The sequence below is a fragment of the Roseococcus sp. YIM B11640 genome, from assembly GCF_049727625.1.
GTDB lineage: Bacteria > Pseudomonadota > Alphaproteobacteria > Acetobacterales > Acetobacteraceae > Roseococcus.
In genome coordinates this window covers 1-54,427 of record NZ_JBBJOZ010000008.1, presented here as the reverse complement: position 1 = coordinate 54,427, position 54,427 = coordinate 1, and the positions used below count along the sequence as shown (strand labels likewise).

Sequence of the window (54,427 nt, the reverse complement as noted above, 5' to 3'; positions counted from 1 at the left end):
CCATGCCTTCGTTGAAGACGCGATCGATGTTGGGCGTGCGATAGCCCATCAGGCCGCGCGTCCAGTAGCTGATGTTCGACTGGCCGATATCGTCCCCCCAGATGACGACGATGTTCGGCTTGGTACCCGCCGCGGGGGCCACTGCGGCAGGAGCCGACGCAGGCCGTGCCGGCGCGGCCTGCTGTGCCTGCGCGAGCTGGATCGGCCCGGCCGCGCCGGCAATGCCGGCGGCGCCGCCGAGAAGGATGTTGCGCCGATTCATGCCGGTGGGAACACTTGGATCGCTCATCTTCATTCCTCTCTCTTGGCTACAGGTGAGGTTTCGTCCAAAGCTACTCCGACGGTCGGCGCGGCCTCCGTGGGATCATGAGGCAGGCCGCCTGATGCAGCGGAAGCCGATATGGCTCATGCCGCTGTCGATCATCTGCGCATGGCGGGCGGCGGGGCGATAGCGCCGGCAGTAGCTTGGCGCGCAGAGGAAGGAGCCGCCCTTCACCACCTTGCGCGGAATGCGGATGGCGGGCTGCGCGGGATCGTAGCTGCCTTCCATGCGGCGGCGGCCGGCGCCGCAGCATTGCGGCTGGTCCGCCTCGGCCTCATGGCGCGCCGTGTACCAGTCCGTCGTCCATTCCCACACGTTGCCGCACATCTCGTGCAGGCCGTAGCCATTGGGCGGGAAGCTGCGGACGGGGCAGGTGCCGTCGAAGCCGTCCGTGCCGAAGTTCCGCCACGGGAAGGGCCCCTGCCAGGTATTGGCCAGATGCACGCCGCCGGGCGCCAGCTCGTCGCCCCAGGCGAATTCGGCGCCATCCAATCCGCCGCGCGCCGCGAATTCCCATTCGGCCTCCGTGGGCAGCGCCTTTCCCGCCCAGGCCGCATAGGCTTCCGCATCCTCGAAGGCGACCTGCACCACCGGATGGTCCCCGCGGGCCGAGATGTCGCTGCCGGGCCCTTCGGGCCGGTGCCAACAGGCGCCGGGAACCCAGCGCCACCAGTTGCGGTAGTCGGATGTGTCCACGCGCCCGGGCGTCATGTGGAAGACGAGGCTGCCCGGCGCCAGCATGGCCGGCTGCGCGCCGGGATAGAGCGCTGGGTCGAGCGGCCGCTCGGCCACCGTGACATAGCCCGTCTGCGCGACGAAATCGGCGAACTCCGCATTGGTCACGCAGGCGTCGTCCATCGCGAAGGCACCGACCTTGCAGGGATGCGCCGGCCGCTCCTCGGGGTAGTGCATGTCGGAGCCCATGACGAACTCGCCGCCGGGGATGGGAATGGCCACGGCGTGGCGGACATCACTTTCCTGCAGCATCCGACGCAAACCCCTCAGGCGCCTTGCGGCGCCGCAGCATGATGCTTCGCGGATCAGTCCGATGACTATGCATGGTTCATCGCGTTCACGGAAGCGCGGTGACGGAAGCTGTCACGAGCCGCTCGCCGCCATCACGAAGACGATGACGGACCCCCACAGCGCCAGCAGGACGTTGCCGATCGCATAGCCGAGGCCGTAGCCGATGGTCGGGATCTTGCTCTTCGCCACCTCCTGCACGGCGGCCAGCGCGGGCGCCGAGGTTCCCGCGCCGCAGCAGGTGCCGAGCAGCACGCCTTCATTCATGCGGAAGACGCGGCTGCCGACCAGGATCGCGGTGCCATGCGCCACGACCACCACGACGATCGAGACGATGACGAGCGCGGGGCCGGACTGCACCAGCCCCGTGACGAAGCTTGGCCCCGCCGAGATGCCGACGCAGGCGATGAAGGCCGAGAGCCCCACGGAATCGAAGAACCACAGCGTGCCCGCCGGCACGAAGCCGAAGCGCCGGTTGCGGGACCGCAGCCACCCGGCCACGAGCCCGCCGAGCAGCGTGCCCACCGCGACGCCGATGCTCAGCTCCAGCGCGCCGAGATGCAGCGCCGGAATGCCGAGCAGGCCGCCCAGGAAGATGAAGAGGCCGACGAACACCATGTCCGTCGCGGAGCTCGGACGGTCGGCATAGCCGAGCGCATCGATGGCGGCCGCCACGCGCGGCCGCGTGCCGACGAGGACGAGCACGTCGCCGCGCTCCAGCGTCAGCCCGTCATAGATGGGGATCTCGTTCCCGCCGCGCACGACATGGCGCAGGAAGACCGCGCGGGCCTGCGGGCTGCGGCGCAGCTCGGCGAGGGTCTTGCCGATCACCTCGCGCTTGGTGACGACCACCTCCACCCTCTCCTCGCGGACGTCGAGGACCTGGCGGTCGTCCACCTCCTCGCCGATCAGATGCGCGTTCTCCACGATCATGGCGCGCCACCCGGCGATGGCGGCGATGTCGCCGGCCTTCAGCACCAGGTCGGGCTTGCCCTCGAGGATCCTGTCGCCGCGATGCACCTGCTCGATATAGGCCTTCCCGCCGGGCGGGGTGGCAGCCTCCGCCTCGGCCACCGTCTTGCCGACCCAGCGGGGCGCGATCCGGAAGGCGCGGGCTTCGACCTCGTGGCGCACCGCCTGCCCTTCGGCTTCGGAGGACGGCGCGCCCCCCAGCTCCTCCTCCATGGCCGCGCAGGCTTCCGGCAGCGGGCGCGGCAGCAGGCGCGGCGCGACCTGCGAGAGCATGATGATCGTCGCGATCACGCCCACGAGGTAGGAGACGGCGAAGGCGGTCGCGACATTCGCCTCGAAGGCATGCGCGGCCTCCGGCGTCGCGCCGATGCGGCGGAAGGTGTCGATGGCGACGCCGACCGTCGCCGATTCCGTGGCGGCGCCGGCCATCAGCCCCGCCGCGATCCCGACATCGAGGCGCAGTGCCAGGGCGCAGGCCAGCGTCACCGCCAGCGCGGTGACGCAGAGGATCACCGTCACGGCGATCTGCGGCAGCGCCTTCGCGTTCAGGCTGCGGAAGAACTGCGGCCCGGTGCGGTAGCCGATGGCGAAGAGGAACAGCAGGAAGAAGGCCTGCTTCACGTCGCCGGATATCCGCACGCCCGTCTGCCCGACGATGACGCCCGCGATCAGGCAGCCCGTCACCGCCCCGACGGTGAAGGAGCCGTAGCTGAGCTTGCCGATCGCATAGCCGAGGCCCAGGGACAGGAACAGCGCGAGCTCGGGGTGCTGGACGAAGATCGCCGAGATCGCGGCCATCATGTCGGTTCAGATCCAGTTCTGCGTCAGGTCAGCTTTTCCCCGCGCGAAGCCCGGAACGCCAGGATGTAGCCGCGCGCGACCGCCCTCACCGCCCGGCCGATCGCGTCATAGGCGTCGTCGTCGAGATTGGCGAAGGAGACGCGCGCCGACCAGTTCGGCGCATCGAAGCCCGAGCCGTTCAGCAGGACGATGCCGTGGTCCTGGGCCAGCTTGAAGGAGATGTCGAGCGGATGGACGTTCGCCTTGATCCACTCGACCAGCTCGTCGCCGAAATAGCGGCGGAGGATGAACTCGAAATCGATGAGCCCGTAATAGCGGTCGAAATAGGGGCCGGCCTTCGCGTCGACGCCCATGCCGTCGATCAGCTTGTGGAAGCGCCGGTCGCAGATGGCCATGCAGGCCTTCTGGTAGATCTTCTGGTCGTCCATCATCTCGACCAGGCTGAACAGGGTCATCATGACCTGCTGCGGCAGCGACAGGCCGGCCGTGTGGTTCAGCGCGACGTCGCGGCTGTCGGCCACGATGCGGTCGATGAACTTCACCTCGCCGGGACGAAGCGTCAGCGCGGCGTAGCGCTTGTTGATCAGCGCCGTCGTCTCGGGCGGATGCGCGCGGATCATGTCGTCGAGGATGTTGTCCTGCGCGACGGCGATGACGCCGAGGCGCCAGCCCGTGCAGCCGAAATACTTCGAGAAGGAATAGACGCCGATGGTGTTGCGCGGCAGGTGGCCGAGCAGGGATTCGAAATTCGGCACGAAGGTGCCGTAGACGTCGTCCGTCAGGATGATGAGGTCCGGCCGCTTCGTCTTCACGAAGGTGACCAGCCGCTTGATCGTATCCGGATGCAGCGCCGTGGCCGAGGGATTGCCCGGGTTCACCAGGAACAGCGCCTTGACCTTCTTGTTCTCCAGCGCCTCCAGATCCTTGTCGGTGAACTGGAACTTGTCCTCCTGCTCGGCGCGGATGTGGATCTGCTCGAGCTTGTAGTCCTCGAGCTCCGGCATCTCGAGATAGGGGGTGAAGATCGGCGTGCCGATGGCGATGGTGTCGCCCGCGTTGAGCAGCCGCTGATTCTTCAGCGCCTTGAAGATGTAGCACATGGCGGCCGTGCCGCCCTCGACGGGATAGAGGTCGAACTTGTCCTTGGGGCGGTGGCCCGAGCACATGGCCCACATCAGGTATTCGTGGACGATGGCCTCGTTATGGACCAGCGCGCGGTCCGGCACGGGGTAGTTGTCGCCGATGATGGAATCGGTCAGTTCGTGCATGAAGGCGTCGGGCGTGAAGCCGAACTTCTTGATGGCGAAATCGACGGCGGCGTCCAGCGTCTCGGCGCCCGGCGCGTCCTCGTCCCCCATGCGGCGCTTCGCCCATTTCTTGAAGCGGGCGTAGCTGCCATCGCGGGCCGGCATGCCCGCAAGACCCGCGACATCATCCTCCATGACACGCCGTGCCTCGGTCAGCGCGAACTGGCCCAGGAGGAAAAAGGCCTCGCGCGCCCGCGTCGCGATCCAGTTCGGATTGCCGCGGCCGGCATTGAGGAAGACGTGCGTGCTCTTGTCGGCCTCGGCGCGGGCCAGGCGGATCAGCTCGTCCTTGATCTCGAACGGGCTCAGCCCCTCGAACTTGGCATAGTCGATGCCCTGATCCATCTGAACTCTCCTATGTCTAGAGCTTGCGCGACCCTGGTTCAGGGTGCCAGCAGCAGAACGATGACGAGTCCGAAGATCGTCAGCAGCGTGTTGCCCACCGCATAGGGCATGCCGTAGCCGAGCGCGGGGATGCGGCTCTTGGCCGCCTCCTGCACCATGCCGAGCGCCGCCGTCGTCGTGCGCACGCCGGCGCAGGCGCCGAACAGGATCGCGGGGTGGAAGCGGAAGAGGTAGTGGCCGATATAGACCGAGGCCACCATCGGCACCGAAGTCGCCACCACGCCCCAGAGGAAGAGCGAGATGCCCACCTGCTGGAGCCCCGCGACGAAGCCGGGCCCCGCGCTGATGCCCACCACCGCGATGAAGATGTTGAGCCCCAGCGTGTTCATCAGCCACAGCGCCGGCCCCGGCACGCGGCCGAAGACCGGATGCGTCGTGCGCAGCCAGCCGAAGATCAGCCCCGCCAGCAGCGCGCCGCCGGAGGTCGAGAGGCCGATGGGAATGCCGCCGATCACGATGGTCAGCGCGCCGACGAAGCCGCCCAGCACGATGCCCCAGGAGACATAGGCGATGTCGGTCGTCTCGACGGGACGGTCGGGGAAGCCGAGCGCCTTGATCGCCGCTTCCACGTGCCGCCGGCTGCCGACGACGGTGATGATGTCGCCGCGCTCGATCTTCATGTCGGGCAGGATCGGGAGCTCCACCATCGAGCGCACGATCTTGCGGACATAGACGCCGCGCGACCACGGCTCGCGGTCCAGCTCGCGCAGGGTACGGCCGGCGAAGGCCTTCTGCGTCACGTAGATGTCGACCACTTCCGCCTCGCCGCTCAGCAGCTCGCGGTCCTCCACCTCGGTCAGGATGGTTTCCAGATGCTCGACCAGCAGCGGCCGCGGGCCGGAGAAGGCGGCGACATCGCCGACCTGCAGCACGGTATCGCCATCGGCCGCGATGATCTGGCCGTTCCGGCGCACCCGCTCCACGAAGACGCGCAGACCGGGAAGCAGCTCGCGCACCGGCCTGCCGGCCAGGCCGCTCGCCTCGTCGATGAGATAGGCGCGGAAGGCGAAGCGCTGATAGCCGGAAGCGATGCCGGGTTCGGACGAGGCCGCGCCGCCGCCGAGCTTCGCCTCATACTCCCGGCAGGCCGCGGGCAGGTCCACGCCGATCAGCTTGGGCCCGAGCTGCGCGAGGATGATCGCCGAGCCGATGGTCCCCCAGATGTAGGTGACGGCATAGGCGATCGGGATCTGGTCGGCGTAGGTCTTTGCCTGCTCGGGCGGCAGCCCCAGTTGGTTGATCTGGTCCGTCGCGACGCCGATGGCTGCCGAGATGGTCTGCGAGCCCGCATAGAGCCCGGCGCTGAAGCCGAGCGGCAGGCCCGAGATCACGGCGCAGGCCCAGGGCACCAGCAGGCAGAGCGCCAGCACGATCAGCGAGAAGGCGATCTGCTTGGGTCCGTCGCTGGAAAGCCCCCGCACGAATTGCGGCCCGACGCCGAAGCCCACGGCGAAGAGGAACAGGATGAAGAGAGTGTTCTTCACATCGGGTGCCACCACGATGTGGAACTGTCCGATGACGACGCCCGCCAGGAGCGTCGCGGTCACATTGCCGAGGTTGAAGCCGAAGACACGGATGGGGCCGATCACGAAGCCGATGGCCAAGGCGAGGAACACCGCGATCTGCGGATAGGTCCTCAACGTGCCGACGAGCCACTCAAGCATGACACCTCGCTTGGCAGCACGCATCGCTGACCCGCCGCGCAGCGGCCGGACCAGCTTGGCGAACCTGCCCCAAACCCATTTTTTCTCATGCTAAGCACCACTTAGGGCACGGCGCAACGAAATCGATGCGATCGCGATTAAATGAATTCGGCATGAACTGATCCGGTCCCGGGCCCGCTTGCGGGCCCCTCGCGCGCCCGGCAGGCTGGCCAGCCGAATCCCCGCATGGAGCGCCTCATGTCCCCCTCGTCCCGCGTCATCCTCGTCACCGGCGCCGCCTCGGGCATCGGTGCCGCCTGCTGCCGCGCCATGGCTGCTCCTGGAACGGCGCTGCTGATCCACACGCGCAAGAATGCGGAGGGCGCGGAGCGCGTCGCCGCCGAGGTGCGCGAGCGTGGCGCGCAGGCTGAGGTGATCCTGGGCGACATCGGCTCGCCGGACGTGCCCGCGACATTGGTGGCGCGTGCGGAGAAGGCCTTCGGCGGGCTCGACGTCGTGGTGGCCAATGCGGGCTTCGCGGACAAGACACCGCTCGGCAAGTCCGACGACGCGCTCTTCGCGCGCAGCATCGACACCATCCTCTGGGGCTTCACGCGGCTCGCCCGCGCCTCGCTGCCGAAGCTGGAGGGGCGCAAGAGCCCGCGGCTCATCGCCATCTCCTCCTTCGTCGCGCATGTCTTCCGCAACGGCGTGACGACCTTTCCGGCCAGCGCCGCCGCCAAGGCGGGCGTCGAGGCGCTGGTGCGCGCGCTCTCGGTTGATGCGGGGCCACATGGCATCACGGTGAACGCGGTGGCGCCCGGCTTCACCCAGAAGGATCCCGGCGCACACGCCGCCTATACCGAGGAGCAGTGGAAGCAGGTGGTAGCGAACATCCCGTTGGGGCGCCTCGGCACGCCGGCGGATGTGGCGGCCATGGTCGCCTTCCTCGCCTCGCCCGCCGCGGATTACGTGACGGGCCAGGTGATCCACGTGAACGGCGGCTTGGTGGGCTAGTTTTCCCGCCCTCCGACGCCGGGCGCATGCGCGGCGGATTCAGCCTTGCAGGTGGCGCGCGAGGAATTCCAGGCTGCGCCGCTGCGCCAGCTTCGCGTCGGCGGGGACGTAGCTGGCGCGCTCCTCGCAGCCGAAGCCGTGACCCGCGCCGTCATAGACGTAGATCTCCACCTCCGGCCGCGCGTCGCGGATCGCCTCCACATCGCGCATCGGGATGGAGGCATCCACCTCGCCGAAATGCAGCTGCACGGGACATTTCGGCGCCTCGTGCCGCGCGGCCGCGATGCCGCCGCCGTACCAGCCGACCGCCGCCTGGAACTCGTCGCTGCGCGTCGCGCCATGCCAGGCGACGGTGCCGCCCCAGCAATAGCCGATGATCCCGCGCGGCACGCCCGCCGGCAGCTCGCCCGCCGCCGCCAGGATGTCGAGCAGCGTCTTCTCCTCCGGGATTTCGCCGCGCAACGCCCGGCCCCGAGCCACGTCCTCGGGCCCATAGCCGAGCTGCATGCCGCGCTCCACGCGGTCGAACAGCGCGGGGCAGATCACGCGATAGCCCTCGGAGGCGAAGGTATCCGCCACATGCCGCATGTGGCGGTTCACGCCGAAGATTTCCTGCACGATGACGAGCGCGCGCTTCGCATGGACATTGCCGGCCATATAGGCCGAAAGCGTATGGCCATCGGCGGCGACGAGCGTGGTCTCCATTGGCGGGGCCCTCCCGGGATGCTTCATTGCGAGCATGGCTGATGTCGTGAACCTGCGAAACTGGCGCAAGACCCGCGAGCGCGAAGAGGCGGAGGCCCAGGCCGCCGCCAACCGCGCGGCCCACGGGCGCACCAAGGCCCAGAAGCAGCGTGACGCCGAGGAGGAAGCCAAGCGCCGTGCCCTGCTGGACCAGGCCAGGCTCGACTGATTTCAGGCCTCAGGCGCTCTCGCGCAGCAACCGCGGGCCCGTGGCGCCCCGCGCCACATCCGCCGCCGGCACGGGCCGCGAGAGCAGGAAGCCCTGCACGATGTTGCAGCCCGCCCGCCGCAGGGCGAAGGCCTGGTCCTGCGTCTCCACCCCCTCCGCGATCACCTCGATTCCCATGCCGCGCGCCAGCGCCATGGTGGCGCGCAGCACGGCGTAGGATTTCGGGTCGTCCGGCAGGCCCGCCACGATGGACTGGTCCAGCTTCAGCCGTTGCACCGGCAGGCGCACCACATGCGGCAGGCCCGAATGGCCGCCGCCGAAATCGTCCAGCGCCAGCGGCACGCCCACCTCGCGCAGCGCGGAGAGCGTGCGCGCCACGCCCGGCAGGTCCCGGATCGCGAGGTCTTCCGGGATTTCGATCTCGATGCGGTGCGGCGCCACCCCGGCGCGCTGCAGCTCGCTTGCCACCTCGGCCGCGAAAGCAGGGTCGTGCAGCGTGACGACGGAGATGTTGATGCCGAGCACCGGGGGCGCATCCGGCCGGTCCCCCCATTCCGCCACCAGCGCCACGGCGCGGCCGAGCACATAGCGGTCGAGCTTGGGCAGCAGCCCGGCCTCCCCGGCCGCCGGAAGCATTTCGGAGGGCGATATCCAGCGGCCGAGGCGGCGGCTGTTCCAGCGCACCAGCGCCTCCGCGCCCACCAGGGCGCGGCTCTCGAGGTCGTGCTGGGTTTGCAGATGCAGCTCCAGTTCACCAGCCTCCAGCGCGGCGGCCAGGGCCTCGCGCAACCCGGCGCGCTGCTCGCTCCGGGTCCGCAGCTCCTCCTCGAAGAGGACCGCGGCGTCACGGCCCTGCGCCTTGGCCGCGCGCAACGCCAGATCGGCGGCGCGATACAGGGCATCGGCCTCCTCGCCATGCGCTGGCGCCGCGGCGATGCCGATACTCGCGGACATGGGCCATGGCGTGCCCTGCACCGTCACGTCGCTGCGCAAGGCGCGCCGCACGCGCTCGGCCAGGGCCAGCCCGGCCGCCGGGGCCGCGCCCGGGCAGAGGATGGCGAACTCGTCGCCCCCCAGCCGGCTGACGGTATCCGTGGGCCGCACGGCCTCGCCCAGCCGCTGGGCGGCCTCCACCAGCAACTGGTCGCCCACGGCATGCCCGTGGCGCTCGTTGGCGGATTTGAAGTGGTCCAGATCGACCAGCAGGATGACCCCACCCCTGGGATCGGCGGTCAGGCGCCTCAGCGCTCCTCCGAAGGCCGCGCGGCCCGCGAGGCCGGTGAGCGGGTCCGGCGCCTCGGCCCAGACGGGCGCGGGCAACGCCATCGGCTCCGTGGAAGGCAGCGCGGTGACGGACCTCGCCGGCTCCGGCAAGGGCTCCGTGAAGGAGACCACCTGCCCGCCGGGCAGCCGCCGCTCCACCAGCCGGGCCTGGCCTCCGGCCTCGACGATGGGGCGGGGGGCGCCATCGGCCTTGGAATGCGCGGCCACGCGCCGGCAGATCTCGGCCTCGCGCTCGGCCGCCGGCAAATGGGCCAGGCGCGGGCGCAGCCAGTCGTCGAAGGGAATGCCTGGCGCCTCGCCCCCGTTGCTCCAGATCAGGCGCAGATCCCGCGACCAGAGGGCGGCCTCGCCCGGCATGGCCATCATGGCGCCGCGCCGCCAGCGAAGCTCGCGCCACAGGCGCCAGCATATGCCGCCGAGCACGAGGAACGGCAGCGCCACCGCCCAGGCCTGAACGCCGAGCCACGCCGCACCCAGGACAAAGGACAGCAACAACAGAAACGGCGTCAGGGCGGGGCGCGGCAAATGGAGCATGTTCTCCTCTCGCCGCAGCTTCGCGCGGCTTGCTTAACCCTTCCTTTCCGCCAAGCTGCCCGGATGGATGACTTTCTGGCCACGGCCGGCGCCGTCGGCGCGGCCTTCCTGCTCGGCGCGCTGATCGGGGCGGAGCGCGAATGGCGGCATCATCCCGGCGGCCTGCGTTCCTGCGCCATCGTGTCCAGCGCCTCCGCCGCCTATGTGCTGATCATGATGCAGGTGGGCGGCAACAATCTCGCGGCCGGGCTGGGCTCGCTGGTCACGGGCATCGGCTTCCTGGGCGCGGGGGTGATCCTGCGGCAGGGCACCGGGGTGCGGGGCCTCTCCACCGCCTCCACCTTCTGGGCGGTGGCGGCGGTGGGGGCGGCCTGCGGGGCGCATCTCTATGCGCTGGCCGTGATGCTGGCCCTGGCCATCGGCGCCTCGCACCTGCTGCTGCGCCCCATCTCCGAGCGGATCGAACGGGCCGCGCCGCCGCCGGACGATCATCCCCGCTGAGACGCCCCGCTGACAGGCGCGCGGATCCATGCTCCGGTCCCGCCCGGAAACAGGACCCAGGAATTCAGCATGACCGCGATCCAGCCGCCGGCCCGCGTGGCCTTTGTCGGACTTGGCGTGATGGGGGCGGCCATGGCGGCCAATCTCCGCCGCGCGGGCTTCGAGCTCGCCATCCACAGCCGCAGCCGCGGCAAGGCCGAGGCGCTGGAGAAGGCCGGCGCCATCTGGTGCCCGACGGGCGCCGAGGCGGCGAAGGGCGCCGCCATCATCGGCCTCTGCGTGCCCGACACGCCCGATGTGGAGGCCGCGATCTTCGGCCCCGGCGGCATCGCCGAGGGCGTGGCGAAGGGCGCGGTGGTGATCGACTTCTCCACCATCTCGGCGAGCGCGGCGGCGGGCTTCGCGGCCCGGCTGGCGGCCGAGCGCGGCGCCACCCTGCTGGACAGCCCGGTCTCCGGCGGGCCGCAGGGCGCGATCGACGGCACGCTGACCTGCATGGTGGGCGGCGAGCGCGCGGGCTTCGAGGCCGCCGCCGCCTATTTCGGCGCAGTGGGCAAGACCATCACGCTGCTGGGGCCGGCCGGTTCCGGCCAGGTCTGCAAGTCCGCCAACCAGCTCATCATCTGCGCCACGCTGACCGCGGTGAGCGAGGCGCTGGCGCTCGGCATCAAGGCCGGGCTGGACCCGGAGGCGATGCGCGGCGCGCTGATGGGCGGCTCGGCCGACAGTTTCGTGATGCGCAACCACGCCAAGCGGCTGCTGGACGGCAAGTTCACGCCCGGCTTCCGGGCGGAGCTGATGCGCAAGGACATCCGCCTCGCCGCGCAGGCCGTGCGCGATCACGGGGTCTTCGGCCCGGCCACCGCCATGGCCGCGCCGCTGCTGGAGCTGGTGTGCAACCAGGGCGCCGGAAAGGACGACCTGGTGGCACTGGGCCGGATGATCGGGGAGCTCTCCGGCGTCGGGAAGAGATGAGGATCCGGGACGCCGTCGCCCGGGATGCGGAGGCGGCCTGCCAGGTGATGCGGCGGTCGATCACGGAGCTCTGCTTCGCCGACCACCGCGACGATCCCGCGATCCTGCAACGCTGGCTGGCCAACAAGACGCCCGGGACCTTCGCCTCATGGCTGGCCCAGGGGCCGGCAACTCCCTTCTCGTCGCGGAGGAGGATGGAGAGATCCTGGCGGTGGGTTCCGTCACCGATGCCGGCGAGATCACCCTGAACTACGTGTCCCCGGATGCGAGGTTCCGGGGGGTCAGCCGGAACATGCTCGCCGCCCTGGAGGGCCGGGCGGCCGCACGGGGAAATGCGGCATGCCGCCTCACCAGCACGGAGACCGCGCGCCGCTTCTACCAGGCCCGGGGCTATAGCGAGACCGGGCCGCCGGCGGGGGGCTTCGGGCCTCGGGATATCCGATGTCGCGGCTTCTCGAGCTTTGAAATTATTGACTTTTCGAGGTGATTTCAGGCATAAGCCGACATGGCGGCGGCGGTATTTTGTCCGAAATCCGCCGCGTGATGCACGGGTAAGATAGTAAGGTAGTAAGATGGTAAGGCGGCTAGTCGGCGCGCGGATGCGCCAGCCGCCAGGTCGCCAGCAGCCCCTCCGCATCCACCGAGGTATATCGCTGCGTCGTGGAGAGGCTCGCATGGCCGAGCAGCTCCTGGATCGCGCGCAGATCGGCCCCGCCCGCCAGCAGATGCGTCGCGAAGGAGTGGCGCAGCGCATGCGGCGTCGCGTGCTCCGGCAGGCCCGCGAGGCGGCGGTAGTCGCGCAGCGCCTTCTGCGCCACCGCCGGGTCCAGCCGCTTGCCGCGCGCGCCGAGGAAGAGCGGCTCGTCCGCCTCGCCGGGGCCGCGATGGCGCAGCCAGTCGGCGATGGCGGCCCGCACCACGGGCAGCACCGGCACCACGCGCTGCTTGCCGCCCTTGCCGGTGATGCGCAGGGAGGAATCCTGGCCGGGCAGCGGCGCCTCGCCGACGGAAAGGCCCAGCGCCTCGCTGATGCGCAGCCCGCAGCCATAGAGCAGCGTGAAGAGCGCCACGTCCCGCGCCGCCTGGTAGTCCGGCCGCTCGGTGCGCTCCGTGTGGCGGATCTCGCCGATCTCCTTCCCCACGGCGCGGGCGTCGCCCCGGCTGAGCGCGCGCGGCACGGGCGCGACACGCTTGGGTCCGCGCATGGCGGCGACCGCGACGGGCGCCAGCCCGTGCCGGCGCGCCAGGAAGCGCAGGAAACTGCGGATGGCGGCGAGCTGCCGGGCGCGCGTGGAATTGCTCGCCCCCTCCTTCGCCCGGGCGGCGAGGAAGCCGCGCAGGTCGGCCGGCCGCAGCTCACCCAGGGCGGCGAGGTCGGGCTCCGCGCCCTGGTGCAGCGTGAGGAAGCCGAGCAGGTCGCCCACGTCGCGGCCATAGGCCTCGATGGTGTGCGGGCTCGCGCGGCGCTCGGCGGCGAGCCAGGTGAGGAATTCCGCGCGCGCCGCCGCGCCGTTCATCGCGCCAGCGCGGCCTGCAGCGCGCGGGCCAGGAAGGCGAGCGTGGCGGGCTCGTTCGGCAAGTCGGCGGCGTTGCGGGCGCCGAGGACCAGCGTGTGGTCGCCCGCATGCAGCAGCGCCTCGCGCGCGATCAGCGGCGCGGCCTCGCCGTGCAGGGAGGCGCTGGCCTGCTCCACGTCGCGCAGGATGAGCGGCGCGCCGGACACGCTGGCGATGAGCCGGCAGGATTCGAGGCCGAGGCGCGCGGGCCATTCGTCGCGCACGCAATCCAGCGCGTCGCGCGCCGCGATGAGCGCCAGCACGGCCTCGCCGGCGCGGGCGGCGAAGGCCGCGCGGATGCGCTGGGCTTCGAGCAGGGCGCGCCATTCGTCGCGCCCGGCCTGGATCATGGCCGCCATGTGGTCGGCCAGGACCTCGCCATGCACGCGCACCGGGGGCGCGAGCAGGGCGTAGAGCTGCGGCCGCGCGGCGAGGAAGCCGGGATGGGCGTGGAGGTAGCTCTCCACCACCTCCGCCTCGGCGTCGCGCGGCGCCGTCTTCACAGGATCGACTGGCCCGTCTTGGCCCAGTCGGCCAGGAAGGCCTCGAGGCCGCGATCCGTCAGCGGGTGCTTGATCAGCGCCTTGATGACGTTGGGCGGCATGGTGCCGACATGCGCGCCGAGCTTGGCGGCCTGCAGCACATGCACCGGGTGGCGGATGGAGGCGACCAGCACCTCGGTCGCGAAGTTGTAGTTGTCGTAGATCTGCACGACGTCGGCGATCATCTCCATGCCGTCCTGGCCGATATCGTCCAGCCGGCCCACGAAGGGGGAGATGAAGGCAGCGCCGGCCTTGGCCGCCAGCAGCGCCTGGTTGGCCGAGAAGCAGAGCGTGACGTTGACGGGCGTGCCCTCGTCGCTCAGCACCTTGCAGACGCGCAGGCCGGCCTCGGTCAGCGGCACCTTCACGCAGACGTTGGACGCGATGTCGCGGAGGTACTTGCCCTCCTTCAGCATGGTCTCGAAATCGGTCGCCGTGACCTCGGCCGAGACGGGGCCTTCGGTGATCGTGCAGATCTCGGCGATCACCTCGGCGATCTTGCGGCCGGACTTGGCGATCAGGCTCGGGTTGGTCGTGACGCCGTCCATCAGGCCCGTCCCCGCGAGGGAGCGGAGCTCGGTGACGTCGGCGGTATCCACGAAGAACTTCATGGGGGCATTATCCTTCAGAATGCGGCGATTCGGGGGGGCGGGATTGACCCGCGCATGCTGCGTCGCGAAGTGGATAGCCCATGGCGACACCTTCCCGAAAGGCCGGGCGACGCATCCGTGTCCTGCTGCCACTGCCGCTCGAGGGCGCCTACGACTACCGCCTGCCACCGGACCTGGTGGCCGGGCCGGGCAGCTTCGTGGAGGTTCCCCTCGGCGGGAGGGTAAGCCTCGGCGTCGTCTGGGACGACCTGGAAAACCCTGAACCGATTGCCGAATCCCGCCTGCGGGAGGTGATCTCGGTCAAGCCCGCGCCCGCCATGCGGGAGAACCTGCGCCGCCTGGTGGACTGGGTCGCGGCCTATACCCTCTCGCCGCCCGGCGCGGTGCTGCGGATGGCCATGTCCTCCCCCTCGGCGCTGGAAGAGCCGACGGCCATCTCCGGCTGGCGGCGGGTGGAGGGGGCGGAGGCGCGCCTCACGCCGGACCGCGCCAAGGCCCTGGAAGCGCTCGGAACCCATATCCTGCCGGGGACCGAGATCGCGCGTGCCGCCGGGGTCTCGATGGGGGTGGTGCGCGGCATGGCCTCGGTCGGGCTGATCGAGCCCGCGCTGCTGCCGCGCGCCGGAGCCTTCCCCCGCCCCATCCCCGATTTCGCGCCCCCCACCCTGCGCGAGGAGCAGGCGCTGGCCGCCGCCGCGCTGCGCGAGGGGGTGATCTCCCATGAATTCGGGGTGACGCTGCTGGAGGGCGTGACGGGCTCCGGCAAGACGGAGGTCTATCTCGACGCCGTCGCCCAATGCCTGCGCGAAGGGCGGCAGGCGCTGGTGCTGCTGCCGGAGATCGCGCTCTCCACCCAATGGCTGTCCCGGTTCGAGCGGCGCTTCGGCGCGCCGCCCGCGCTCTGGCATTCGGAGCTGACCTCCCGCACCCGCCGCGTCACCTGGCGCGCGGTGGCGGAGGGCGACGCGCCGGTGCTGGTCGGCGCGCGCTCGGCACTGTTCCTGCCCTTCCCGGACCTCGGCCTCATCATCGTGGACGAGGAGCACGAGACGGCGTTCAAGCAGGAAGAGGGCGTGATCTACCACGCGCGCGACATGGCGGTCGTCCGCGCGCGGCTGGAATCGGCGGCCTGCGTGCTGGTGAGCGCGACGCCGAGCCTGGAGAGCGTCACCAACGCGCAGGAGGGGCGCTATGCCCATGTCACCCTGCCCAACCGCCACCATGGCGCGGCGCTGCCTCGGATCGAGGCGCTGGACCTGCGCCAGCACCCGCCCGAGCGTGGCCGCTTCCTGGCGCCGCCGCTGGTGGATGCGGTGCGCGAGACCATGGCGCGCGGCGAGCAGGCCATGCTCTTCCTCAACCGCCGCGGCTATGCGCCGCTGACGCTGTGCCGCACCTGCGGCCACCGGATGCAATGCCCCAACTGCACGGCCTGGCTGGTGGAGCATCGCGCCCAGCGCCGCCTGCAATGCCACCATTGCGGCCACACCGAGCCCACGCCCCTCGCCTGCTCGGAATGCGGGACGGAGCATTCGCTGGTGCCCATCGGCCCCGGCGTGGAGCGCATCCAGGAGGAGGTCGCGGAGCTCTTCCCCGAGGCCCGGCGCCTCGTGATGGCGAGCGACACCATCCCCGGGCCCGCCGCCGCCGCCGAAGCCGCGCGGCGGATCGAGGAGCGGGAGGTGGACCTCATCATCGGCACGCAGATCGTGGCCAAGGGCTGGCACTTCGCGCATCTGACGCTGGTCGGCGTGGTGGATGCCGATCTCGGCCTCGCGGGCGGCGACCTGCGCGCGGGCGAGCGGACCTTGCAGCTGCTGCACCAGGTCGCGGGCCGCGCGGGGCGCGAGGGCAGCACGCCGGGCACGGTGCTGCTGCAGACCTTCTCGCCGGAGCACCCCGTGATGGCGGCCCTGATCGCGGACGACATGCCGGGCTTCCTGAAGGCCGAGGCTGCGCAGCGCGCCCCGGGGCACTGGCCGCCCTTCGGGCGCCTCGCCGCGCTCATCGTCAGCAGCGAGGATGCCCGCGCGGCCGAGCGCACCTCGCGCGACCTGGGCCTCTCGGCGCCGACGGGTCAGGGCATCCAGGTGCTGGGCCCTGCCCCCGCGCCGCTGGCCCTGCTGCGCGGACGCCACCGCCATCGCCTCCTGCTGAAGGCCGAGCGCGGCATCCGCGTGCAGCCGCTGGTGCACGACTGGCTGGCCCGCACGCCCATCCCGCGCGAGGTGCGCGTGCAGGTGGATGTGGATCCGGTCGGGTTTCTCTAGCCCTCGACCTCCCGCGCCTGCCCGCCTTCGATCAGCAGGAAGCGCGTGCCCACGGCCTCGACGAAGCGGCGGTCATGCGAGACCAGGACGCAGGTCGCGCCCTGGGCCAGCAGCTCCTTCTCCAGCTGCTCCTGCCCCGGGATGTCCACATGGTTCGTCGGCTCGTCCAGCAGGTAGAAGTTGGGTTCCGCGAGGCGGAGCAGCAGCAGGCCGAGACGTGCTCTCTGCCCGGGCGAGAGGCGGCCGATGGGGCATTGCTGCGCCTCGGCGTCGATGCCCGCGCCGGCCAGCAGCGCGGTCGCCCTTCCATCGGCGACATGCGACGCCACGAGCCGATGCGGCGTCCCGCTCTCGGGCAGATGCGCCATGCCCTGGGCGGCATGGCCGATGACGAGGCTCGGGTTGACCTGCACGCCCGGCACGGCGCCGGCCGTCGCCCGAAGCAGCGTGCGGACCAGCTGCGACTTGCCCACGCCGTTGCGGCCCAGCAGCACCAGCCGGTCGCCCTGGCGAATGTCGAGCCGCGCGATGCGGAACAGCGCCTTCCCGTCCGGCGCCGCGATCGCGCCATCGCGGATCGTCGCCAGCACCTTGGCATGGGTGTCGCGGCTCGCGAGGCGAATGCTGGCGGGCCGCTCGGCATGGAGCGTGCGCAGCGTCGCTTCCAGCCGGTCGGCGCGGTCGCGCAGCTGCATGGACTTCTTCTGCAGCAGGTCGCTGCCGCTGTTGACGCCGATGTTGCGCAGCTCCCCTGCGTTGCGGCGCAGGCGCGTGACCTCCCTGGCATCCTTGGCCTGCCGGCGTTCGTCCGCCGAATCGTCCTCGGCCAGGAGTTCGCGTGCGGTGCCGTAGGGATGGGCGTAGAGGCGGCTCACGCCGGGGCGGAGGAACAGCGTCCGGTTGGTGCAGCTGTCGAGGAAGCCGCGGTCGTGGCTGGCGACCAGCATCGGCGTGCGGGAAGCCGGGCCGGCGATCCAGCCCTCCAGCAGGCCGATCTTCTCCAGGTCGAGATGGTTCGTGGGCTCGTCCAGCAGCAGGACGTCCGGCTCCGCGATCCAGGCGCGCGCCAGCAGGGCGAGGCGCTGCCAGCCGCCGCTGAGCGCCGACAAGGGACGGTCGCGCAGCTCCTCCGGCGCGGCGAACTCGTCCAGTACGGCGCCGACGCGCCATTCCTCCTGCGCGCGGTCGGCGGGCGGCAGGGCGCGCCGCAGGGCTTCGCTCAGCGTCAGGCCGAGCAGGGAGGACGGCACATCCTGCTCCACGAAGCCCAGGCGCGTGCCGCGGGAGAGCACGACGCTCCCTTGGTCCGGCTCGGCCCGGCCGGCCATGCAGCGCAGCAGGGTGGACTTGCCGGTGCCATTGGCCGCGACGAGTCCGATGCGGTCCCCGGGACCGATGTTGAGGGTCAGGTTCTGGAACAGAGGGCGAGGCGTGACGACACCGAGGTCGCGCAGGGCGATGAGAGCCATGGAGAGGAATTCCGGACAGTCGCGCGGCATGGGCGCGCGGATGCGACAAGGGCAGTCCGGAACGGAAGCGTGATGGCTTCAGGCGGCCCTGCCCTGCGAAAGAGAACTATCGCAGGGCGGAAACAGGGCCTCTCGGATGGTGCTGGTTGTATGCGTGCATCCAGCCCTCCTGTGCGCTGCATGTCGGAACGGGGGCACGCTAAGGCGCGTGGACGGCACTTGGCAAGCACTGGCGCATTCGCCGCCCACGCGCCGCTCCGCTAACCTGCGCGCGTGCGAATCCGCTGCCCCCTCCCCGGCGCCGCCGCCTGACATGGCCCGCGTCACCATCCGCGACGTGGCCAGGCTCGTCGGCGTCTCCGAGGCCACGGTCTCCAACGCGCTGGCGGGCAAGCCCATCGTGGCGGCCGAGACGAAGGAGCGCGTGCGGCGCGCCGCCACGGAGCTCGGCTACCAGATCTCGCCGATCGCGCGCGCGTTGCGGACGGGGCATAGCGGGACGGTGGGGATCGTCGTCTCCAACCTCGCGAACCCGTTCTATGCGGACCTGCTGCTGGGCATCAGCAGCGTGCTCACGCCGCTCGGCTACCAGACCATCATCTGCAACACGGAATCGCGGGAGGATCTGCAGGAGTGGCATATGACGCACCTGCTGCGCCACATGGTCGACGGCATCCTGCTGCTTTCCTACTCCTCGCGCACCGAGGACACGACGCGCGCGCTCAAGGCAGGCGTGCCGCTGGTCTCCTTCTGGCGCCGCACGGGCGGAAGCGAGACGAGCTTCGTGGGCCTGGACGACGCCGCCGGCATGCGCGCCGCGCTGGAGCACCTGTGGTCGCTCGGGCACCGGCGCGTGGGGCTGCTGCGCGCGCATCTGGGTTCCAGCCCCAGCGATGCGCGGGAGGCCGAGTTCCGTCGCTTCCTGGAGGAGCACGGCGCACCGCCCGCGCCCGGCTGCGTCGCGGAGGCGGAGATCTCCATCGAGGGCGGGCGCGAGGGCACGGCGCGGATGCTGACCCTGCCCGAACCGCCGACCGCGGTGATCGCGACCTCGGACATCATGGCGCTCGGCGCCACGGTCGCGGCGGCGGACAGGGGGCTCGCCGTGCCGGGCGGCCTGTCGGTCGTCGGCTTCGAGGATACCTTCGTGGCGGCCCTGCCGCAGATCCAGCTGACGACCGTCTCGGTGCCGCGGCGCGAGCTGGGCGTGCGCGCCGCGGAAATGCTGCTGGAGCGCATCGCCGCGCCCAGCCAGCCGGTGCGGGAGCTGGTGCTCCAGCCCGGCTTCGTGATCCGCGGGACGACTAGTTCGCCCTGACGTTCCCCTCCGAGATCACACGCGCCCAGCTCAGCCGGTCCGCGGCGAGGCGCCGGGTGAAGTCGGCCGTGCCCTCGAAATGCGGCGTGAAGCCGAGGTCCACCAGGCGCTGGCGCAGCGTGGCGTCCTGCATCGCGCGGCCGATGGCGCCGGCCCAGATCTGGCGCAGCGCGTCGGGCATGTCCTTGTGCGCGCACATGCCGAACCAGCCCGTCACGTCGAAGCCGGGGATGGTGGCGGAGATGCGCGGCGCATCGGGGAAGACCGGCGAAGGCGTCGGGTCGCCGATGCCCAGCAGGCGCAGGTCGCCCGACTGCGTCTGGCGCGTCGCGTCGCCGAGATTGCCGATCATGAAGTCGATGCGGCCGGCCATCATGTCCAGGATGGCGGGCGCCGTGCCTCGATAGGGCACATGCGTCATGTCCACGCGCGCCAGGCTCTTCATCAGTTCGCCGGAGAGATGCTGGGCGGAGCCGGCGCCGGGGCTCGCGAAGGTGATCTGGCCGGGACGGGCGCGCGCGGCGCCGAGGATGTCGCCGACGCTGCGGAACTCGCTGCCCGCGCCGACGAAGAGCCCGTAGGAGGAGAGCGCGACATTGGCGACCGGCCCCGTTTCGGTGCCAGGATCGAGCGGCAGCGTGGCGCCCTGGAGCTGCGGCGTGATGGCCAGCGTGCTCATGGAGCATTGGTAGAGCAGCGTGCCGTCAGGCGGGCTTTGGGCCACATAGGCGGCGGCGACCACGCCGTTCACGCCCGTGCGATTCTCCACCACCACGCGTTGGCCCAGCATCGGGCTGATGGCATCGGCCACCAGGCGCGTGAGCGTGTCGCTGGACCCGCCTGGCGCGAAGCCGCTGATGATGCGCAAGGGGCGATCCGGAAGGGCGTTCTGCGCGAAGGCGGGGGTGCCGAGCAGCAGGGCCACGCCAACGCCAAGGGCGGCGCGCAGGCGCCGCGTCACATCTGCCATCTTGGTTGTTTCCCGTGGTTTTTCTTGAATGGGCGACAGGGGTGGACGCCGGGATCCTGTCCCGGCGCCGGAGGCAGGCTCAGGCGGCCTGCTGCAGGGTGGAGGCCGCGTCCATCAGCGTGACGCGCCGCATGTCGCGCGGGTAGCGCTTGTCGTCATAGGAACGGCCGCGATGCATGGTCGTGCGGTTGTCCCACATCAGCAGGTCGTTCACTCGCCAGGCGTGGCTGTACACGAAGCGCCGGTCGGTCGCGTGCTCCATCAGGTCGCGAACCAGGGCGAGCGCCTCGGGAACCGGCCAGCCGAGGATGCGGCCGATATGGGACGACAGGAACAGGCTGCGTCGGCCGGTCGTGGGGAAGTACCGGACCAGGCGCTGCTGCACCGGCGCGAAACTGGCACGCTCGGCCTCGGTGAACTCGGTGAAGCCCAGCAGCTGGCGCGAGTAGAGCAGGCTGTGCTCGCAGACCAGGTCGCGGACCTTGGCCTGCATCTCCGGGTCCAGCGCATCCCAGGCGGCGCGCATATCCGCGACCTCGGTCGCGCCGCCGCTCGGCGGAATCACGCGGGCATGCAGCATGGAATAGAGCGCCGGGACCGCCTTGAAGCTGCTGTCGCTGTGCCAGAGCTGGTTGCCGAGGTTGAACATCCGCCGCCGGGCATCGGCCGCCAGAATGGTCCCGTCTGGGGCCAGATTGGAGATGTCGTTGATGGTCTTGTCGGCCAGGCGGGTCTTCTCGGCATCGACCGTGGCGCGGCTCGCCTCGATGGTGCCGAGCGCCTCGCCGAAGGCGCGCTGCTGGGCGTCGTCCAGCGCCTGGTCGCGGAAGATCAGGGTGGCGTAGCGGTCCATGGCCGCGTGGATCTCGGTGGCGGTGGCCGGAGAAATTTTTTCCCGCAGGTCGATGCCGGTGACTTCCGCGACAAAGTCGGGCCTGACGGGGGTGATGGTCAGCGAAGCCATACTGTTTCTCCTGGACAGCGGGCGGTCTTTGCCGCCTCGGGGGTTTCCGGAGCTGAATTTAATCGATTAAATTAGGACTTGCAACGCGGCTGCCTTTGCAGGCCTGACGCGCTTCCCATGTCCCGGACACATGCCCGCCCAAACTTGCCCGCGCTAAGCCCTGGCTCTATAGCCGGACGCCAAAGTTGAGAGCCCGTCACCTTGGCCAGCATCGTCGATTCCTCTGCCCCCAACCCCGCCCTCGCCGTCCAGGCCGCCATGCTGGCGCAGCCCGCGACCGAGGACCGCCGAATGGCCGATGCCATCCGGGCCCTGGCCATGGATGCGGTCGAAAAGGCGAAATCGGGACACCCCGGCATGCCGATGGGCATGGCCGATGTCGCTACGGCGCTTTTCACCAAGTTCCTGAAATACGACGCGGCCGATCCCCGCTGGCCCGACCGCGACCGTTTCGTGCTCTCGGCCGGCCACGGTTCGATGCTGCTCTACTCCCTGCTGCACCTGACCGGGCATGCGGGCATGGGCATCGAGCAGCTGCAGAACTTCCGCCAGCTCCACTCCCCCGCCGCGGGCCACCCCGAATTCGGCGAGCACCCCGCCATCGAGACCACGACCGGCCCGCTCGGCCAGGGTATCTCGACCGCTGTGGGCATGGCGCTGGCCGAGCGGCACCTGGCCGCCCGCTTCGGCAAGTCGCTGGTGGACCACCGCACCTGGGTCATCTGCTCGGACGGCGACCTGCAGGAAGGCATTTCCCACGAGGCCGCCTCTCTGGCCGGCCACCTGAAGCTCGAGAAGCTGACGGTGCTGTGGGACGACAACCACATCTCCATCGACGGCGACACCGAGATCTCCTTCTCGGAGGACGTTCTCAAGCGCTTCCAGGCCTATGGCTGGGCGACCAAGCGCGTGGACGGGCATGACCCCGCGCAGCTCGCCGCCGCCATGGCCGTGGCCCAGCGCAGCAAGAAGCCGACCATCATCGCCTGCCGCACCATCATCGGCTTCTCTGCGCCGAAGAAGGCGGGCACGGCGGGCAGCCACGGCGCGCCGCTCGGCGCCGACGAGATCTCGGCCGCGAAGTCCGCGCTCGGCTGGAACGCCGAGCCCTTCACGGTGCCCGAAGGCCTGAAGGCCAAGTGGGAAGAGGCCGGCCGCCGCTCCGCCGGCACGCGCCGCTCCTGGCTGAAGCGCCTCGCCAAGCATCCGATGCGCGCGGAGTTCGAGCGCGCGATGGCCGGCAAGCTGCCGGAGAACTGGGCCGAGCCGCTGAACGCCCTGCGCGCCTCCATCGCCGCCGAGAAGCCGAAGCTCGCCACCCGCGTCGCCAGCCAGCGCGCGCTCGGCGCCCTGGTTCCGGCGGTGCCGGAGATGATCGGCGGCAGCGCCGACCTCACGGGCTCGAACAACACCGATGTGAAGGGCATTCCCGCCATCACGCCGGGCAACTACGCCGGGCGCTACATCCATTACGGCGTGCGCGAGCACGGCATGGCCGCCGCGATGAACGGCATGGCGCTGCATGGCGGCATCATCCCCTATTCCGGCACCTTCCTCGTCTTCGCCGACTACATGCGGCCTTCGATCCGCCTCGCGGCGCTGATGCATCAGCGCGTCATCCACGTGCTGACGCATGACAGCATCGGCCTGGGCGAGGACGGGCCGACGCACCAGCCGGTGGAGACCATCGCCTCGCTGCGCCTCATCCCGAACCTGCACGTCTTCCGCCCGGCCGACGCCATGGAGACGGCCGAGTGCTGGGAACTCGCGGTGCGCCGCGCTGAGGGGCCGAGCGTCCTCGCCCTGTCGCGCCAGGGCCTGCCCGCGCTGCGCGACGATGCCGGCGAGAACCGTTCCGCCCGCGGCGGCTACGTGCTGGCCGAGACCGAGGGCGGGCGCGACGTGACGCTCATCGCCACGGGCAGCGAAGTGCATCTCGCCGTCAAGGCGCGCGAGACGCTGGCCGCCCAGGGCATCCAGGCCGCCGTGGTCTCGCTCCCCTCCTGGGAACTTTTCGCCGCGCAGGACGAGGAGTACCGCGCCGCCACGCTGGGCGAGGCCCCGCGCATCGGCATCGAGGCCGCGCTCGGCTTCGGCTGGGAGCGCTGGCTCGGCGCCAACTCCGCCTTCGTCGGCATGACCGGCTTCGGCGCCTCCGCGCCCGCCGAGCATCTCTTCGAGCATTTCGGCATCACGCCGGCCGCGATCGTCGCGGCGGCCACCAAACTTCTGGCAAAGGATGGAAGCAAATGACGGTTAAGGTCGCGATCAACGGCTTCGGGCGCATCGGCCGCCTGGTTCTCCGCGCCGCCTGCGAGAGCGGCCGTGACGATGTCGAGTTCGTCGCGATCAACGACCTCGGCTCCGTCGAGGCGAATGCGCACCTGTTCCGCTACGACAGCGTGCACGGCCGCTTCCCCGGCGAGGTGATCGTCGAGGGCGACAGCATCACCATCAAGGCCCATGGCAAGACCTGGGGCCCGATCAAGGTGACGGCCGAGCGTGACCCGACCAAGCTAATGTGGGACGGCGTGGACGTCGCCGCGGAGTGCACGGGCATCTTCACCGCCCGCGACAAGGCTTCCGTCCTGCTCGGCACCGGCGCCAAGAAGGTGCTGATCTCGGCCCCCGGCGAGAACGCGGACAAGACCATCGTCTACGGCGTGAACCACACGACGCTGACGGCCGAGGACAAGATCGTCTCCAACGCCTCCTGCACCACCAACTGCCTGGCGCCGGTCGCGAAGGTCCTGCACGACAATTTCGGCATCCTGCGCGGCTACATGGTCACCATCCACGCCTATACGGGTGACCAGAACACGGTCGACACGCTGCACAAGGACCTCCACCGCGCCCGCGCGGCCGCCGTCTCCGCCATCCCGACCTCGACGGGCGCGGCCAAGGCCGTCGGTCTCGTGATGCCGGAACTGAAGGGCAAGCTGGACGGCACGGCGATCCGCATCCCGACGCCGAACGTCTCGCTCGTCTCGCTCGACTTCGTCCCGGCCAAGACCGAAGGCCTGACGAAGGAGGCGATCAACGCCGTGATGAAGGCGGCCTCCGAGAGCGGCCCGCTCAAGGGCATCCTCGGCTACAACACGGCACCGCTGGTCTCCGTGGACTTCAACCACGACCCGCACTCGTCCACCTTCGACGCGACGCAGACGCAGGTGGTCGACGGCGGCCTCGTGCGCGTGATGTCCTGGTACGACAACGAGTGGGGCTTCTCGAACCGCATGTCGGACACGGCTGCCTACTACGGCAAGCTCTGATTACTTAGTGCCCTCAGACGCCGGGCGGCCGCATCCGCGGCCTTGGCTTCGCGCCGGTCAAGGCGCGCCCGGCGGCGCTGAAGGTTTGGGCGCGCCGGCCGCATCGCGGCCGGATTCTCCGAGGGCGGCTTCCATCATCCCGATCCGTTCCCGCTGGAGATATTGATGCCCGCCTTCCGCACCCTCGATGATCTCGACCCGCGCGGAAAGCGCGTCCTGCTGCGCGCCGACCTGAACCTGCCCGTCAAGGACGGCAAGATCACGGACATGACGCGCATCGAGCGCCTCTGCCCGACCATCGCCGAGCTCGCCGGCAAGGGCGCCCGCGTCATCGTCTGCTCCCATTTCGATCGGCCCAAGGGCAAGCGCGTCCCCGAGATGTCGCTGAAGCCCATGCAGGAGGCGCTCGCCAAGACCCTCGGCAAGCCGGTGGCCTTCGTCGACGACTGCATCGGCGGCGAGGCCGAGGCCGCCGCCCATGCGCTCAAGGACGGCGAGGTCCTGCTACTCGAGAACACGCGCTACCACGCGGGCGAGGAGAAGAACGACCCGGCCCTGGCCCAAGGCTTGGCCAAGCTCGCCGATGTCTTCGTGAACGACGCCTTCTCCGCGGCGCACCGCGCCCACGCATCCACCGAGGGCGTCGCCAAGCTGCTGCCGAGCTACGCCGGCCGCCTCATGCAGCGGGAGCTGGAGGCGCTGGACGCGGCACTCGGCAATCCCCAGCGGCCCGTCGTCGCCATCGTCGGCGGCGCCAAGGTCTCCACCAAGCTCGACCTGCTGGGCAATCTCTCCTCCAAGGTCGACGTGCTGGTCATCGGCGGCGCCATGGCCAACACCTTCCTCGCCGCGCAGGGCCATCCGGTCGGCAAGTCGCTGCAGGAAGCCGATATGCACGACACGGCGCGCGAGATCCTCGCCGCCGCGAAGAAGAACGGCTGCGAGATCGTGCTGCCGGTGGACCTGGTGGTCGCCGAGGCCTTCGCCGCCAACTCGCCCAACAAGGTCGTCGGCGTGGATGGCGTGCCCGCGGACATGATGGCGCTGGATGTCGGCCCCGCCACGGTGGCCGAGGTGAACAAGCGCCTGGCGACCGCGAAGACGCTGGTCTGGAATGGCCCCTTCGGCGCCTTCGAGATCGTGCCCTTCGATGCGGCGACCGTCGCCGTGGCGAAGGAGGCCGCGAGGCTGACCGAGGCCGGCAAGCTGCGCTCGGTCGGCGGCGGCGGCGACACGGTCTCCGCGCTGCGCCATGCCGGCGTGGCCGAGCGGATGAGCTATGTCAGCTCCGCCGGCGGCGCCTTCCTGGAGTGGCTGGAAGGCAAGACGCTGCCGGGCGTGGCTGCGCTGGAAGCCTGATCACGCGAAGCCCAGGCGCTCGGCGATGCCGCCCTCGACAGCGAGCGCGCCGAGCTTCTTCCAGGTAGCCTCCTCGATCTCGATGCCCTCGGCGCCGCGCTTCCTTTCCTGGATGTGCTCCACCTCGCCGGGATAGAGCACGCCGCTGCTGCCCTTGGCCGGCGGCGTGTCCTTCAGGTAGTGCGCGAAATCCGCGACCTCCTTGCGGAAGGTCAGCAAGGGCCGGAAGGCCTCCACCTTGATGGCGATCAGGAAGCAGCCGTCATTGTGCCGGCCGGTCGGCTCCACGCCGAAGCCGAGGCCTGTCAGCAGCCCGCAGAACACCTCGCCCATCGCGGCCAGCGCGGTGCCCTTGTAGCCCTCGCCCGGCCCGCCCAGCGGCAGCAGCGCGCCACCCTGGATTTTCTTCGGATCGGTGGTGAGATCGCCCTCGCTGTCCACGATCCAGCCGCGCGGCACCTCCTGCCCACGCGCCTCCGCCAGCTTGATCTTGCCCATCGCGACGGCGGAGGTCGCGAAGTCCATGCAGAAGGGCCCATCGAGATCGGACGGCACGGCCATAGCCCAGGGATTGGTGCCGAGCCGAGCCGCGCGCCCGCCGAACGGCGCGACGCCCTTGGGCGAGCGTCCGGAATCCGCCCAGGCCATGCCGATCATCCCCGCGCGCGCCGCCATCAGCGGATAGCTGGCGAGCCTGCCGACATGCCCCTGCCGAAAGACGGTGCAGGCAGCGATGTTGTTCTTCTCCGCCTTCTCGATGGTGAGCTGCATCGCCTGCTCGTTGATGACATAGCCGAAGCCCCAGTTCCCATCGACGACCGTGGTGGTCGGGCTCTCCTGAACGATCGTGAAGGGCGCGCCAGGGACGATCTGCCCCGCGCGCACGCGCTCGATATAGTTGGGCAGCATGATGACGCCGTGGCTGTCATGCCCGGCGAGGTTGGCGTTGACGACATGGCGCGCGACGGTCGCCGCCTCGTTCTCCGGCACCTGGTTGGCGACGAGGAGCGCGGTGCCGATCTCGCGAAGGCGCTCGGCGGGAAGCGTGGGCATGGTGTCTTCTCCCTATTCGGCGGCCGCGGCTTGCTGCCAGTCGCCGCGGGTGGAGCGCAGCAGGCCGAGATGGTCCCGCAGCGTCGGGCCCGTATAGTCCTGGCGGAACAGCCCGCGCCGCTGCAGCTCGGGCACCACATGCTCCACGAAATCAGTGTAGCCGCCGGGGATCACGGCCGCCGAGACGACGAAGCCGTCGCAGGCGCCGCCGGTGAACCACTCTTCCATCTGGTCCGCGACCTCCTTCGGGCCGCCCACCATGTCCATGCGAGGGCGGCCGCGGCCGCTGCCCACGATGAAGTCGCGCACCGTCGGGTTCTTCTTACCGGTCCGCTGAACCACGCGGTCGCGGATGGCCTGCATGCCCTGGATGCCGGCCATCTCCTCGTCGCTGAATGCCTCGTCCATGCCCTTGGAGGCGAAGTCGAAGTTCAGCGCCTCCGAGAGCAGCGAGAGCGCGTCGATCTCCAGCGGCAGCTTGGCGATCAGCGCGGCCTTGTCCTCCGCCTCGGCCCTGGTGGCCGCGCAGATCGGGTTGCACAGCGTCGCGACCTTCACATGGTCGGGATTGCGCCCGGCGGCGGCGACGGCCGACTTGAAGGCCTTGTACTCGCGCTGCCCGGCAGCGATGTCGTGATAGGCCACGAAGACCAGCTCGGCCCAGCGCGCCGAGAATGCCTTGCCTCGCCCACTGCTGCCGGCCTGGATCAGCACGGGCCGCCCCTGCGGGCTGCGCGGCACCGTGAAGGTGCCGTGGCTCTGCAGGAAGTTGCCCTTGAAGTTCAGCCGATGGACCTTGTGGCCATCGCCGAAGCGGCCCGTCGCCTTGTCGACGATCAGCGCGTCATCCTCCCAGGCATCCCAGTGCGAAAGGACGACCTCCACGAACTCGTCGGCGCGGTCGTAGCGCGCGTCATGGGCCATCGCCTCGTCATGGCCCATGTTCGCGGCCTCGCCGTCATTCAGCGAGGTCACGACGTTCCAGGCCGCGCGGCCGTTGCTCATCAGGTCCAGCGTCTGGAAGACGCGGGCGATGTGGAAGGGCTCGTAATAGGTGGTCGAGGCGGTGGACCCGAGGCCGAGCCGGCTCGTCACCGCGCCCATCATGGTGAGCGTCACGACCGGGTCCATCTTCACGCAGCGGATGCCGTGCTCGACGGTATGGACGTGGTCCGAGCCGAAGCGGTCCGGCATGGAGAGCCGGTCGTCAAAGAAGCCGAGGTCGAACTTGCCGCGTTCCAGGATGCGCGCGATCTCCTGGAAGTAGTCGGCGGTCAGGAAGTCCGACCTGCTGTCCGGATGGCGCCACGAGCTTGCGAAGATCGTGCAGTTCTGGGCCTGCAGGAATCCCACCAGATGCATCTGACGTGGCGCCATTCGCGCTTCCTCCGAGCTTATCAGCTCATCTCATTCCTCTATCGCAGCGGTCGCAAGCCCCGGCGTCAGCAGTAGGGAAGCCGCAGGCCGGATTCGCGCCACTTCATGCTCACCAGCTTTCCGGTGTTGGACAGCGTGATGTAGGCCGTACGCCGGTCCGGCCCCCCGAAGCAGATGTTGGTCGGCATGCGCTCCGGCATCTTCACCACGTCGATGATCTTGCCCGCGGGCGTCACCGTGGTGATCTCGCCCTCCACGAGCGTCGCGACGACGATGTTGCCCGCATCTGTGATGGCCAGGCTGTCGAGGCGGCGATAGCCGGGGAACTGGCACAGCATCAGGCCGCCATTCGTGCTCGGCCAGGGGCATTTGCGGAGCTGGCCGGGCCCAAGAATGTCGAAGGCCCAGAGGCGCCCCGTCTCGGTTTCCGCGACATAGAGCTTCTCGCCATCCGGGCTGATGCCGATGCCGTTCGCGCCGCCGAAGATGGGATAGGCCGCCTCGATGATCTTCGAGCCGTCGAGCGCCGCCCAATAGACGCCGCCATGGTCGCGGTCGCGCCCGCGCACCTTGCCGAGGTCGCTGAACCAGAACCCGCCCTTGCCGTCGAGCTGCAGGTCGTTCGGCCCCTTCAGCATCACGTCGCCCACGCGGTCATACAGCGTGCGCACGTCGCCGGTGGCGATGTCCACGACCTCGATCCGGCCATGGGTGTAGTCAGGCGCCACGCCGTGCGGGCGCAGGATCTCCGGCTCCTCGTGCCAAGCGAAGCCGCCATTGTTGCAGAGGATGAGCGTGTTGTCCGGCCCGGCCGCGAGCCCGTTCGGACCACCGCCCGTCCTGGAGATGATGCTGTAGGTTCCATCCGGCGCGATACGCGAGATGACCTGCTTCTCGATCTCCACCAGCGCGATGGACCCGTCGGGCAAGGCTACCGGCCCTTCGGGAAAACGCAGGCCCTCAGCCAAAACTTTGAGGCTCATTCCGGAGCACCTCCCCTTTCTGTTGGCGCAAGGATGCGCCACGCTCGCGCACCCGCCAAGATGGAGCTGCCCGGCCTATGGATCCCGTGACACTCGCCGTTCTCTCCGCCCGCTTCACCGCGATCGTCGAGGAGATGGGCGAGGGCCTGCTGCGTACCGCCTACAGCCAGATCCTGAACTCCAGCCGCGACTTCTCCATCGCGGTCACGGACGGCGCCTGCCGGCTGGTGGCGCAGGCGGATCACATCCCCGTGCATGTCGGCGCCATGCCCTTCGCGGCCAAGGCGGTGGTCGAGGCCTTCGGCTCCGACATGAAGCCCGGCGACGTCTTCCTGCTGAACGACCCCTATCACGGCGGCAGTCACCTGCCCGACCTCACGATCGTGCTGCCCGTCTTCGATGGTGGTGCCGTCCGCTTCTACAGCGTCGTCCGCGCGCACCAATCCGACATCGGCGGCAATACCCATGGCGGCTACAATCCCGGCGCCTCGGAGATCTGGCAGGAGGGGCTTCGCATCCCCCCGATCCGCCTCGGCGAGAATTTCACCATGCGGCCGGATCTCGTCGCGATGCTGGCGCTCAACACGCGCATCAACCGCGACTTCCGCGGCGACCTCGCGGCCATGCTGGGGGCGGCCAAGCTTGGCGCCAACCGGTTGTCCGCGCTGCTGGAGCAGCATGGGGCATCGCAGCTCATGGCCGCGGTGGATGCGATCCTGGACCTCGCGCACGCCCATACGAAGCGCATCGTGGAAGCCTGGCCCGACGGCAGCTGGAGCGGCGAGGCCATCCTGGACGATGACGGCCACGGGAAGGAGAACATCGCCATCCGGGCCACCTGCACCAAGCAGGGCGGCACGCTGACGGTGGACCTCACGGCCAGCGACGACCAGGTCGCGGGCATCGTGAACTCCTCCTACCCCAACATGTTCTCGGCCGTGTGCATGGCCTTCGCCTATCTGCTGGACCCGGAGGTGCAGAAGAACGAGGGTGCCTTCCGCGCGCTGCGCGTGATCGCGCGGGAGGGCAGCATCGTCTGGGCGCGCGAGGGCGCGGCCGTCACGCTCTGCACCAGCCACTGCAGCAACGAGATTGTCGAGGCGATCATGCGCGCGATGGAGAATTGCTGCCCCGAGCGCGCCATGGGCGGCTGGGGCCGGCGCTTCCGCATCGCCATCACCGGCAAGGACGCGCGGCGGCCAGACCGCAAGTTCGTCTGGCACCTCTTCCACGCACGCCCCGGGGCGGGCGGCCACGCCAAGGGCGACGGCTGGTCCACCTCGGGCGAGTGGCACAGCGCGGGCGGACTGAAATTCGGCAGCGTCGAGATGGCCGAGGCTCGCTTCCCGCTGCATTTCCGCAAGCACGAATTCCTCGCCGGCACGGCAGGCGCCGGCCAGCATCGCGGCGGCCATGGCGCGGAGCTCGAGCTGGTGGTGCGCAGCGATGGGCCGGCGCGCGGCAATACCGCCGGGGACGGCGCTTTCCACGGCAGCGCCGGCATCGCGGGCGGGCGGGACAGCACGCCGCACCGCTACGCGCTGCGTCACGCCGATGGCACTGAACGCGTGCTGAAGACCAAGGAGGTCGGCATCGATATCCAGCCCGGCGAGGTGATCCATGTGCGCTCGGCCGGTGGCGGCGGATGGGGCGACCCGGCGAAACGGGACCCCGCGCTGATCGAGCGCGACATCAAGGAAGGGCTCACCTGATGACGCGCTACACGATCGGCGTCGATGTCGGCGGCACCTTCACGGACGTGGTCGGCGTGGACGCGGAGGGCCGCGAGTACCTCGCCAAGGCCGCCAGCACCCCGCATGACCAGAGCGAGGGGGTGCTCGACGGCATCGCGAACCTCGCGAAGATGCTCGGCCTGCCGTTAGGGGAGCTGCTGCGCTCGACGGTGCGCATCGTCCACGGCACCACCGTCGCGACCAACGCCCTGCTGGAGCGGCGAGGCGCCAGGACCGCGATGCTCACCACCGAGGGCCATCGCGACGTCATCGCCATGCGGGAGGGGCTCAAGCCCGAGCGCTACAACCTGCGCCTGCCGCAGCCGCCCGCGCTGGTGCCGCGCGAGCTGCGCCTGCCGGTGCGCGAGCGCCTGCGCCCCGATGGCAGCGTGGAGGTCGCGCTGGATCATGCCAGCCTCGATGCCGCCATCGCCACGCTGCGCGCCGAGGGGGTGGAATCCGTCGCCATCTGCTTCCTCCACTCCTGGGCCGCACCCCGGCATGAGCACGAGGCAGCGGAGGCGGTGCGCGCCGCCCTGCCCGGCGTCTTCGTCACCTGCTCCGCCGACGTCCTACCGCAGATCAAGGAGTTCGAGCGCTTCTCGACGACGGCAGTGAACGCCTATGTCGGTCCTGTCGTCTCGCGCTACCTAATGCGGCTGGAAGGCCGGCTGCGCGAGGCGGGATACGCCCAGCCGGTCTTCGTCATCCTCTCGCATGGCGGCATGGCGCCGATCGCGGAGGCCGCGCGCCTCGCGGTGGGCACGGCGCTCTCCGGGCCCGCCGGCGGCGTCTCCGCGGCGCTGGCCCTCTCGCGGCGCGGCATGGGCGAGCAGCTGGTGACGCTCGACATGGGCGGCACCTCGACGGACATCGCGCTCATCCAGGACGGCAAGGCCACGCTGGGCCGCGGCCGCGAGGTCGGTGGCGAGCGCATCGCGCTGGACAGCCTCGACATCATCACGCTCGGCGCGGGCGGCGGCTCCATCGCGCATCTGGGCAGCGGCGGCACGCTGGAGGTCGGGCCGCGCTCGGCCGGCGCGCGGCCCGGCCCGGCCTGCTACGGGCATGGCGGCACGGAGCCCGCGGTGACCGATGCGAACCTGGCGCTCGGCTATCTCGACCCCGCGCGCTTCCTCGGCGGCGCGCGGCTGCTGGACAAGGGCGCGAGCGAGGCGGCCATCGCGCGGCTCGCGGAGAAGCTCGGCATCGCGCCGGAGGCGACGGCGCTCGGCATCTATCGGCTGGTCAACGCACGCATGGCCGATGGCGTGCGCGTCGCGACCGTGCGGCGCGGCGTGGATCCGCGCGGCGCGACGCTGCTCGCCTTCGGTGGCGCCGCCGGGCTGCATGCGAGCGCCGTGGCACGGGACCTCGGCATGGCGCGCATCGCCGTGCCGCTTTTCGCGGCCGGACTGTCGGCCTGGGGCATGCTGCAGACCGAGCTGCGGCACGAGATCGCGCGCAGCGTCGTCGGCGCCACCGCCATGCCGGAGGACGCCGCCATCGCGCGCCTGTTCGACGGGCTGGAGGAAGAAGCGCGCGCCCAGCTCGCGCAATGGTTCCAGGGCGAGGTCGCCACGCATCGCGCGGCGGACCTGCGCTACGGCGAGCAGGTCTTCGAGATCACCGTGGCCCTGGACGACGCGGCCCCAAGCCGCGAGGGGCTGCGCGAGGCCTTCCACGCACGCCATCGCGCCCTCTTCACCTACGACCTGCCGGAAGAGGAGGTGGTGCTGGTCACCGCCCGCGCTGCCGCTGCCGGGCTGCTGCCGGCGCTCCCCGTGCGCTCGGCTGGTGCGGCGACGCCCGCACAGCCGCTCGGCACGCGCCGCGCGCTGCTGGAGACAGGCTGGACCGAGCTTCCCGTCTACGCCTTCGAGGCGCTGGCGGCGGGCCAGGAGGTGAGCGGCCCCGCCGTGGTGGAAAGCGCGACGACGACCGTGCTGCTGCTCCCCGGCGACCGCGCCCGCATGGATGCAGGCGGCTGGCTGACGATTTTCGTGCCTGGCTGACGCCAGCCTCGATCCGAAACGGTCCTACCCGCCCCGCCGCAGCGCCGCCCAGGACAGCGCGGCACCGCCGCCCAGGGCGACCAGCGCCAGCGCGACCGGCAGGCCCCAGCCGGGCACGGCCTCCAGGATCAGGCCGCCCAGGGGCGCGCCCAGCGCCCCACCCGTCAGGTAGGCGGTGTTCAGCCCCGCCATGCCCAGCGCCCGCGCGGGCCCGGCGAAGCGCTGCACCGCCCGCACCATGCCGAGGGTGTAGATCGAGCCCGCCGCGCCGCCCCAGATCGCCAGCACGGGCCAGATCCCCCAGCCCGGCGCCAGCAGCGGCCAGAGCAGCACGCCGACCGCGACCATGATGGCGCAGCCCAGCATGGCGCGGTGCGTGCCGTAGCGGTCCGCCAGCACGCCCACCGGATACTGGGCCAGCATGTTGCCGAAGCCCGTGGCCACGACGATGGAGGCCGCGGCCGTCGCTGTCATGCCGAGGGTCAGCCCCTGGACGGGAAACACGGCGCCGGCCGAGCCCTCCAGCATGCCGCAGAGCACCGCCGCGCCCGATGGCGCCAGCATCATCAAGGCCACCGGCCGCAGGCGGAACACGGAGACGCGCATGCGGCTCGGCACCGCGCCCGCGGGTTCACGCAGCAGCAGCGTCAGCGCGAGGCCAAGCAGCATGAATCCGGCCGAGCCGAAGAAGGCCTCCGCCCGCACGCCGACAAGCCAGAGCGCCGCCGGCCCGCCGCCGATCGCGGCCGAGACGAAGGTCTGGTAGATGCCCAGGAACTGCCCCTCGCGGCCCGGCGGCGCCATGGCGCCCGCGATCGCGTCGGAGGTCGTCCAGGTCAGGCAGGAGGACGCGCCCAGCAGCGGTCCGAACACGAACCACAGCGGCAGGGAGGGGTTCATCCCCAGCCCTATCAGCGCGAGGCCCGAGACGAAGCCCGAGACCTGGTGCAGCCGTAGCGCGCCGCCCGCCCATCCCGCGAGCCAGGGTGTCAGGGGGGCCATCAGCAGCGCGGCGACCCAGACGGCGGCCGCATAGAGGCCGACGATCGGAGGCGAGACGCCGCGCTCCGTCAGCAGGACGGAGGCGAGCGGCACGCTCATCCAGACACCGGCGAAGGCGCAGGTGGCGGCGAGCACGAAGATGGGAAACTGCAGGCCGCGGGGCAGCGGCATGGAATCGGTGGCGGACATGGGTATCAGGCGCCCAGCGGGCGCTTCCTCCGGCTTTGGGGCGGCGGGTGGGTGAAAAGCGGCCTCAGCCGCGTTTCGGTCCGCGCGGCCGGGCGCTCATGGGGTGAGCGATGGGTGCCATGGACTGAGGTTTCGCCCATCCGGAGGGCGAAAGTCAAACGCCGCAGCCCTGCCCCCCGCCCCGCGCAACCCCTTGCCAGGGCCCGTGGAGGCGAAGCAGGCTCCGCCCATGCTGCGCACCCTTCTTCTGGCCCTCGACGACACGCCCGGCGCCATCGCGGCGCGCGACCTTGCTTTCGCCCTGGCCCGGCGCGCGGGCGCGAAGGTGACAGCGGTCGTGGCGCTCGACCGCCCTCACACCACCGGTTCCTACGAAGCGATCCCCCTGGGCGGCGCCGCCTTCGCGGCCCGCCGCAACGAGGCCCGCGCGGCGGCGCTGGAGGCCGAGGCCGCCACGGTCATCGCCGCCGCCCGGGAAGCCGCGGGCGGCGACCTCTCCTTCACGATCGTCCGCCGGGAGGAAGAGCCGGCGGAGGCCCTGCTCGCCGAGGGCGCGGCGCAGGACCTGCTGGTCATCGGCCGCGACAGCACCCTGGGTACGGAGCGCACGGAGGACGGGCTCTCCCCTTCCATCGGGACCTTGGTGCGAGATGGCGCGCGGCCCCTGCTGGTCGTGCCGCCCGGCCCGCTGCCCGCGCCCGGCGCGCCTATCCTCGTCGGCTATGACGGATCGCTGCCCGCCATGCGGACCATTCAGCTCTTCGCCACGCTCGGGATCGGCACCGGGCATCAGGTGAAGCTGGTCGACTTCTCCGAGGCGCCGCGCCCGGAGGCACTGCAGGCCTATCTCGCCGCGCATGGCCTCGACGTGGCCTGCTTCCCGGCCGAGGGCGAACTGGACGACCTGCTGCTGGCCGAGGCGCGCGGCCTGGGGGCCGGGATGATCGTGCTCGGCGCTGATGACGCGCATGGCGTGGCGCGACTGATCTTCGGCAGTCCGGTGGCGCGGCTGCTACGCGCCGCCGCCTGCCCCGTCTTCATCCATGGCTGAACACTTCACCGGTCGAGGCCCGTGAGTTGCGTCCAGCCGGCCCGCGCGTTGAAATGCGTGAGGGCGGCGGGCGAGGCCGAGGACAGGAAGCCCGCGAAGATGCCGCGCAGCGCGCCTTCGGAAGGGTGTTCGCGGAAAAATATGCGCTGGAAGCCCAGCTCCAGCAGCAGATGCATCACGCAGGGCGGGTTCGGCGCCCAGCCCGCGACCGTGGCGCCGTAGGGCATCTCGATCAGGTTCGCCGACATTGCGGGCCGCGCGTCGCCGTGCAGGTCCATCAGGGTCTGGATCAGCACCATGCGGCGCGTGACGGCCCGCATCGCCTTGAGGGCCGCCAGCGGGTTGAACAGCTGCTCGAAGAAATTGGTGCCCAGCACCACGTCGAAACTACCGTGTTCCGGCGTGAGGGCGCGTGGGTCCAAGGCCAGCGTCTCGATGTCGAGGCCCTGAGCGCGGGCGGCAAATCTCGTTGCCTCCTCCGCCGTGGAGCCGGGCAGCGTCCAGGCCGTATGGTCCGTCGCGAGCACGCGGGCCGCACCCCGGCGCTTCGCGGCGAGGCTGAAATGCCCATTCGCGGCCCCCACCTCGAGCACATGCGCGCCGGTGAGGTTGAGCGATCCGAACAGCGCCTGCTCCTCCGCCAGCAGATGCGCCTCGCCCACGATGCCGGGGGTCACGAAGCCGGGCGAAAGCCGCAGGCTTTGCAGCCAGCCGAAATGCGCCGCGCCCTCGGCCAGGTCGCCGTCCAGCGACAGGCTCATCGCCCGATCACCAGCGAATCGAGCACGCCGGGCGCGTCGAGGTCGACCCAACTCTCATCCAGCCCGGTCAGAATCGAGGTGTCGGCCTCCGGCGTCAGGACGGCGAAGACGCCGCGCACGCCGTCCCGCGGCTCCCGGTAGAAAACCCGCCCGAAGCCGCATTCCGCAAGGATGTGGCGGACGGCCTGGGGATTGGGCCCCCACCAATTGGTACCGTCTCCCGCCAGGCTGGCGCCCGGGTAGAAGACCATCACGGGCTTGCCGAACTCCCGCCCGTCCTCATGCGTCTCCATCAGCAGCACGTGGCGCGTGACGGCGCGGAGGCGCTGCAGGACCTCGATCGGGTCAAAGAGGTGGTAGAAGACGCCGAAGAACATGACCACGTCGAACTCGCCGATCTCCGGTGTGATCTCCATCGGATCGACGAAGCGGGTTTCGATCCCGGACCCGATCTCCGCCGCCGCCAGCTTCAGCGTCTCCAGGCCCCTGAAGGAGGGATGTTCCCAGGTGTAGCTGTCGGTTGCGAGGACACTCGCAGCGCCGCGGCGCTCGGCCGCGAAGGAATAGTAGCCGTTCCAGGCCCCGACATCGAGGACGCTGCGCCCCGACAGGTCGACGGGCCCGAGGAGGGCATCTTCCTCGGCCATCAGGAGCTCCGGGCTCTTCCTTCCGGGTGTGACGATGTCGGGCCGCAGCCGGATGGAGTGGAACCAGAAATGCTGGAGAACCTGCTGCCGCAGCTCCTCATCCGAAAGGCGCGTCATCGAAGAGTCGGTTCCCATCCGCCGAGACTAACAGGGCAGTACATGCCCGCGGAAGGGTTCGGCACCGCCCTTTGACGCACCGCAGCATACGCTTGACCCCGTTGCATGCCGCTGCCAAACAACCCCCTGCCCCGGAACCGCCGGGCCAGCCTTCCGGGGTGTGCCGGACCGATCCTAGCGACAAGAGGCCGAACCAAGCCATGCGCGATACGGGCGAGTATCTGTTCACCTCGGAGAGCGTCTCCGAAGGCCATCCCGACAAGGTTGCGGATCGCATCAGCGATACCGTCCTCGATACCTTCCTGAGCCAGGACCCCTACGCCCGCGTGGCGTGCGAGACACTGGTGACGACCAACCGCATCGTCATCGCCGGCGAGACGCGCGGCCCCGGCTCCATCACGCCCGAGCTGCTGATGCACGAGGCCCGCATGGCCGTGCGCGACATCGGTTACGAGCAGGAAGGCTTCCATTGGGCCAACGCCCATGTCGAGTGCCACCTGCACGCCCAGTCCGAGCACATCGCCCAGGGCGTGGACGCGGCCGGCAACAAGGACGAAGGCGCCGGCGACCAGGGCATCATGTTCGGCTACGCCTGCACCGAGACGCCGGACCTCATGCCCGCGCCGCTCTACTACGCGCACCTGATCCTGCGCCGCATCAGCGAGATGCGCCGCAATGGCGACGTGGCCGTGAAGGGCCTGCTGCCCGACGCGAAGAGCCAGGTCACGCTGAAGTATGTGGATGGCAAGCCGGTCGGCGCCACCTCCATCGTGCTCTCGACGCAGCACGAGGACGGCATGGACCAGGCCCAGATCAAGGCGATGGTGAAGCCCATCATCGAGACGAGCCTGCCCAAGGGCTGGATGTGCCCCGATGCCGAGCTCTATGTGAACCCCACCGGCACCTTCGTGATCGGCGGTCCCGACGGCGACTGCGGCCTCACGGGCCGTAAGATCATCGTGGACACCTATGGCGGCGCGGCCCCGCATGGCGGCGGCGCGTTCTCCGGCAAGGATCCGACGAAGGTCGACCGCTCGGCCGCCTATGCCGCGCGCTACGTCGCCAAGAACGTCGTGGCCGCCGGCCTCGCCGACAAATGCACCATCCAGGTCAGCTACGCGATCGGCGTCGCCAAGCCGCTGTCGGTCTATTTCGACCTCCACGGCACGGGCAAGGACATCGACGAGGTGAAGCTCGCCAAGGTCGTGCAGGAGATGGTGAACCTCTCCCCGCGCGGCATCCGCGAGCACCTGCACCTCAACCGGCCGATCTACGTCCCGACCTCCAGCTACGGCCATTTCGGCCGGACGCCGGATGACGAGAAGGGCACCTTCACCTGGGAGCGCACGGATTTCCTCGCCCCCGAGCTGAAGCGCGCCTTCGGCCGGTAAGACTTCAAGGCTAGATACCGGGGCGGCATCCTTCGGGGTGCCGCCCTTTTTCGTTCGAGGACCACCATGACCGAGGAATGGCCGGAAGGCGTTCCCCACCGACTCTACGGGCGGCGGCGCGGGCACAAGCTGCGGCCGCGGCAGGAGCGCCTGCTTTCGGACGCCGTGCCGCGCATCCGCTTCACGGGTACCGGCTTCGCGGCCGGCGCGACGGCGCTGTGGCTGGAGGTCGGCTTCGGCGGCGGAGAGCACACGCTGGGCCTGCTGCGCTCCAACCCCGACGTCGCCATCATCGCGAGCGAGGTCTACGAGCACGGCCTCTGCTCCCTGCTGACGGAGATCGTGCCCGAGGGGCAGGAGGCGAGCTTCGAGCCGCCCGCCCGCCTGCGCCTCTGGCCCGCCGATGCGAGGGAGTTGCTGCTGGCCCTGGCGGAGGGGAGCCTCGACCGGCTCTACCTCATGTTCCCCGACCCCTGGCCGAAGGCGCGCCACGCCAAGCGCCGCTTCGTGCATCCGGAGATGCTGCCCATCGTGGCGCGCGCCCTGAAGCCCGGCGCGCAGTGGCGCATCGCCTCGGACGACCCGACCTACCAGGCATGGGTGGAGGAGGTTCTGCGCCCCAGCGCCCTCTTCGCCGGGGGGCCGCCCGCCGAGGAACGGCCCGAGGGCTGGCCGCCCACGCGCTACGAGGCGAAGGCGCTCGCAGCAGGGCGCAAGCCGCTCTACTGGGTCTGGACGCGGGCCTGAGTGCCGGGCGGCTGATTACCGCTCGGCTGCGCCTCGCGGATCAGACGCTACTCGCATTCCCAGAGCGAACGTCCTACGGCCGCGACGCGCGGCGGCTCGCGGTAGCAGCCGTCGCGCCAATTGCCGCGATACCAGCCGGCCTCCCGGCTGAAATATTCGCCATAGCCCTGCGCGCGGTCGGCCTGCCAATGGCCGTCGTAGCGGTTGCCGTTGCCGAAGGTCATGACGCCGTGGCCTTGCTGCCTGCCGTCCACGAAATCGCCCACATAGCGGTCGCCATTGGCCCAACTGTAGGTGCCGCGGCCCTGCATCACGCCGTTGCGGAACTCGCCCTCGTAGCGGTCGCCATTGGCCATGGTCAGCACGCCGCGCCCATGCGGCCGGCCATGGCGGCGCGGCCCTTCGTAGCGATCCGACGCGACCTCCGTTCCGGCACGTCCCCGCGGGCCCTGCGCGGAGACCGGCGAGGCCGCCGAGGCCAGGATGAGAAGCAGAAGCGCCAAGCCACGCATGTCTTCCCCCCTGCCCGGCGGTTCAGTGCGCCTTGGCTTCGCCCTCGATCTTGTCCTTCGGGCCCATTCCCAGCCTGGCCTTCAGCCACTCGCGGGTCGACTGGAACACCACGTAGAGCATCGGGATCATGAAGATGCCCAGGACCGAGGCAGCCAGCATGCCACCGAAGACCGGCAGGCCCACCGCCTGGCGCGACAGCGAGGCCGCGCCGGTCGCGGTGATCAGCGGCACCAGGCCCAGGATGAAGGCGAAGCTCGTCATCATCACCGCGCGGAACCGCATGCGGGAGCCGAGTACCGCGGCCTCCCTCACCGGGTGGCCTTCCTCACGCCGCTCCTTCGCGAACTCGATGATGAGGATGCCGTTCTTCGCCGCCAGCGCGATCAGCACCACGAGACCGATCTGGGCATAGACGTCGAGCGGCTTCGACGCGATCCAGAGACCCACGAAGGAGCCGAGGGCGCCCACCGCCACCGACATGAGCACCGGTACCGGGATGGTCCAGCTCTCGTACAGCGCGACGAGGAAGAGATAGGCGAAGAGCAGCGCCAGCGCGATCAGCATTCCCGTCTGGCCCGCGGCCTGCTTCTCCTGGAAGGCGGTGCCCGTCCATTCGAAGCTGTAGCCCGCCGGCAGCACGCGGGCCGATATCTCCTCCATCGCGGCGAGCGCCGCACCCGAGGAGACGCCCGGCCGTCCCTGGCCGTTCAGCGTGAGGCTTCGCGTGTTGTTGTAGCGCTGGATGGTCTGCGGCCCGAGCACGATGCGAACGTCGGCGAAGGCCCGCAGCGGCACCATCTGCCCGCGCGAGTTGCGGACCTGGAGGCGCCAGATGTCCGGGATGTCGTCGCGGTCGGTGGCCACAGCCTGAATGTTCACCTGCCAGGTGCGGCCGAACAGGTTGAAGTCGTTCACGTAGAAGCCGCCGAGAGAGGCCTGCAGCGTCGTGAAGATGTTGCTGATCTGCACGCCCAGCGCCTGCGCCTTGTCGCGGTCCACGTCGAGATAGAGCGACGGCGTGGTCGGCGAGAAGGTCGAGAAGACGGCCATGAGCCGCGGATCCTGGTTGGCCGCGCTCATCATGCCGAGCATGACGCCGCCAAGCTCCACCGGATCGCGCCCTTCGAAATCCTGCAGCTGGTATTCGAAGCCGCCACCGGTACCCAGGCCGATGATGGGCGGGATGTTGAAGGCGAAGACATTCGCGACCCGGATGGCCTGCGCGCCCGCGAAGACACGGCCGATGCCGGCGAAGACGGAATCCTGTGCGGCCTTGCGATCCTCGAAGGGCCGCATACGGGCCACAATGAAGGCGGAGTTGGACTGCGCGCCGCCATCGATCAGCGAGAAGCCGACGATCGCCAGGATGTTCTCGATCGCGCGGTTCTCCCGCAGCATGTTCTCGACCAGCACCGTCGCCTCGCGCGTGCGCGCGACCGAGGAGCCCTGCGGAAGCTGCAGCTGGACGAAGAAGGCGCCCTGGTCCTCGGACGGCAGGAAGCCTTGCGGCGTCCGCCCGCCGATCCAGCCGATGGCGAAGCCGATGCCGATCGTCAGCACGATGGAGAGCAGGGCGACGCGGACGATCTTGCCGACAATCCAGGCATAGCCGTCGCGCACCTTGTCGATGGCGCGCAGCACATACTTGATCGGTCCGCGCTTGGGCCCGCCATGGCGCAGGAACACGGCGCAAAGCGCGGGCGAGAGCGTCAGCGCGTTGATCGCGGAGATGATCATCGCGACGCTGATGGTGACCGCGAACTGCTTGAACAACTGGCCCGAGACGCCCGAGATCAGGCCGATGGGCACGAAGACCGAAAGCAGCACGAGCGTGATCGCGATGATGGGGCCCGTGATCTCGCCCATGGCCTTGATGGTGGCATCGGCAGGCGAGAGCTCCGGATGCTCCTCCAGCACGCGCTCGACATTCTCGACGACGACGATGGCGTCGTCCACCACGATGCCGATGGCGAGCACGAGGGCCAGAAGCGAGATCGTATTGGCCGTGTAGCCGATCATGTAGAGCACCGCGAAGGTGCCGATGAGGCTGACGGGCACCGCCACCACGGGAATGACCGTGGCCCGGAGGGAGCCGAGGAAGAGATAGACGACGATGACGACGAGGAGGAACGCCTCGATCAGCGTCTTGATGACCTCGTGCATCGTGTCGAGCACGAAGGTCGAGGTGTCGTACATCACCAGGTAGGACATGCCGGCCGGGAAGCGCTGGGCCATGCGGTTCATGGTCTGGCGCACGGATTCGGCCACCTGCACCGCATTCGCGCCCGGCGAGAGATAGACGCCCATGGTCACGGCCGGCGTGCTGTTCAGCCGCGCCTCCACATCCATGCTGGCGGCGCCCAGCTCCACCGTCGCGACGTCGCGCACCCGCAGCGTCGAGCCGTCGGGGTTGGCGCGAATGACGATGGCGCCGAATTCCTCGGGCGTGATGAGGCGGCCCTGGGTCTGGATGTTGAACTGGAACTGCTGGTCGTCGCCGATCGGCCGGGCGCCGATGCGGCCCACCGCCGCCTGGATGTTCTGCGCCTGGATCGCCGCGATGATCTCAGTGGTCGAGACGTTGAGGTTGTTCAGCCGGTCCACCTGGAACCAGACGCGCATGGAGTAGTCGAGCGCGCCGAACATCTGCACGTCGCCCACGCCGGGCAGTCGGCGCAGCGTGTCCAGCATGTTGATGGTGACGTAGTTCGAGAGGAACAGCGGATCCTGCTCGCCCGAATCCGACTTCACCGCCAGGAACTGCAGCACCGCCGAGGACTGCTTGCGGACGGTGACGCCGCTGCGCTGCACCTCCTGCGGCAGTCGGGCCATGATGCCCTGGACGCGGTTGTTCACGTTGACGGTGTTGATGTCGGGATTGGTGCCGAGCTGGAAGGTCACGGCCAGCGAATACGTGCCGTCATTCGCGCTGTTGGACCGCATGTAGATCATGCGGTCGGCACCGTTCACGGCGCTTTCGATGGGCTGGGCTACCGTCGACTCCACCACCGCGGCCGAGGCGCCGGGATAGCGGGCCGTCACCTGCACCACCGGCGGCACGATGTCCGGGAACTGCGCGACGGGAATGGAGAACAGAGAGAGCGCACCCGCCAGCGTCATCACGATCGAGATGACGATCGCGAAGCGCGGCCGGTGGACGAAGATGGCGGAGAGCATGGAGGATCAGCCCGGCCGGCCGGCGGGGGGCTGTCCAGGTCTCTGCCCGGCCGGCGCGGGGTTCACGACCTGGCCGGGACGGATGCGCTGGATGCCCTCCGTCACCACGCGGTCGCCCTCGTTCACGCCGCTTTCGATCGTCGCGCTGTCCGCCGTGCTGGTGCCCATGCGGATATTGCGGCGCTGCGCCTTGTTCTCGGCGTCGATGACGTAGACGAAGAAGCCCTGCTGGTCCTGAGCGACGGCCGACCGGGGAATGACGATCGACTGCACGGGCTCCGCCCCTTCCACCAGGACGGTGACGAACTGGCCATCCACCAGCTCCCGGGCGCCGGTCAGGCCCTGATAGGCGCCGGAAACGACGGGGTTGGGCATGTTCGCGCGCAACAGCAGCGTGTCGGTGTCCCGGCTGACCTGGGTGTCGATGAAGGTCACCGTGCCCTGCTGGGCATAGAGCGTGCCGTCGGCCCGGCGGATGCGGATCACGACCGCGTTGCGGCCGCCCCTCGCCTCGTAGCGCGCGCGAAGTTCGCCGGCGGCGCGACTCGGGACGGTGAAGGCGACGCGCATCGGATCCTGGCTCACGATCGTGGCCAGCGCCTCGCTGGAGGGTGAGACGACGTTGCCCGGCGTATAGGTGCTACGACCGATCGCGCCCGCGAGCGGCGCCGAGATCTCGGTATAGGCGAGGTTGATCTCGGCGACCCGCACGGCGGCCTGCGCGCCCAGCAGCGCGGCCTGGCCGGTACGCTCCTGCGCGACCGCGTTGTCCAGCGCGACCTGCGTTCCAGCGCCCGTCACACGAAGCTCGCGGGCGCGGGCCAGCGCAGTGCGGGCATTGGCCAGGGTGGCCTCGGCGGAGGCGACATTGGCGCGCGCCTGGTCGAGCTGCGCCTCATAGGGGGCTCGCTCGATGCGGTAGAGCAGCTTGCCTTCCTCGACCTCGCTGCCTTCCTCGAACAAGCGCTCCTCGAGGAAGCCGGTGATGCGGGCGCGGATGTCCACACGGCCGATCGCCTCGATGCGGCCGATGAATTCCGTGCTCTCGGTCACCGGCTGGCGGCGGGCCTCGACGAAGCTGACGGCAGGCGGACCGCCCCCGCCCATCTGGGCATGGGCAGGCGGGGCCAGGCCGGCGAGGCCAAGAAGAACTACGGCAACCCGAATTCGCATGTCGCGTTTGACCTCGATTCCACCCACGCCAATCAGGCCCGGCCACGGCGCGCGGTCAAGACCCATGTTGCAGCGCAGCACGCTTCAAACGGCGGCGCGGATCTCCCCGCCCCATTCGCGCAGGACGGCGGCAAGTGCGTCGTCGGCTGCCTCCGCCACCAGCACGTCCGGCCGCAACAGGCGCAGCAACTCCTCGTCGCCCTGGTCCGCCCCGATGGCCACGAGGTCGACCTCGGGCCGCTCGGCCAATTCCTCGGCCGCGGCTCCCTCGTCGGAGACGCCGACCAGGAGGCGGTCGCACCAGCGGCGCGCCTGCTCCGTCACTTCCTCGGGGCAGGACACCCCGTTGACCTGCAACAGGCCGATCCGCCAGCCCCGGTGCCGCCAGCGCTCGATCACCTCGGCGGCGAGCGGCAGGGAGACGAGCTTGCGAGCCGAGCCGCGGCCCGGCGTCAGGCCCTCCAGCAAGTCCTCCGCCCGCACGGGCGCGATGCCGGACTTGCGGCTGACGATGCCGAGCGCGAGCGCCGCGAGGCGCGCCACGGCGGGCAGCGAAAGCCCCGTGGCCATGCCGGCCGCGACCACGGCCACGACGGCATCCGCGCCGCCGGCCGGATCGTGCACCTCGGAGGCCTCGGCGCGGAAATGGCGCACCGTCTCGCTGCCATCGGCCTCGACCTCCAGGAAGGTCAGGCCATCCGGGGCGCGCGGCACCAGCACGGCGCCGAAGCGGTGCGCCCGGCGCAGCGCGCTGGCCGCCGCCGCCACGCTGGCCTCGTCATGCACGGGAAGGCCCGTCGCCTCGGCCAGTTCCTCCGGCTCGGGAATGATGAGATCGGCGCCGGCGAAGCGGGCGTGGTCGCCGCCCTTGGGCTCCACCACCACGCGGCGCCCGGCCGCCTTGGCCGCGGCAATGAGCCGCGCCGGGATGTCCCCGGCCAGGACGCCTTTGCGGTAGTCCGACAGGACCAGCGTCGTGGTGGCGGCAACGGCGTCGGAAGCGATCTTCACCAGGCGGTCGGCGAGCCGGGTATGGATGGGTGCGCCCTGCTCGCGGTCGGTCCGAAGCAGATGCTGGCCACCCGCAACGAAGCGCGTCTTCATGGTCGTGGTGCGGCCACCCTGGACCAGCAGCCAGGGCTCCACGCGCGGCTGCCCGCCGATCAGCCCGGTGAGGTCGCTGCCCGCCTGGTCGTCGCCGACGACCGAGACGAAGGCGACGGCCGCGCCCAGCGCGGTGAGGTTGCGGACGACATTGCCCGCGCCGCCGGGCAGCGCGACCTCTCGCTCCACCGTCAGGATGGGCACGGGGGCCTCGGGGCTGATTCGCGAGACGGTGCCGTGGACGTAGCGGTCCACCATGGCATCGCCTACGACCAGGACGGCGCCGCGCGCCATGTTGCGCACCGCTTCGCTCAACTGCGCGGGGCTGATGGCGTCTCGGACGGGCGCGGGGGCAGGGGGCGCAAGCGACATACACCATTGGGGTAGCGCACGGTCCGCATCCTCGCAACAAAATGTGTCGGCATAGGCTTCGGCGATACGAAAAAGTTTCGTTAAGGAATCGGGGCATAGATTCCCGCGGCAACTGGCGGCGGGGAGACGGCGTGACGTGGCGAGCTTGGTGCCTGGCTCCATGATGTCCCCCGGACGATCCGGGCCGGACTGGCGTCCGGCGCTTTCCCTGGCCCATGGGGCCGCCTTGTTCCATCCCGATACGGGAAACGCTGCTCTTCGCCGGATGGCACGCTTCATCCTCGAGGAGGCCGCGGCGCTGGGGGGCGGGACCGTGCTCGGGCTGCCGGGCGGGGAACTGCTGCTCGGCTCCGCCAAGGGCACGGCCGAGCGCGCCGCCGCCGCGCTCGGGGAACTGACCTCCGTGCCCCTGGAAAGCTGGGCGCTGCCGGCGGGCAGGCAGGCTCTGGAGGCACGCTGCCGCGCCGCAGAAGGTCCCCTGCCCGCCTCGCCCAGCATCGCCGAGGCCGAGGCGCGATGCGCCGAGGCCCCGCTGGCCGGCTTCGCCCAGCTCACCTTCTTCGCCAGGGGCACGAACCCGACACCGGTCGCGCAGCGGCTGCACCCGGCACCTGCCGGCCTGTCCGATCCGGTTTTGGAGGCCCTGGCGCGCGAGTTGCTGTGCCGGCGTCTGCTCGCGGCCCTGGCCGATCCCGCCGGAAGGCGGGAACTGCCGAGATTGCGGCCGGGGCTGCGGCTGATCCTGGACATCCCGCGGGCGGGCTATGGCGGCCTCGGCATCGGTGGCCGCTCGGCGGAGGACGCCATGGCGCCCATCGCGCTCCTGCCCCTCGCCGCCATGGCCGAGCCTTCGGCCTTCGCAAACACGGTCTCGCGCCTGCGCGCCGGTGGATGGGCCGTAGGTGTCAGCGCCGCGGGCGCCACCGCCACGGGGTGGCTGACCATGCCCGAGCAGCATCTCGCCATTCCGGGGAATGGTTCCGCGCCCCCGCACCCCCCGAGTCGCCTCATCATCCTTGGCCCGGCGCCGGACTGGGCACGCGAGAACGGCGCCCTCTACGAAGTCGCCGCATGAGCCAGACAGTCCTGGACATCGCGCCCGACGATGGCGATGCCGTCCGTGACGCCGCCGCGCTGGCCGCGCTGACACGGGAATGCGTCGTCTCAGGCATCGAGCGGCGGGCCATGTTGGTGCGCCTCTCTCAAATGCCCGTGCGCCTGCGCGAACCCCACCACCAGCGCCTGCTCCGCGAGGCTCTGACTCCCTTGCTGCGGCCCACGCGCGCACGGGTCTTCGAACTGCCTGGGGGCGACATGGTCGCGCTATCGCCGCCCCCGGGTGAGCATCTCGAGGATGCGCGGCGGAGGATCAGCCAGCTCCTGCCGGATCTCGGCCCTGAGACCTGGCTCCCCATCCTGCGACTGCCCTCCGAGGCCGCGCGCCTCCTCAATATCATCGAGGCCGCTCTGGGCCTGGGCGGCGCGCCGCCTTCGGCCAGCCGGCAACCCCTCGCGGCCCCGACGGGAGCCGAGCTGGATGCGGCAATTCGCGCGCTGGCGACCGCAAACCTCGCCTCATACCTGCGGCGGCGGCCGGTCTGGCGTCTGGCCACGCAGGATGCACAGCCAGAGCCCATCTGGACGGAACTTCGCCCCCATCTCGCCGATCTGGCGGCCGCCTTGCTGCCCGGGCGCTCGCTCCATGACGCGCCCGCCCTGGCGCAGCGTTTCCGCCAGGCGGCAGAGCGGCGGATGCTGGCCGAACTGGCCTATCCGCGCGAGGCACGCTCGCTTGGCGACGCATCGCTGCCCTTGAGCCTCGGCGCCGCCACTTCAGAGGAATTCCTGCGGCTCGATACGGTACTGGGCCCTCAGGCCCGGGCCCGGCTGGTGGTCTGTATCCCGGCGGAGGACATGCTCGCCGATCCTGACGGCTTCACCCTCGTGGGCCGACTGGCGCGGCAGCGTGGCTGGCGGCTGGCCCTGGACGAGGTCGAATCGTCGCTGCTGCCCTACCTGGACACCACGCGCCTCGGCGTGGCGCTCCTCCGCCTGCGCGCGCGGCCTGACTTGCTCTCGGGGGATGCGGCCCTACGCGCCCGGCTCGATGCGGCGATGCCAGCGAAGCCCGAGCAGGTCGTGCTGCTCGGCGCGGACACGCCGGCCTTCATCGCCTGGGCCTGGCAGCGCGGGATCACGCGCTTCATGGGTAAGATCGTCTAGGGCTGCTAAGGTTTGATCGTGCGGCGCTCACGCAGGCGGTGAGGAAGCTGCAAGGTGATGGTCCACCAGGCGAGCTGCGCCGCTTGCCGCAGGAAGCGCGCGGCCCCGGGAGCGCGCGAGGCGAGGCGGCGCAGGGGGCGGGTGATTCTCCAGGCCGTGCTGGCTCGCATGGTTTCCAGCGCGGAGGCCGCGCGCTGCGCCTCGGTCCTGGCCGCCATCAGCGCCGCCTCCGTCTCGGACCTCGCCTGCTCGCTGGCGGCGAGCGTGGCCTGGGTGGAGGACAGTTCGCCCTGAATGGCCGCGAGCTGGCTGCGGATATCGGTCAGCGCGCCATGTTCCTCGGCATAGGCGGTGGCGATCCGGTCACGGTCCTCGCGCATCGCGGCCAGTTGAACCGGATACTCTTTCGCGGCGGCGATCAGCGCATCGGGATGGACGGCATGCGCGTAAATGCTGGAGCCGAGGGGCGGCAGCGGCCCGTCGCTCGCCGCCGCGATCAGGTAGAAGGCCCGCGAGAGGCCTGGTTGCGCTTCGATGATCTCCTGGCCGCGCCGCTCATAGCTGCGCCAGCCGTCCCGCGCCGGCGCTTCGACCGGCGCCATCACGGTGCCGACGAGGGCACGCTGGCCGAGGATGGTGTGATGCGCGAAGTGCCGGTCCAGGAAGGCCGAGAACTCGGGCCCGGTCAGCTCCAGGACATGATAAGGATTCGCCGCCAGCCCCGGCGCCGAGTAGACGAGGCGATCGGGCGTGGAGACCAGGAAGAGGCCGCCGGGACGCAGCACCCGGCGGACCTCCCGGACGAAAGCCTCCTGATCCTGCAGATGCTCCAGCGTCTCGAAGCTGACGACGACGTCGACTGAGGCGTCCGGCAGCGGCAGCGCCGTCGCGTCGCCCTGAAGATAGCGAAGGTTGCCGGAGGCATAGGACCGCTGGGCGTGGGCGACGGCGTCGGCATTGATCTCCACGCCCACCACGCTTCGCGCGACGCCGGCCAGCAGCGCCGTGCCGTAGCCCTCACCGGAAGCGACATCGAGCACGTCCAGACCGGAACAGAAATCGCGGGCCAGGCAGTAGCGATGGTAGTGCTCGAAAGCGACCTGGCCTTCCAGCTCCGTCGTCATGCGCTCGCCGTCGAAGGTCATCGGCATGGAGGCCCGGGGAACGGTGAACTGACCATTCAGGGGTCTGTAGGTAAAATTCGCTTCAAGTTGACCCATTGGTCCTCTTACTCCGCCACACCAGTCCGCAAGCCGTCGCTCGCAGCGCTTCAACCACAGGCCGGGCTATGTGTCAGCCCACAAACTCCGGAGCACCGAACTCGCATCCCGTTGCTTTTAAACGCATGAATCGTGAAGAATTGCGCAACGGCGCTCTCCTTGACGAACACCTCCATGATCAGACCAGGATGGGGCCGCATGCTCGCAAGGGACGCTACGGAACCAGCGTCAGCGCGCGCAGGCCCATACCATATGGAACCCAGGCAGCCCATGACCGCCACCGCGTCTTCCCCCGCCATCATCCGGGGCGCCACACTGCAGCCGCGCCCCTGGGCGAACGGGCTGGGGATCAGCCACAACATCGCCCAGCACGGCGATGGCGCCTGCGGCTTCGGATGGATGATCGCGACCGCCGAGCTCTCGGGCGACGCCGCCTTTTCCCATTACCCCGGCATCGACCGTGTGTTCACCATCATCGAGGGGCAGGGCGCGACCCTGACCTTGGAGGGCAGCGGGCCTCTACGCTGCCGCCCCTTCGTGCCGGCCGGCTTCCCGGGCGACCAAGCCACCCATTGCACGATGGACGGCATTCCCGGGCGGGCCTTCAACCTCATGCTCGACCGGGCGGGTTGGCGCGGCAGCGTCACGGCCCAGAGCCTTGCGGCTGGTCATCGCATGAGCCTGCGGGCGACGGCCATCCACTGCCTGGCCGGGCAGCTGGCGATCGGGGAAGATGTGCTGGAGGCCGGCGACACCATGCTGCCTGCGGACAACGTCACCGTGGCCGCGCAAGGCGCCGCGGCGATGGCGCTGGTGGTCGAGGTAGCCGCCCGGGTCGGGTGACGGGGCTGACGAAGCCGGAAAGCAGGACGCTCGAACCTCCTCTTTGCTGGACGATTCAGCCCGCCGCAATTAAGAGGAATATATCCATGCTCATTCATGGTGAGGTTCTTCCGGTCCGGCGCGACGCGGCGAGACATGAAGGGAAGTGAATGACCGCCGTTCTTCCTGAATTCAGCGCCACAAAAGCCGATGGTGACGCCCAGGACCGCCCTCTCCTTCAGAAGATCAAATCCTTGCCCCCAGACGCCACCCCGGCGGAGATCGAGGCCGCCTGGCGCGACGCGGTCTACGAGAACCCCCATGACCGGGCGATCTGGCGCCAGTGGAGCGTGCTGGACCCCCGGCACGAGACGGCCGAGGCCCAGACCTCCCTGCAGGAAGCCGCCCCCACCCTCATCCCGCCGCTGGTTTCCGCCTTGCTGACCAAGCCGGGCTTCGAGGAGATGTTCAGCCGCTTCGAGGCACCCACCGCGGCATGGCTGGTCTCCGACGAGGCCTTGGCCATCGGGCATCTCTGGCAGGCCCATGGCGAGGGAACGGCGATCGACCCCGCAGATGCGGAACAGGCGCTGGCGGGTGATGTGGCTACCTTCGCCGCCTTCCTCACCGCCACGCGATGGGTCGTCCGCGGCGACCGTCCGGATGCGGATCAACGACATCGGCTCGCCGACATCGGCATCGACGCCGCGGCCCTGTCCGCGGACCTGAAGGAGTTCATCCAGCCGGACGCCAACTGGCGGCGTGTCCTCGACCAAGCACGCTTCGCGAGCGACGGCGCGCGCAGGACGGTGCTCGTCCGCGAAGGATTCTGCGGATATCAGGACCGGGCCGTCCGTGAGGGAACGCTCGCCTTTCGCGACCCCTTCTCCGGCGAGATCTGCCATCCGGTCGACAGCTTCCTGATGTTTGGTCGGAGCTGCTACCTGTACCGGGGCCGCCACCCCTTCTACCTGATCGGCGCGGGGGCGGGCTCCAAGGCGCTCTGCCTCTTCGTGCCGGCGTTCAACCTGATCGTCGATTTCAGGGCGGCGCTCTCGAAGTTCATCGGCGCGGAGCTCTGGGCGAATTTCCTGGTGTTGCTGCTTCGCCGCCTCGCCATGAACGTGCCCGGGCACAACGCCGCCATGGCCCGCGAGACGGTGTCCGCGGCTCCACGCCGCCTGATCGTGTGCATCCAGCAGGCGCAGAACTTCGCGCATCACGTCTGGAACTTCTACACGGGGCTCGAGCGGATCGTCCTCGACGGGCATCACCGCAACGTGGAGAGGGTTCTCTTCGGCGGCAGCGAGTTCTTCGGCGCCCTGGACGAGATCTTTCCCGAATTCGAAGGGCGCGTCTCGCAGGTCGAGCGCGATCCCATCATCGACCCCTGCCCTTTCTCGGATGAGACGATGCTGCTCACCGTGGGCGGCTATTTCATTCCCGAGACGCTCCGCACCCGCCTGCGAGCCGCCATGCGGAAGCTGCCGGCGCGCGAGGGCGTCGTGAGCCCGGAACGGCCGGACCCGGCGCTTGAATCCTGCTACCCTGTCGTCTGGATCGGCATCCGCAGCGGCGACAAGAGCTGGGTCGGGCAGGAGGAAGGCATCCAGCGCCTGATCCGGGGCTTCGCCGAGCGCTATCCGCGGCCGCTCTTCCTGATCGATGGCTTCTCCTTCCCGGTCGGCCGGGACGAAATCAGCCAGGAGTGGCTTGGCGCCATCAACGCGCTTCGCGAGTTGGCCGAGAGGGTGCGGCAGTCGAGCGGCATGCCGGAGCGTGTCGTGAACATGGTCGGCAACACGCTGCGGGAAAGCGTGCTCTGGGCGGAACGCGCCGACGTCTACCTCTCGCCGGTCGGGACGACACAGCACAAGATCGGCTGGTTCACGGATGCGCCCGGCCTTGTCTATTCGGCGCCGCGTGGCCGCGCGATCTCGCCGGACGACCGCTTGCCCGGCTCGTGGGAAGCGGAAGGCTCGGCGCGGCCCACCTACATGATCGGAAGGCCCGCGAGCCAGGGCGCAAGGCGGGGAGAGAACGACCGCCGCGCGCATCTCGACAACATCGACCTCGACGCGGACGAGATTCTGGCGATCCTTCTGGGAATGCTGGACCAAGACCGGTAGGAACAGCATGACGCCGACGCCCCTCCGGCGTCGATTGGCCACTGACCAAGGAGCGCCGTTCGATGAGTGGAGAGAGCACGACCGTCGAGAATGAAAAGGCCGCGCCCGCTCGCCTGTCTCTGGCGCAGAAGCTCGCGCGCCTGCGGCGGGCGGCCCAGGCGGCGGGCGACGCGACCCAGCGCGAGGCCTCTCGCCAGGCCCTGCTGGATGCCCTGGCGGACCCGGATGTCCGGCTGGAGGCGGCCGCGCTGCTGGGCCGGCTCCGGCGTGACGAGGGCGATCTCGCCGGGGCGACCGCCGCCTTCGCGATCTCCCTGTCGAAGGGCTTTGCCGATCCGGGAATGCCCGGCTGGGCCTTTCCCGAATATCTGCAGCTGCTCTATTCGGCAGGGCGGAACGACGAGGCGCTCACGCTCTTCCAGCAAGCGAGGGAAGCGGAATCGCCCCTCGCCGGCATGCCCGCCGTGATCGGCACCGCGGCCGAGGCGGCGATGAAGACCGACGCCGCGATGACCGAGCAACTGCTGGCGCAGGCTATCGTCGCCAAGCCCCAGGACCGACTCCTGGTCGAGCGGGGCTTCGACTGGCTGCGCGCGCGGAGCTCCCAGGAGGATGCGCTCGCCTGGCTGGAGAAGCTCCAGGAATCGGTCGGACGCCCGCTGAGGAGTCTGCTGATCACGCTGGCGGCGCATCGCGGCGGCGCGAGCGTCCGGGCCCGTTTCGACCAGCTCCTGGGCGAGGCGGTCATGGAGACGCCCTTCGCCGAGATCGTTCGGGTTCGGGAAGCGCTATGCGCGCTGGAGGAGCCCGATCCGGCCGATGCCGCCCTGGTCCTCGACGACCGCTCGCAGGCGCTCGAGATCTTCTTCCGCTTTCTCACGCCCGAGCCACGGCAGATGCCGCTGATCCGCACGCCCGCCCAGGTCCGGCAGGCCCTGGAAGCGGACGGCATCAAGTTCAACGAGCTGTCGAGCTTCCTGGAAGGCTTTCTTCGGGCGAGCCCCGAATGGCAGGAAGTGATGGAAGCGTCGTCGATCACGGCGCCACCCGCGCGCGAATCTTATCTCCAGGCGGAAGCGGAGAGCGGCTTTCTGGATCGCCTGGCCCTGACGGGCACGCTGCCCATGATGGATCCCTTCACGGGCGAAATCGTCCACCCGTTCGACAGCTTCGTCGCGTTCGGACGCAGCGTGTACAGCTATCGCGGGAAGCATCTCTTCTACCTGATCTGCGGGAAGCCCTGGAGCGGGGCGCTCGGCCTGTATATCCCGGCCCTCAACCTGTCCCTGGCCTTCGCGCGCACGGGAAGTTCGCTGCTCGGGGCAGATCTAGCCAACGTCGTGGCTGTCATCATGCGGCGGGCATGCCAGCGGGTGGTGGCGGGGGAGACGGTGTGGCCGAAGGCGGACGACCGCCCGCGCCGCGTGATCCTGTCGATCGGGAACACGGAGAACTTCGCTCACCACATCTGGAATTTCTATAGCGCGATCGAGCGGATGGCCCGCACCGGGTTGACGTCGCGCCTGTCCGGCGCCGTCTTCTCGGGGACCGAATTCTTTGGTCCGCTCGATGAGCTCTTTCCGGAGCTCAAGGCGGCGGGCTACACGCGCACGCGCAAACAGAATGTCATCGATCCGGCGCCCTTCAGCTTGGACTCGATGGTGATGCAGTCCGGCGGCTTCTTCGCGGCGGCCTCGCTTTCGCAGCGGATCATCGATCACATGCGCAGCCTGCCGAAAGCGCCGGCGCGTCATCCGGACACACCGGTTCTCGAGCCGGCGGATGTGCCACGCGTCGCCGGCGCGCCGGTGATCTGGCTTGCCTTCCGCTTGCGGGACAAGGCCTGGACCGAGCAGGAAGCCGGCAGCGTGCGGATCATCCAGATTCTCGCCGAGCGCTTTCCCAACGCTCTCTTCCTGCTCGATGGATTTTCCTTCCCGGTCGGCCACGACCAGATCTCCTCGCAATGGACCGACGTCATCACCGCCCTCAAGGCGATGGGCGACCGCATCGCGGTGGCGAGCGGCCGGCCGAAGCAAGTGGTGAACATGGTCGGAAACACGCTGCGGGAAAGCGTGCTCTGGGCCCAGGAGACGAGCGTCTATCTCGCGCCCTACGGCACGACGCAGCATAAGATCGGCTGGTTCACGAAGGCACCCGGGCTGGTCTATGTGCCACCTACCTTTTCGCCGGGTATCGCGGCGCGCTCGCCGGCCTGCGCGGTCGCGGATTACGGCCCGTCGCCCCACTTCATCTTCGCCGACGCCGCCTCGGCCGGAGAGCGGAGAGGGTTCAATCGCAACCGGGAGCGCTTTTTCAACGTCGCCCTGGATGCGGATTCCATGGCCGATCAGCTCACGGAGCTGCTCAACACCGGCACCTTGCGGGATGACGAAGCGCGCTCTTCGCAGGTGCAATAATTCGTTGACAGCTTTCGCGGATCGGTAGGACAAATTTTCCATCCTGCCGACTTCCTTCCAGTCGCATCGTTCCCTGATCGAAGGTGAAGAAATCTTGACGCATCTGATCACTGGCGGCTTTGGGTTTATTGGGTCAGCGGTGGTTCGCCGTCTCCTGAGGGGGGCGGGAGGTTCTGTCGT

Annotated in this window: 43 protein-coding genes and 1 pseudogene; 20 read left to right on the top strand and 24 right to left on the bottom strand. The window is 69.9% G+C overall.

Annotation, left to right across the window (positions count from 1 at the left end):
• The 5 genes and pseudogenes from WJM96_RS22515 to aspT (WJM96_RS22495) form a co-directional block, all read right to left on the bottom strand.
• A pseudogene (locus WJM96_RS22515) lies at positions 1–295 on the bottom strand (arylsulfatase); the annotation flags it as partial.
• A 69-nt stretch (positions 296–364) separates the two neighbouring features.
• A complete protein-coding gene (locus tag WJM96_RS22510) occupies positions 365–1,309 on the bottom strand; it encodes a formylglycine-generating enzyme family protein (protein ID WP_424814811.1) in 945 nt (314 codons plus the stop codon).
• Positions 1,310–1,420: 111 nt separating this feature from the next.
• On the bottom strand, positions 1,421–3,118 hold the full coding sequence (gene aspT, locus WJM96_RS22505) for an aspartate-alanine antiporter (RefSeq protein ID WP_424814810.1): 1,698 nt from the start codon (positions 3,116–3,118) through the stop codon (positions 1,421–1,423).
• Positions 3,119–3,141: 23 nt separating this feature from the next.
• Entirely contained in the window at positions 3,142–4,770 is a 1,629-nt protein-coding gene (locus tag WJM96_RS22500) for a bifunctional aspartate transaminase/aspartate 4-decarboxylase (protein ID WP_424814809.1), read from the bottom strand.
• 38 nt (positions 4,771–4,808) lie between these two features.
• A complete protein-coding gene (gene aspT / locus WJM96_RS22495; protein ID WP_424814808.1) occupies positions 4,809–6,494 on the bottom strand; it encodes an aspartate-alanine antiporter in 1,686 nt (561 codons plus the stop codon).
• Between the two features lie 237 nt (positions 6,495–6,731).
• Here aspT (WJM96_RS22495) and WJM96_RS22490 point away from each other — a divergent pair, with 237 nt between their 5' ends.
• Positions 6,732–7,490 (top strand): SDR family NAD(P)-dependent oxidoreductase, encoded by a 759-nt coding sequence (locus WJM96_RS22490; RefSeq protein WP_424814807.1) that lies wholly within the window; start codon positions 6,732–6,734, stop codon positions 7,488–7,490.
• A gap of 39 nt (positions 7,491–7,529) precedes the next feature.
• Here WJM96_RS22490 and WJM96_RS22485 read toward each other — a convergent pair whose 3' ends face one another.
• On the bottom strand, positions 7,530–8,195 hold the full coding sequence (locus tag WJM96_RS22485) for a dienelactone hydrolase family protein (RefSeq protein WP_424814806.1): 666 nt from the start codon (positions 8,193–8,195) through the stop codon (positions 7,530–7,532).
• Positions 8,196–8,229: 34 nt separating this feature from the next.
• On the opposite strand from WJM96_RS22485, the gene WJM96_RS22480 reads away from it, so the two are divergent.
• Positions 8,230–8,403, top strand: a complete 174-nt coding sequence (locus WJM96_RS22480) for a DUF4169 family protein (RefSeq protein WP_424814805.1) — start codon at positions 8,230–8,232, stop codon at positions 8,401–8,403.
• Positions 8,404–8,412: 9 nt separating this feature from the next.
• Here WJM96_RS22480 and WJM96_RS22475 read toward each other — a convergent pair whose 3' ends face one another.
• Positions 8,413–10,221: a putative bifunctional diguanylate cyclase/phosphodiesterase gene (locus tag WJM96_RS22475; RefSeq protein ID WP_424814804.1), complete on the bottom strand. Its 1,809-nt coding sequence runs from the start codon at positions 10,219–10,221 to the stop codon at positions 8,413–8,415.
• Positions 10,222–10,284: 63 nt separating this feature from the next.
• On the opposite strand from WJM96_RS22475, the gene WJM96_RS22470 reads away from it, so the two are divergent.
• The 3 genes from WJM96_RS22470 to WJM96_RS22460 all read left to right on the top strand — a co-directional run bounded on the left by WJM96_RS22470 (position 10,285) and on the right by WJM96_RS22460 (position 12,184).
• Entirely contained in the window at positions 10,285–10,722 is a 438-nt protein-coding gene (locus WJM96_RS22470; RefSeq protein ID WP_424814803.1) for an MgtC/SapB family protein, read from the top strand.
• 69 nt (positions 10,723–10,791) lie between these two features.
• Positions 10,792–11,697, top strand: a complete 906-nt coding sequence (locus tag WJM96_RS22465) for an NAD(P)-dependent oxidoreductase (RefSeq protein ID WP_424814802.1) — start codon at positions 10,792–10,794, stop codon at positions 11,695–11,697.
• 148 nt (positions 11,698–11,845) lie between these two features.
• Positions 11,846–12,184 (top strand): GNAT family N-acetyltransferase, encoded by a 339-nt coding sequence (locus WJM96_RS22460; protein ID WP_424814801.1) that lies wholly within the window; start codon positions 11,846–11,848, stop codon positions 12,182–12,184.
• A gap of 97 nt (positions 12,185–12,281) precedes the next feature.
• Here the strand turns inward: WJM96_RS22460 and WJM96_RS22455 are convergent, their stop codons facing one another.
• The 3 genes from WJM96_RS22455 to fsa are packed head-to-tail and all read right to left on the bottom strand — an operon-like array spanning position 12,282 to position 14,406.
• Positions 12,282–13,214: a tyrosine recombinase XerC gene (locus WJM96_RS22455; protein WP_424814800.1), complete on the bottom strand. Its 933-nt coding sequence runs from the start codon at positions 13,212–13,214 to the stop codon at positions 12,282–12,284.
• Positions 13,211–13,756 carry a hypothetical protein gene (locus WJM96_RS22450; protein ID WP_424814799.1) on the bottom strand — a complete coding sequence of 182 codons (546 nt, stop codon included), beginning with the start codon at positions 13,754–13,756 and terminating at the stop codon, positions 13,211–13,213. Before WJM96_RS22450 ends, WJM96_RS22455 begins: the two co-directional genes overlap by 4 nt.
• Positions 13,753–14,406: a fructose-6-phosphate aldolase gene (gene fsa, locus WJM96_RS22445; RefSeq protein ID WP_424814798.1), complete on the bottom strand. Its 654-nt coding sequence runs from the start codon at positions 14,404–14,406 to the stop codon at positions 13,753–13,755. The genes WJM96_RS22450 and fsa overlap by 4 nt, the downstream gene beginning before the upstream one ends.
• A gap of 80 nt (positions 14,407–14,486) precedes the next feature.
• Here fsa and WJM96_RS22440 point away from each other — a divergent pair, with 80 nt between their 5' ends.
• Positions 14,487–16,676 carry a primosomal protein N' gene (locus WJM96_RS22440; RefSeq protein WP_424814797.1) on the top strand — a complete coding sequence of 730 codons (2,190 nt, stop codon included), beginning with the start codon at positions 14,487–14,489 and terminating at the stop codon, positions 16,674–16,676.
• Here the strand turns inward: WJM96_RS22440 and WJM96_RS22435 are convergent.
• Positions 16,673–18,175, bottom strand: a complete 1,503-nt coding sequence (locus WJM96_RS22435) for an ABC-F family ATP-binding cassette domain-containing protein (RefSeq protein WP_424814796.1) — start codon at positions 18,173–18,175, stop codon at positions 16,673–16,675. The two genes, WJM96_RS22440 and WJM96_RS22435, sit on opposite strands and share 4 nt — an antisense overlap.
• 283 nt (positions 18,176–18,458) lie before the next feature.
• Between WJM96_RS22435 and WJM96_RS22430 the strand changes: the two genes are divergently transcribed.
• Positions 18,459–19,463 (top strand): LacI family DNA-binding transcriptional regulator, encoded by a 1,005-nt coding sequence (locus tag WJM96_RS22430; RefSeq protein WP_424814795.1) that lies wholly within the window; start codon positions 18,459–18,461, stop codon positions 19,461–19,463.
• Here WJM96_RS22430 and WJM96_RS22425 read toward each other — a convergent pair.
• Positions 19,450–20,433, bottom strand: a complete 984-nt coding sequence (locus WJM96_RS22425; protein WP_424814794.1) for a Bug family tripartite tricarboxylate transporter substrate binding protein — start codon at positions 20,431–20,433, stop codon at positions 19,450–19,452. The two genes, WJM96_RS22430 and WJM96_RS22425, sit on opposite strands and share 14 nt — an antisense overlap.
• Positions 20,434–20,512: 79 nt before the next feature.
• Positions 20,513–21,397: a TauD/TfdA dioxygenase family protein gene (locus WJM96_RS22420; RefSeq protein ID WP_424814793.1), complete on the bottom strand. Its 885-nt coding sequence runs from the start codon at positions 21,395–21,397 to the stop codon at positions 20,513–20,515.
• A gap of 258 nt (positions 21,398–21,655) precedes the next feature.
• Here WJM96_RS22420 and tkt point away from each other — a divergent pair, with 258 nt between their 5' ends.
• From tkt to WJM96_RS22405, 3 genes are all read left to right on the top strand, one after another.
• Positions 21,656–23,650 carry a transketolase gene (gene tkt, locus WJM96_RS22415; RefSeq protein ID WP_424814812.1) on the top strand — a complete coding sequence of 665 codons (1,995 nt, stop codon included), beginning with the start codon at positions 21,656–21,658 and terminating at the stop codon, positions 23,648–23,650.
• Positions 23,647–24,669 carry a type I glyceraldehyde-3-phosphate dehydrogenase gene (gap, locus tag WJM96_RS22410; RefSeq protein ID WP_424814792.1) on the top strand — a complete coding sequence of 341 codons (1,023 nt, stop codon included), beginning with the start codon at positions 23,647–23,649 and terminating at the stop codon, positions 24,667–24,669. The genes tkt and gap overlap by 4 nt, the downstream gene beginning before the upstream one ends.
• A gap of 165 nt (positions 24,670–24,834) precedes the next feature.
• Positions 24,835–26,028 carry a phosphoglycerate kinase gene (locus tag WJM96_RS22405; RefSeq protein WP_424814791.1) on the top strand — a complete coding sequence of 398 codons (1,194 nt, stop codon included), beginning with the start codon at positions 24,835–24,837 and terminating at the stop codon, positions 26,026–26,028.
• On the opposite strand, the gene WJM96_RS22400 is transcribed toward WJM96_RS22405, so the two are convergent.
• From WJM96_RS22400 to WJM96_RS22390, 3 genes are all read right to left on the bottom strand, one after another.
• Positions 26,029–27,081 (bottom strand): Ldh family oxidoreductase, encoded by a 1,053-nt coding sequence (locus tag WJM96_RS22400; RefSeq protein WP_424814790.1) that lies wholly within the window; start codon positions 27,079–27,081, stop codon positions 26,029–26,031.
• A gap of 12 nt (positions 27,082–27,093) precedes the next feature.
• Complete coding sequence (locus WJM96_RS22395) at positions 27,094–28,458, bottom strand: LLM class flavin-dependent oxidoreductase (RefSeq protein WP_424814789.1); 1,365 nt, start codon at positions 28,456–28,458, stop codon at positions 27,094–27,096.
• Positions 28,459–28,523: 65 nt separating this feature from the next.
• Entirely contained in the window at positions 28,524–29,441 is a 918-nt protein-coding gene (locus WJM96_RS22390; protein WP_424814788.1) for an SMP-30/gluconolactonase/LRE family protein, read from the bottom strand.
• A gap of 77 nt (positions 29,442–29,518) precedes the next feature.
• Here WJM96_RS22390 and WJM96_RS22385 point away from each other — a divergent pair, with 77 nt between their 5' ends.
• Together WJM96_RS22385 and WJM96_RS22380 are read left to right on the top strand one after the other, a co-directional pair.
• Entirely contained in the window at positions 29,519–31,153 is a 1,635-nt protein-coding gene (locus WJM96_RS22385) for a hydantoinase B/oxoprolinase family protein (protein ID WP_424814787.1), read from the top strand.
• The gene (locus tag WJM96_RS22380; protein ID WP_424814786.1) at positions 31,153–33,189 is read left to right on the top strand and encodes a hydantoinase/oxoprolinase family protein; all 2,037 of its coding nucleotides are present in this window, start codon (positions 31,153–31,155) and stop codon (positions 33,187–33,189) included. The genes WJM96_RS22385 and WJM96_RS22380 overlap by 1 nt, the downstream gene beginning before the upstream one ends.
• Positions 33,190–33,213: 24 nt before the next feature.
• Here the strand turns inward: WJM96_RS22380 and WJM96_RS22375 are convergent, their stop codons facing one another.
• Positions 33,214–34,380 (bottom strand): MFS transporter, encoded by a 1,167-nt coding sequence (locus WJM96_RS22375; RefSeq protein WP_424814785.1) that lies wholly within the window; start codon positions 34,378–34,380, stop codon positions 33,214–33,216.
• 229 nt (positions 34,381–34,609) lie between these two features.
• On the opposite strand from WJM96_RS22375, the gene WJM96_RS22370 reads away from it, so the two are divergent.
• On the top strand, positions 34,610–35,431 hold the full coding sequence (locus tag WJM96_RS22370; protein WP_424814784.1) for a universal stress protein: 822 nt from the start codon (positions 34,610–34,612) through the stop codon (positions 35,429–35,431).
• A 5-nt stretch (positions 35,432–35,436) separates the two neighbouring features.
• Here the strand turns inward: WJM96_RS22370 and WJM96_RS22365 are convergent, their stop codons facing one another.
• Both WJM96_RS22365 and WJM96_RS22360 read right to left on the bottom strand, forming a co-directional pair.
• Entirely contained in the window at positions 35,437–36,192 is a 756-nt protein-coding gene (locus WJM96_RS22365) for a class I SAM-dependent methyltransferase (protein ID WP_424814783.1), read from the bottom strand.
• Positions 36,189–36,956: a class I SAM-dependent methyltransferase gene (locus tag WJM96_RS22360; protein ID WP_424814782.1), complete on the bottom strand. Its 768-nt coding sequence runs from the start codon at positions 36,954–36,956 to the stop codon at positions 36,189–36,191. Before WJM96_RS22360 ends, WJM96_RS22365 begins: the two co-directional genes overlap by 4 nt.
• A 200-nt stretch (positions 36,957–37,156) precedes the next feature.
• On the opposite strand from WJM96_RS22360, the gene metK reads away from it, so the two are divergent.
• Both metK and trmB read left to right on the top strand, forming a co-directional pair.
• On the top strand, positions 37,157–38,347 hold the full coding sequence (gene metK / locus WJM96_RS22355; protein WP_424814781.1) for a methionine adenosyltransferase: 1,191 nt from the start codon (positions 37,157–37,159) through the stop codon (positions 38,345–38,347).
• Between the two features lie 66 nt (positions 38,348–38,413).
• The gene (gene trmB, locus WJM96_RS22350; RefSeq protein WP_424814780.1) at positions 38,414–39,094 is read left to right on the top strand and encodes a tRNA (guanine(46)-N(7))-methyltransferase TrmB; all 681 of its coding nucleotides are present in this window, start codon (positions 38,414–38,416) and stop codon (positions 39,092–39,094) included.
• Between the two features lie 47 nt (positions 39,095–39,141).
• Here trmB and WJM96_RS22345 read toward each other — a convergent pair whose 3' ends face one another.
• From WJM96_RS22345 to WJM96_RS22330, 4 genes are all read right to left on the bottom strand, one after another.
• Positions 39,142–39,597 carry an MORN repeat-containing protein gene (locus tag WJM96_RS22345; RefSeq protein ID WP_424814779.1) on the bottom strand — a complete coding sequence of 152 codons (456 nt, stop codon included), beginning with the start codon at positions 39,595–39,597 and terminating at the stop codon, positions 39,142–39,144.
• A 31-nt stretch (positions 39,598–39,628) separates the two neighbouring features.
• Entirely contained in the window at positions 39,629–42,784 is a 3,156-nt protein-coding gene (locus WJM96_RS22340) for an efflux RND transporter permease subunit (RefSeq protein ID WP_424814778.1), read from the bottom strand.
• A gap of 6 nt (positions 42,785–42,790) precedes the next feature.
• Positions 42,791–43,957, bottom strand: coding sequence for an efflux RND transporter periplasmic adaptor subunit (locus WJM96_RS22335; RefSeq protein ID WP_424814777.1), 1,167 nt, complete (start codon positions 43,955–43,957; stop codon positions 42,791–42,793).
• 84 nt (positions 43,958–44,041) lie between these two features.
• Complete coding sequence (locus WJM96_RS22330) at positions 44,042–45,433, bottom strand: bifunctional heptose 7-phosphate kinase/heptose 1-phosphate adenyltransferase (RefSeq protein WP_424814776.1); 1,392 nt, start codon at positions 45,431–45,433, stop codon at positions 44,042–44,044.
• 265 nt (positions 45,434–45,698) lie between these two features.
• On the opposite strand from WJM96_RS22330, the gene WJM96_RS22325 reads away from it, so the two are divergent.
• Positions 45,699–46,508 carry a hypothetical protein gene (locus WJM96_RS22325; RefSeq protein ID WP_424814775.1) on the top strand — a complete coding sequence of 270 codons (810 nt, stop codon included), beginning with the start codon at positions 45,699–45,701 and terminating at the stop codon, positions 46,506–46,508.
• On the top strand, positions 46,505–47,656 hold the full coding sequence (locus WJM96_RS22320) for a hypothetical protein (RefSeq protein ID WP_424814774.1): 1,152 nt from the start codon (positions 46,505–46,507) through the stop codon (positions 47,654–47,656). The genes WJM96_RS22325 and WJM96_RS22320 overlap by 4 nt, the downstream gene beginning before the upstream one ends.
• A gap of 5 nt (positions 47,657–47,661) precedes the next feature.
• Here WJM96_RS22320 and WJM96_RS22315 read toward each other — a convergent pair whose 3' ends face one another.
• The gene (locus WJM96_RS22315; protein ID WP_424814773.1) at positions 47,662–48,807 is read right to left on the bottom strand and encodes a methyltransferase domain-containing protein; all 1,146 of its coding nucleotides are present in this window, start codon (positions 48,805–48,807) and stop codon (positions 47,662–47,664) included.
• A gap of 339 nt (positions 48,808–49,146) precedes the next feature.
• Here WJM96_RS22315 and WJM96_RS22310 point away from each other — a divergent pair, with 339 nt between their 5' ends.
• From WJM96_RS22310 to WJM96_RS22300, 3 genes are all read left to right on the top strand, one after another.
• Positions 49,147–49,719, top strand: coding sequence for a HutD family protein (locus WJM96_RS22310; RefSeq protein ID WP_424814772.1), 573 nt, complete (start codon positions 49,147–49,149; stop codon positions 49,717–49,719).
• Between the two features lie 233 nt (positions 49,720–49,952).
• Positions 49,953–51,827, top strand: coding sequence for a hypothetical protein (locus WJM96_RS22305; RefSeq protein ID WP_424814771.1), 1,875 nt, complete (start codon positions 49,953–49,955; stop codon positions 51,825–51,827).
• Between the two features lie 455 nt (positions 51,828–52,282).
• A complete protein-coding gene (locus WJM96_RS22300) occupies positions 52,283–54,247 on the top strand; it encodes a hypothetical protein (RefSeq protein WP_424814770.1) in 1,965 nt (654 codons plus the stop codon).
• Positions 54,248–54,427 lie beyond the last annotated feature (180 nt).

Coding starts and splice junctions, on each gene's coding strand:
- WJM96_RS22510 (WP_424814811.1), bottom strand. CDS start 1,309: ATGCTGCAGGAAAGTGATGTCCGCCACGCCGTGGCCATTCCCATCCCC.
- aspT (WP_424814810.1), bottom strand. CDS start 3,118: ATGATGGCCGCGATCTCGGCGATCTTCGTCCAGCACCCCGAGCTCGCG.
- WJM96_RS22500 (WP_424814809.1), bottom strand. CDS start 4,770: ATGGATCAGGGCATCGACTATGCCAAGTTCGAGGGGCTGAGCCCGTTC.
- aspT (WP_424814808.1), bottom strand. CDS start 6,494: ATGCTTGAGTGGCTCGTCGGCACGTTGAGGACCTATCCGCAGATCGCG.
- WJM96_RS22490 (WP_424814807.1), top strand. CDS start 6,732: ATGTCCCCCTCGTCCCGCGTCATCCTCGTCACCGGCGCCGCCTCGGGC.
- WJM96_RS22485 (WP_424814806.1), bottom strand. CDS start 8,195: ATGGAGACCACGCTCGTCGCCGCCGATGGCCATACGCTTTCGGCCTAT.
- WJM96_RS22480 (WP_424814805.1), top strand. CDS start 8,230: ATGGCTGATGTCGTGAACCTGCGAAACTGGCGCAAGACCCGCGAGCGC.
- WJM96_RS22475 (WP_424814804.1), bottom strand. CDS start 10,221: ATGCTCCATTTGCCGCGCCCCGCCCTGACGCCGTTTCTGTTGTTGCTG.
- WJM96_RS22470 (WP_424814803.1), top strand. CDS start 10,285: ATGGATGACTTTCTGGCCACGGCCGGCGCCGTCGGCGCGGCCTTCCTG.
- WJM96_RS22465 (WP_424814802.1), top strand. CDS start 10,792: ATGACCGCGATCCAGCCGCCGGCCCGCGTGGCCTTTGTCGGACTTGGC.
- WJM96_RS22460 (WP_424814801.1), top strand. CDS start 11,846: ATGGCTGGCCCAGGGGCCGGCAACTCCCTTCTCGTCGCGGAGGAGGAT.
- WJM96_RS22455 (WP_424814800.1), bottom strand. CDS start 13,214: ATGAACGGCGCGGCGGCGCGCGCGGAATTCCTCACCTGGCTCGCCGCC.
- fsa (WP_424814798.1), bottom strand. CDS start 14,406: ATGAAGTTCTTCGTGGATACCGCCGACGTCACCGAGCTCCGCTCCCTC.
- WJM96_RS22440 (WP_424814797.1), top strand. CDS start 14,487: ATGGCGACACCTTCCCGAAAGGCCGGGCGACGCATCCGTGTCCTGCTG.
- WJM96_RS22435 (WP_424814796.1), bottom strand. CDS start 18,175: ATGCCGCGCGACTGTCCGGAATTCCTCTCCATGGCTCTCATCGCCCTG.
- WJM96_RS22430 (WP_424814795.1), top strand. CDS start 18,459: ATGGCCCGCGTCACCATCCGCGACGTGGCCAGGCTCGTCGGCGTCTCC.
- WJM96_RS22425 (WP_424814794.1), bottom strand. CDS start 20,433: ATGGCAGATGTGACGCGGCGCCTGCGCGCCGCCCTTGGCGTTGGCGTG.
- WJM96_RS22420 (WP_424814793.1), bottom strand. CDS start 21,397: ATGGCTTCGCTGACCATCACCCCCGTCAGGCCCGACTTTGTCGCGGAA.
- tkt (WP_424814812.1), top strand. CDS start 21,656: ATGCTGGCGCAGCCCGCGACCGAGGACCGCCGAATGGCCGATGCCATC.
- gap (WP_424814792.1), top strand. CDS start 23,647: ATGACGGTTAAGGTCGCGATCAACGGCTTCGGGCGCATCGGCCGCCTG.
- WJM96_RS22405 (WP_424814791.1), top strand. CDS start 24,835: ATGCCCGCCTTCCGCACCCTCGATGATCTCGACCCGCGCGGAAAGCGC.
- WJM96_RS22400 (WP_424814790.1), bottom strand. CDS start 27,081: ATGCCCACGCTTCCCGCCGAGCGCCTTCGCGAGATCGGCACCGCGCTC.
- WJM96_RS22395 (WP_424814789.1), bottom strand. CDS start 28,458: ATGGCGCCACGTCAGATGCATCTGGTGGGATTCCTGCAGGCCCAGAAC.
- WJM96_RS22390 (WP_424814788.1), bottom strand. CDS start 29,441: ATGAGCCTCAAAGTTTTGGCTGAGGGCCTGCGTTTTCCCGAAGGGCCG.
- WJM96_RS22385 (WP_424814787.1), top strand. CDS start 29,519: ATGGATCCCGTGACACTCGCCGTTCTCTCCGCCCGCTTCACCGCGATC.
- WJM96_RS22380 (WP_424814786.1), top strand. CDS start 31,153: ATGACGCGCTACACGATCGGCGTCGATGTCGGCGGCACCTTCACGGAC.
- WJM96_RS22375 (WP_424814785.1), bottom strand. CDS start 34,380: ATGTCCGCCACCGATTCCATGCCGCTGCCCCGCGGCCTGCAGTTTCCC.
- WJM96_RS22370 (WP_424814784.1), top strand. CDS start 34,610: ATGCTGCGCACCCTTCTTCTGGCCCTCGACGACACGCCCGGCGCCATC.
- WJM96_RS22365 (WP_424814783.1), bottom strand. CDS start 36,192: ATGAGCCTGTCGCTGGACGGCGACCTGGCCGAGGGCGCGGCGCATTTC.
- WJM96_RS22360 (WP_424814782.1), bottom strand. CDS start 36,956: ATGACGCGCCTTTCGGATGAGGAGCTGCGGCAGCAGGTTCTCCAGCAT.
- metK (WP_424814781.1), top strand. CDS start 37,157: ATGCGCGATACGGGCGAGTATCTGTTCACCTCGGAGAGCGTCTCCGAA.
- trmB (WP_424814780.1), top strand. CDS start 38,414: ATGACCGAGGAATGGCCGGAAGGCGTTCCCCACCGACTCTACGGGCGG.
- WJM96_RS22340 (WP_424814778.1), bottom strand. CDS start 42,784: ATGCTCTCCGCCATCTTCGTCCACCGGCCGCGCTTCGCGATCGTCATC.
- WJM96_RS22335 (WP_424814777.1), bottom strand. CDS start 43,957: ATGCGAATTCGGGTTGCCGTAGTTCTTCTTGGCCTCGCCGGCCTGGCC.
- WJM96_RS22330 (WP_424814776.1), bottom strand. CDS start 45,433: ATGTCGCTTGCGCCCCCTGCCCCCGCGCCCGTCCGAGACGCCATCAGC.
- WJM96_RS22325 (WP_424814775.1), top strand. CDS start 45,699: ATGGCACGCTTCATCCTCGAGGAGGCCGCGGCGCTGGGGGGCGGGACC.
- WJM96_RS22320 (WP_424814774.1), top strand. CDS start 46,505: ATGAGCCAGACAGTCCTGGACATCGCGCCCGACGATGGCGATGCCGTC.
- WJM96_RS22315 (WP_424814773.1), bottom strand. CDS start 48,807: ATGCCGATGACCTTCGACGGCGAGCGCATGACGACGGAGCTGGAAGGC.
- WJM96_RS22310 (WP_424814772.1), top strand. CDS start 49,147: ATGACCGCCACCGCGTCTTCCCCCGCCATCATCCGGGGCGCCACACTG.
- WJM96_RS22300 (WP_424814770.1), top strand. CDS start 52,283: ATGCCCGCCGTGATCGGCACCGCGGCCGAGGCGGCGATGAAGACCGAC.